This is a genomic window from Paenibacillus sp. RU5M (assembly GCF_900221055.1).
Lineage (GTDB): Bacteria > Bacillota > Bacilli > Paenibacillales > Paenibacillaceae > Paenibacillus > Paenibacillus marchantiae.
In genome coordinates this window covers 57,672-115,342 of sequence record NZ_OBQM01000013.1, presented here as the reverse complement: position 1 = coordinate 115,342, position 57,671 = coordinate 57,672, and the positions used below count along the sequence as shown (strand labels likewise).

Sequence of the window (57,671 nt, the reverse complement as noted above, 5' to 3'; positions counted from 1 at the left end):
CAGATTCGCACGCAATTCCTCTTCCGAACGTCCCTCTACGTCAATTAACTCATGCAGTGCATGTTCTTTGCCAAAGAGCAGAAACTTCCCTTTGCCTTCCTCTTCATATTCTTTCGCTTGAGGACCGTCCAACGCCTGCTGCATCAGAGCTGATTTCGTCAAAATTACTTCCCCATGTTGCGCAACAAGCTGCCGGATCATGTCTTCGCTGGTACCATTGGGAGCCTTGATTGTGACCATATAGGGTAAATCCATCGTAATGGAAGCTTTCTTCCTTTTCCCATATTCGATGTGACAGTTAATGATGTGATTGTTTATTTCAATAGATAGCATAACCTGCTCCACTTCTTTCGATATTTCAATTTCAAAATTCTAATTTATTCATTCAAATTGTAACCCATTCTGTGACTCTATGCATAATGTTCAGCGTTATTACATATTTTATATTGAATTTTTATTCATTAATATCTATTATTATAAAATTATAAGATAGGAGGATAGATATGATCCCTACATCGAATTCGGATTATAAAACCATTGAGGAACTATCACTCAACCATTGGCAGCCCTTATCCACCTTACTTTTTGACGGATGGGTACTGCGTTTTGCACAGGGATATACGAAGCGCGCCAACTCCATTCAACCCCTTCACTACTCTACCCAAGATGTGCATGAAAAGATCGAGCAATGCGAGCGAATCTACGCTTCCAATCAATTAAGTACCATATTCAAGATTACGCCGTTTATCCAGCCGGATCATCTCGACCAGCTTTTACATGAAAAGGGGTATGATGTTGTGGATCTGAGCCGGGTCCAGACTCGGAGCTTGGATACCATTAAGGAGCCTGAGCACTCTGCTGTAAAAATGGACGAACAGTTAACCGGAGAGTGGCTGGATCACTTTTGCAGACTAAATCAGGTAAATGATCTGCATCGGGGAACGATGGAACAAATGTTGACCAACATCCGTACGCGCACAGGTTTCATCTCGCTGTTCATCGACGGACAAGTCGTTGCTTGTGGATTCGGTGTGGTGGAACGAGGCTATATTGGACTGTATGACATCATTACGGACGCTAACTTTCGGAATCAGGGATTGGCTGAACAAATGATCCTTCATCTATTGCATTGGGGAAAAGAGAATGGCGCTACCTCCAGTTACCTGCAAGTAGTTGCTAATAATGCTCCCGCAATAAAACTGTATGCCAAACTTGGATTCTCGGAAATCTATACATACTGGTATAGGGTCAAGAAAGCTTAAGCTTTTCTACAATCACTTACCAGCATGAGTCGATGGCTTTTACAAACTTTTCAGTTTATTAAGGTCGGTACCCAGACACACACTCAATTTGCCGGACATCCCTTGTGCAGAAGACATGCTCACATAAAACCAACCCGTTGACCAAGCTTGGTCGCTCCAATAAGTATGCTCTTTACCATCTGCTGGGACAGTATAAGACATTTTTGCGGTTCCAGCAGTAGATCCTTGGTTGATCGTGAACGTAAACACTTTCGAACCTGTGTTTTTAAAGCTCACCTTCACATATTCAAATCCCACCGGGATATTAAACTGTTTCGTAGTCGCAGTACCTGCGAGCTCCTCATTATTAATTACTGATAATGTCGTGGATGTAGTGACAACTGTTTCATTATTCATTGATGCTGTTGTTATTACTGTAGTAATGATCGCGGTGGCGGCTAGAACAGCCATTGCCATTTTTGTGATGTGTTTTATGATGTCACCTCCACCTGCTATATCTCTGTATTATACAGTTTAAGAAATCTCTCCTGTGAAAGAGCTGGTTATCAGCTCTGATTGCGCTCCAATTGTTTTTCGATCCCCAGCCTGTCGATCTGAATCCAGTATTCTGCAATTCTCTCATTCTCCACTCGATATACCGCACTCGCCATTTCAATCACGGGCAGGTTGGTCGGCGCATATCCATCCACTTCTCCAACATGAGTACCCACTTGTCTCCAGCGTACATATACTTTATCTCCCTGTGCAAGCAACTCCTGAATCTGCAGCGAAAAATCACCGTACGCCTCGATCATTTCCCTCACATGATCCGCATAGACGGAGGGCGTTCTTGTGACTGTCACTTCCTCTTCCGAGATCACCTGGTGAGCCAGTACCTGCTCGGCCATCAGTGTATTGGCATAATCAAGATTGCGACCCGAGCGCACTTCTTCAAAAAAAGTTCTGACAATCTGTTCTGGCGTCATCTGATCCACTCCATTTTTCGTTTTATCATGCATTGTACCAGAAGGAATTATCATTTACTAATCGTTTTCCTGCAACTTCCAAATACTAATTAAATTTATAGTAGTTAGTTAACATTTATTAAACTTTTATGAATAAAAAAAGGTACTCCGCCCTTTCTAGACGTAGTACCTTCTCTATCCCTATATTACGGACTAACTGTACCGCCATTGGCGTTCAGTGTCTCACCACTCACATAGCTTGATTCCTGACTCGCCAGGAACACAAACGCTGGCGCCATTTCCGCAGGCTGCCCTGCACGACCAAGCGGAGTATTAGATCCAAAATCAGCAAGCTTCTCTACGGGCTGTCCACCGACCACCTGAAGCGGCGTCCATACCGGACCTGGTGCGACAACGTTCACACGGATGCCTTTGCTGCCGACTTGTTGGGCCAGCGCTTTGCTGAATGTATTGATTGCTGCCTTTGTTGTCGCATAATCCAGCAAGATTGGCGATGGCTTATATGCCTGAATAGAAGACGTGTTAATGATGGAGCTGCCTGGTTTCATGTGTTTCACAGCTGCTTTACAGAGCCAGAACATTGAATAGACATTGGTTTTGAATGTCGCATCAAATTGTTCTGTAGTCAGGTCGGCGATCTGCTCAACAAACTGCTGTTTACCTGCCACGTTGGCGAGGATATCGATCCCACCGAGCTCTTTTACAGCAGATTCAATGAGTTCTTCGCAGTATTTCTCATCCTTGAGATCGCCTGGAATCGCAACAGCCTTGCGGCCTGCTTCTTCGATCAGCTTGACCACTTCCTTTGCATCGGCTTCTTCCTCGGGAAGGTAAGCCAGAACGACATCCGCACCTTCACGAGCAAAAGCGATGGCTGCTGCCCGACCAATACCGCTGTCTGCTCCGGTTACAACAGCTTTACGTCCGGTCAGACGGCCGCTGCCTTTGTAGCTTTTCTCACCTGCATCAGGTACAGGAGTCATTTCACGTTGAAGCCCGGGCTCATCCTGCTGCTGCTTCCAATCTGATGTTGCCTTCGGATATTGTGTCGTCGGATCTTGCATGGTGTGCTGGTCTTGATTAGCCATGTACAATTCCTCCTCGGATTTATTTACACCCTATAAATAGAACGAAATGATTCTACACTGGTCACTACGCGGTCAGAGCAACCTTCCGATCGCTGTTATCCCCAGATTTTTTCTATCCCTAATTAAGGGGAAATCCGGTGATAAAGGCGAACGTTTCACTTCTCCAGGCTTTCTCTGCCCTCTACGTTATTGTGTAGAAAATAAGTTCAATTTAAATAGACTGTGTAAATTTAAATTTATTTATTATTGTTTTCATAAAAGTTGCACTCTTTCCTTTGTAACCGAGATGGGTGGAATTTAAACTGGCTCTGAACATTTCCATGGCAAACCTTCCGACTTTGAATCTCCTGTAACTGGAGGTTGTATAATAGATCCTGAGGTGATTTTATTGAATCAAAGCAAAGATACATATTCGATCGGTGAAGCTGCCAAAATGATCGGCTCGACTGTCAAAACGATTCGTTATTACGATGAAATCGAGTTGCTCCGGCCCTCTTTTCATACGGAAGGTGGTCACCGTCTTTATACACCGCAAGACGTGTGGCGGCTGGAACTCATCACAACGCTTCGGTATTTGAATTTTGGCATATCGGATATTCGCAAGCTGATGTCCGGTGAACTTGGCGTGTCACAGGCGCTGGATCTACAAATTGAAGCCCTAGAAACTCAGATCGGGACCATGAATTCCATGCTCTCCATTCTGCAACAAGCCAAAGAGCAGGAAGTAGAAGATACGCTTCATTCCGGACAGTCTCTTACCCATGTTTCAAGCCTGGTGGATTCGCTGACCGTCAATGCTCAAAAAAGAAAACAATTCATCTCCGCCAAAATGGAAGAATCTCACCTGCTGGACGGAATCCCCCACGAATGGAGAGTTTCGTTTCTTCATTTTTTCGACAAATACATGATGAAAGATACTAAGCTGTCTGCCCAGCAAACACTGGCATGGAAGGAAATCCAGGAAATCATTAACGATCCGGCTTACATCGCCGATCTGGCCCGCCTCGAACTTCCGTTCTTCACCATGGCGAATCATCCACAGATTGAAGCAGATGCCTGGGTAAAAAAAATGGAGACCCTCCGCATTCGTGCCACTGAAGCTCTAGACAAACGTTGGCCGTTAGATAGCCCTGCAGTGCAGAGCATGGTGTGGGATTTTGTGATGATGTACGCCAGTATTGAACATGCTGGAGATCCGGAAGCATTTTTTCGCAGACAAGCTCGATATATGCTCGACTCCGTAACAGAGCGCATCCTTCGTTTTAACAAGCTCTGCAAAATCGTGAATCCTGAATGGAGCCAGATCGTAGACGGCATTAATCTGTTGCAAGAAGGAATGCGACTGCGGTTAAAACAAATGGAAGAAGACTGAATTCCAGCGCTCTTCCATTTTTAGATTCAACCTTTTTTCAATGAATAGGATGTGTGTTCTCCCACTTCACTGTCCAACTGGAGCGGTTGCCCTTTCAGATAGTGGTTAAAGAAGTCGATTGTTGTATCATTTACAATTTGGTGTGCTTTCCTTGCATCTACACCCTGTGACCATTCCAGAATGGGAGATACCAGATAGAGGTCCGAGAAGCTTAAATGTTTGGTATTACTCAGCTCCATCCAGTAGTTCCCTCCCGCGGTCACCGGTTCATAACGTGCATACACTTCTTCGTAATATTTCTCGGCTTCCGGACGAGTCGTACCCATAGCTGCAATCTCGTCGTCACTCATGACACTTGTACCTGCAACGGTTGTATCCGCGCTCATCATGAGAAACGGTTTGCCTACACCTTCAGCAGGAATACGCTTCTCTCCAAACAATACGCCATCCATGTTCATACCTGCTTTGACACGAGGATCATCCATCAGCATCTGTACGGTTGTTGCCCCGCCAAATGAATGTCCAAACATGCCGATGTTGTCCAGATCCATATGACCGTTAAAACGTCCATTGGCATCATTGGCAGCCAGTTTCTCCACTTGATCCAGCACAAATTGCACATCCTTCACCCATGTCTCGTTGAGCTTGTCCATATAACTGAACTGCAGTTGATCGAAGCCTTCCTTGCCCTCCGATTCAAATTGCGACACACGCCCATCCGGGAACACCGAGACCAGACTGCTGTACGTATGATTAATGCCCACAACAATATAACCTTGGCTGACCAGTTGCTCCACCTGGAACGTATTTTGGCTTTCATATCCATGTAGGCCATGAGAGAAAAGAATGACCGGATACTTAGCTTCCGCATCAGACAATGATGCCTCCTGAATAGCATGGGTTTTGACTTGACTCAGGCTTGAAAATAGAAGCTTTGGCAGCGTCAGTACATCATTAAAGGCTGTTGCATACACTTTCGGATCATTCACGTAAGGAGCCGTTGTTCCCTTGGTGTCTTTAACCGTTGGATACCAGATCTGCACCATCAGTTCCCGTTTGTCTCCGGCAGTACTCGTCAGCAATTCCTCCCGGCTCTCATCCGTCCAATCGTAGGATACCGTACCGATTCCGTAAGGTCCTGTTGGTTTATCAAACGAAAATACCGGGAACAGGAGTGGCAGCCCGATTGTCACAGCAGCGTATACCAATACCAACAGCGATGTTCCGATGATTCGAACACGTCCGAATTTCCGCATAACGGTTGATTTTGACCTTTTAGCGATTAACACAATCAGTGGAACCAGTGTGAGCAAATACGCCGGAATCATGGACCAACGCAATCCCTCAAGCACCCCATGTACCAGCAATAATACAACCGATATGCCCCATCCTCCCCACACCATTTTCCGAGGTTTGTTTCGGCCCCCAATCAACCATACCAGCATTACTACATTGAAAATAAGATAAATCCATTCCAGTGTTCTCATTATTCCTTGCCCCCTTCTCTACCACAACTGAAATTAAAATATATCGTGCAGCAGCTCTTCTATTTCCAATCATAAAACCTCCAGTTACAGGAGATTCAAGCATGAATTTTGAAAACAAAAAAATGCACTCCCTGTATGACACTGGATCTCCCGAAGGTTCTCCCATGTATTCAAGGAATGCACATATGATATTACGATATTAAGTTGACTAGGGAAATTATACACCTTGCCACTACGAGTGCAGTACCATCTTCCGATCGCTCTTATCCCCAGATTTTTTGATTTTCCCTTTTTAAAAAGGGAAAATCCGGGTTAGCGTATGCTTCCGATGTAGCTTTCTTTCAGAAAGCTTTTAGGCGCACGCTTCGCTTCTTCAGATTGGTTCTGCCCTCTCCGTTCCGGTGTAAAATTCAGGCACAACTTCTAAACATATTAACACCAACGGTTTTATAATATATAAGTTAGTGATCTTCGCCTTCATCTACCCGCTGTCTTTTTCCTATGCTAAATACGAAATATCCGATCACAACGATCGCCATAAATGTAGCCCCAACAATGAGGGGTAACCGCGTATCCGGGTTAAATGCCATACCGATAATGACGAGCGTCAGATATACGATGATGATATAGTTGCTGATTGGGAACCATTTGGATTTAAAATTGTGTTCAGCCATCTCATTGCCCCAACGCTTTCTGAACCTGAACTGACTGAAGGCGAGTGCGAACCACGGAACCATCCCCGGAAGAACACTTGCGCTGTAGATATACAGGAACAGTTTGGAGTCCGGCATCAGGTAGTTGAGTACCACACCCACCAGCAGCAAGGAAATCGTAATGATAATACTGTTGCGGGGAACCCCGCCTTTGGACAGCTTTTTGAAAAAGGCCGGTGCCTGTCCATTCTCCGCAAGCGTGTAAAGCATACGTCCTGCACTATAGATCCCACTGTTACATCCCGACATCGCGGCGGTAAGCACAACAAAGTTGATAATTCCCGCAGCAGCGACAATCCCGACTTTGGCAAACGTCAGTACAAACGGACTTCCCGTCTCTCCCACTTCATTCCAAGGAAACAATGTCACGATGACAAAAATGGCCCCAACGTAAAAAATGAGAATACGCCACACGATGTTTTTGATCGCTTTACGCAGCGTGATCTTCGGATTTTCTGCTTCACCTGCCGTAATCCCTACCATTTCGACACCCTGGTATGCAGCCGTTACGATACACAGGGCAAATAGGAAACCTTTGATCCCTCCTGGGAAAAATCCGCCATGGCTCACCAGATTCGATAGCCCAATGGGCTGTCCTCCATTCCCCCAGCCGAAGAAGATCAGTCCGGTTCCGATCACGATCATGAAGACAATCGCCGTCACCTTGATCAGTGCAAACCAGAATTCGAATTCACCATAGTACTTTACCGCTGCCAGATTCGCTGCTGCAATAATAAGCACCCCAGCCAAAGCAGGCAGCCATTGTGGAATATCCGGGAACCAGTAGCCTACATAAATCCCGATCGCGGTTACTTCTGCCATACCAACCGTTACCCAGAGGAACCAGTAACTCCAGGCAGTCAGGAACCCGGCGAGTGGACTGATATACTTATGAGCAAATGTCGCAAATGAACCGGTGACAGGCTCCTGAATCAACATTTCCCCCATAATACGCATGACAAAAAAGATAATGATCCCGGCCAGCAAATAGGCCAGCAGCACCGAAGGACCTGCCCATTTGATCGTACTTGCCGATCCCATGAACAATCCGACCCCGATTGTACCTCCGAGTGCAATCAGCTCTACATGGCGGGGCTTTAGCCCTCTAGATAGTTGCTTTGATTCCAAACGATTCTCCCCTTTTCACATCCACATTAACGCAATGCAGAATTACTTCACCAAATTGTACGAGATGTGCCACAGAAATACAACAAGGAATGTAAGGAAGCGGATTCAGTGCACAGTAACATAAATAGAGCTACCAACAAATTAATGTTAGGCAGCCCTCAGCTACTTTTTTTAATTATCCTATAGGCAGATGAACCAGCACCGTCGTACCCTCACCCTCCTGGCTTTTCATTTCGACGGTTCCGTGATGGAGCATCACGATTTTCTTGACGATCGCAAGGCCCAGACCGTTACCGCTGATGCTGCGGTTTCGCGACAGATCTGTTTTATAAAACCGATCAAACACATAATCGAGCTGCTCTGGCGCTATTCCAATGCCCGTATCCGTTATCGTGATGAGAATTTTGTTCTCTAACTGGTGCGTCCGTATATGAATATGCCCACCTGCTGGCGTAAACTTGATGCTGTTCCCCAGCAGATTCATCCAGACCTGATTAAGTTGATCCCGATCTGCTGTAACTTGAATCGGTTCTGCCAACTCCAGATGAACCTGAATATTTTTGGTGGACCACTGCGGCTCGCAGGTAACGATAATTTGCCGAATTTGCTCATCAAGATTATAGGTAGCCGCCTCGAACGGATGATGATCGGAGTCCAGAGATGCAAGCTCCAGCAGATTATCGCTAAGTCTGGATAGCCGTCCACTCTCCGTAATAATGATATCGAGGTAATAGTTACGATCAGCCTCGGCAACCAGGTTACTATTTTTCATCGCCATGGCAAATCCGGAAATAGAGGTCAGCGGGGTTTGAATCTCATGAGATACATTGGAAACAAAATCCTGTCTCATCTGTTCCAACTGTTTGAGCTCACTCGCCATCTCATTAAAGCTGTGTGTCAAAGCTCCCATTTCGTCCACACGTTTCGTTTGGATTTCCACGTCAAAATCACCCTTCGCCAGCTGTTTGGTTGCACGAGTCAATACCTGAATCGGTTTCACCAAGTACCTTGCAGCAATAAAAATACATAGGCTTCCGATAAACAGTGCGAGTAATAATATCAGGAGGACCATCCGATTAATGATATTTTCGTTCTGCGGGGAATATTGCATAAACACGGCTTGCGGCTCCCCTTGGAATGGGAAAGGAAGACCGATAAAGGTCTGATCCACCTCAGCCGGAGAACGATAGACCTGACCCTGCAATACCATTTGAACCACCTCTGGTGCAATTTGAACGGTCTGCGTATTGTCCAGATCATAGTATGTTACGTTGCCGGAAACATCATATAGATGAATGGGATAGGTGGATATCTTCACCATACTTTTAATGAATGCCTCCCGGTCCTCCGGGTGTGTTTGTTCATAGAGACGTATCATTTCCTCACCTGTTGCAATCATGTCATTCTGACCGAGATGGTTTACTTCTTTTTTGAATAGAAAGAGCCCTATGAGGAAAGACGACAGCAGGCTGAAAATAATGACAACCAGAAATGTGAAAATGATGCGAACGTATAAGGTCTTGATCATGTGATCACTAACCGGTAGCCCAGACTGCGGGCCGTTTCAATCTGAAAATGGTGGGCATCACCAGCGAATTTTTCCCTTAATCGCTTAATGTGAACGTCAACCGTTCGGTCATCCCCTTCATAGTCGCTCCCCCAGATTTTCGTAATTAGCTGTTCCCGGGTAAATATCTGCCCAGGCTGATTCGCCAGCATGAACAGCAATTCGAACTCCTTTAAAGGCAGATTAAGCGTCTCCTCCCCTCGAATCACTTGAAAGCTGCGGCGATTCAGTGTAATGCCCCCCAATTGAATCGTTTGGGAAGAGACAATCAGATACCGTTTCAGCAATGCTTTCACTCTCATCACAAGCTCCAGTGGATCGAAGGGCTTCGTCAAATAATCATCTGTTCCAAGCTGGAATCCCTTCACTTTCTGAGCCGATTCCCCTTTTACCGTAACCATCAAGAGCGGCATATTCAGATCCATGCGCCGGATCTCCCGGCATAGTTCCCAACCATCCAATTTTGGCATCATAATATCGAGGATAACCAGATCAATTGGGGATTTCTCAACAATATCCAATGCTTCTGCACCGTCTTTAGCCACCACGATCTCAAATCCCTCATTCCGCAAAAACAAGGTAATCAGCTCACGAATGTGCACATCGTCGTCCACGACAAGGATTTGGGTCATATCAAATGCATGCCTCCAATATATTTCTTCTCCTCTTCCACCTGGGTGGAGGGTTCAACCAAAATGCCAGCCCAACAGATTCCAATGATTGAAAAATAAACATAAGGTTACTGCTGCTAGAGTTACGAACGTATAATACACACGCTTAGGTAACGTCCAATATTTGTTTTTCCATGCCAGAACGTTCATTGTTACGATTGCCACACTCCATCCCACAAGAATCAGAGGCATGAACAGATAAAGACGTAGAGATAGTGGAATATGACTGAGTCGATCGATCAGATCTATGTTCATCACCAGAAGTGTAGCTCCCAAGGTCACCAATGACCACACGGACGTAACTACCGACAGCAGGACTGCCCATTTCTGCGCCCTTGGCATCGCTTTGATTTTGCGTCTACGATAAACAGCTCCCAGTAGTACGGTAATGAACAGAACGGCCGAGATACCGAGCAACGGAAGCCAGAACTTCGATTGATTAATTAACGGGGTTGGTTCCAGTGGCATGGGGTTGAGTATATCCAGAAACAGATACGTGACCTTGCCCTCTGTATCCGTACGGAATCCCATCTGATGCTTGCCGCCGACTTCCTGGAATAGATTCACTCCAATCGGAGTGTATACTTGCTGATCTGCACCACTTCCAATCGACAACCGGTTATCCGAAACTTCAATATTGATCTGAGTCAGAAAACTGAAAAACTTATCGATCTTCGTGTGATTACGACGTGTAAATTGATAGGAACCTGCATATTTCTCCAGAGGCTCCCCCAGTTCAATAGAGGTTGCAGCAGGCTGATTCGTAATATGGGCAGGATAGTAACGATCAAAGAAGGCTTGCGCCAATCCTCCTGCTGCCGTTCCACCGTCCCCTCCACTATAGGAAACAAATATGCCGACTTGTTGGTCTGGTACAAGATAAAGCGCTGTATTAAATAGCTCGTCGGCACCTCCATGAGAGATCACACGCAGTCCATTCATGTTCAACTCATAAAAGCCCAAGTCCATGGCGGGTAAACGTTCGTCAAACTGGAATGCCGGGGAATGCATAAGCCTGGCGGTTTCCGGCTTGAGAATTTGCTTATCCTCATATTGTCCGTCCTGTAAATGGGCAATCATGAAATGAGCCATATCATTCGCCGAGACACTGCCTGATCCTGCAGGTCGGAAGCCACCTTCAAACGTAGGACGCTTGGTTACATACGCGCCATTGGCTCGGGCATATCCAAGTACGGCATAGGGCTTCAACGATGCCGGAACAGGCTCCTCCACCGTAGCATACTTCATGCTCAGCGGATCAAATATATTTTTCTGTATATAGTCATTATAAGCAATGCCACTAACTTCTTCGACGATAAGTCCGGCGAGTGAGGCACCATAGTTGGAATATGCCAGCATCGCGCCTGGAGGCATGACCCGAGCTGGCATATGGTTTGCCATTGTTTCTGCAATGGAGACGGGGAGCTTCTCTGGATCAGTGGTAATCTGATATCCAACACCGCCTTCCTCAAAGCCTGCCGTATGGGTCATGAGATGACGTAACGTAATTGGTTCCGCATAGGTTGGTGGTATTTTCAACGTTTTCAGATAGGTGTTAATGTCAGTGTCCAGATCAAGCTTTCCCTCCTCAACCAGCTGCATCACTGCGGTCCATGTGAACAGCTTTGTTGTCGACGCAATCCGAAACAGGCTGGTCTCGGGATCAACGGGTTTATTTTCTTCGATGTTCGAATGTCCGTACCCTTTGGAGAGTAGAATCTTCCCATCCTTCACAATTGAAATGACTGCACCCGGAATCTGTAAAGAATCCATTTGAACATCCATAATCCCATCAATGAATGCTCCTAACTGTTCTTTGTTATCCAGGTTAACAGTGATTCCCTTCTCTTGTGTACCAGAACTCAATCCGGAAGAGTAAGCCTCTGCTGATACGGGAGCTTTAATCCCTAACCAAGTTGCCCCTAGCGTAGCACCCAACAATACCAGTAACATCATTTTGCAAACCATTTTCCTTATCGACGATGACATAACAAACCTCCACCACTCCGTATATTTTGTGTTGATCACTGTTCTTCGGCTTTCTTTCGAGAGCATATCAAGAACGTATGAACGGAGCGTGAACCTTTTAGTAATATTTTGCCAAATATAATTAGCTTTAGTAAGATAGGGGAAGGTTTAATATGAAAGGGAGAATGGGGATGCCTGACTTTTTACTAGTCTTATTTTTGTTTAATTTATCTTTATTTCTACTGCACGAAATGGACGCCATTAGACGATCTGAGTGGAAATTGTTTATGGTACTGAAAGATATGGAAGATGAAAAAGCCTATAAATGCTTCACATTCGTTCACCTACCACTCTACACCGTCATACTCGCACTGCTTTTCAGCTCATATCAAACGATTACGTTCTGGGTGCTGGATATATTTTTCATCATTCATGCGGTACTGCACCTATTTTTCGAAAAACACCCTCGTAATGAATTTAAGAATTCATTTTCCAGATCATTCATTTACCCCATGGGGATTATTGGGGCCATCCATTTGTTAGCGTTATTATTGTAATTTCATTAGATCGTACATTGAGAAATAAGAAACCGTATGACCGCCTAAAGCGGTCATTTTTTGCATACTCTTTTCCGCTATTTACAACTGTATTTTATTGGTATATATTATAGCCGTCAGGAATGTTAACGCTAACATAAACTGAAAAAAGGAGGATGTCTCCATCCATTTTCGAAAAGGTTTTCGTTTTAGTAAGGTTACCCTTTAAAACATTTCATTTTGAAAGGATGAGGTATCGATGAAAAAACTTAGCAGCACCTTGTTTGTGTTTTTTATGGGCATATCCCTTATGTTTGGCCTGACCGCATCAGCTAATCCCGCCATCGTAAGTTATGGAGGCAGCTATTCCAATACGCTCACTGCTGGTCAAGGATACGCCTACATTCTCCCTAATGCCAAAACCACCGGTACAAGCGTAAAAATTACGGCTTCCGCAGCCAATGCACTTCAACTGCACTACTACTGGAGCTACAATAATACGACAATCGATCTGGGGACAGCCATCGTAAATAGCACCAATTACACCGGCGGTTCAGCCTACTACAATCCTGGCACTCTGGTCACTGTGGTAGAACGCGTGCCCGCGTCCACGACGTTGTACCCTTCCGTATCCTACACGATTTCTTTCAATTAACAATACAACGAACACGTAGTAACTATTCTTATATGAAGATTTAAATACATGAACTCTTTCAGTTAAATCAAAAATGCACCTCTTAGAAGTACAAATTGGAGCCTGCCAAGGAATCCATAAACTTCTGTTGGGGTGCTTTTTTTCTGTGAACGGTGAGGCCCCATTTATAGTAAACTGGAGAAAAGGTCCAATCTCTCGGGAGGTCTGCTTATGCAAGAGCAACATGCTGCACGAGTCGAATTATTCGTTTCCAACACTCAGATCATCAAGAAATCATTCAAATGGCAAAATGTGATGATGCACCGTCTGGCGGCCCTACTATATGCAGCGGAAAATAAACAAGCCGATGGCGAGGCCATTCGTCAAAGTCATGAATTGATTAAGCAAAACACCAATCTCTTCTCGGCTTTCAGAGGAAATTCGGCGATCAGCGTCGCCACCTTGCTCTCGCTTACAACAGATCAGGAAAAGAAACTGGAAGACACCCTGCTTATCTATGATCTGATGAAAAAAGTCAAATTTCGTACGTCCGATTACCTGGTTATTGCCGCCTATCAGATTGCAGCTCACGCGGCGCCTGACCAATTCGAGCATAAGGTCGAACGAGCCAAAGCATTTTATGATCACATGAAAGCCCAACACCGCTTTCTTACCGGACAGGACGACTATATTTTCGCTGCCATGCTGGCCCTTTCCGATCTCGACGTAGAATCCGGTGTGACCCGTATGGAGCAGCTCTATGCAGAATTAAAACCTGAGTTCTCACCGGGCAATAGTGTGCAGGCATTAACGCAGGTGCTGGTCCTAGGCGATGATAATCCGGAGGCGGGCGCTCATGTGATAGCGTTAAATGAGGCATTCCGCAGACGGGGAATACGATTAGACAAAATGTACACCCTGCCGGCTCTGGGAATCCTCTCCCTACTGCCCGCTGACAGAGAAACGCTGGTAGAGCAAGTTGAGGAAACGTATGAGTGGTTGCGTACACAGAAGGGCTTTGGTGCCTGGTCAATCAACAAACAGGAATTGCTGCTGCTCTCGTCCTCGCTGGTGGCAGTGCAATATGTGGAGGATCTTCGAAACGGCGTCCTGACCACGACGGTCTCCACTAGCATCACCAACATTATCATTGCCCAACAGGCCGCCATGGCCGCTGCTGCAACATCGGCTGCCGTCGTAGCTTCGACTTCATCGAACTAAGTAAAGGTCATGACATGCATCTTACAAAATAAAAGAGGCCCTCTGGAACCATCCAGAAGGCCTTCTTCATTTGAATCCATCATTGCTGTTAGTTATCACCGCTAAACAATCCCCGTATCCCGGAACTCTTCCACGAAACTATCCAACCAATCCGAACCATAATCCAGCGCACCCATATCACTTTCGATAAAAGCAACATCAAGACCCATAACCCAGAATCGGCGAGCAATAATAAAAAGATCAACAGCCTGTTCATCTTCGGCAGAGAAGCTTCTTACCGAACGATATCCTGCCATCAGTGCACTCCATAACACTTCTTTTTGCTCACCAGACTGTCTCTTTCGAGCCTTCACCTGCGCCAGATCGTAGGCACGCCAGCCTTTAGCCACCCACTCAAAGTCATAATGGATGAACTGATTCCCCTGTTGAAAAGCGTTATTGTTCCCATGCATATCGCCATGACAGAGCCCCGTGTCCAAACCTTGTTTGGATGCGACGCCGATGCGTTCTTTTAACTCTCTAGCAAACGTATTTAGAAATGATACTGCTTCATTTTTTTCACCGATGTAGTTGATGATTCGTTCAAGAGGCTCGTCAATGAGAAACTTCGTATCCAACTCATATCGCGGCTGCTCCAATACCACTTGGTCCATCGCTTTATGCAGCTCAGCCGCAGACTGACCAAAAGCGTAACATGACTGTTCATCTTCAAGGTTGTTCTCGATACCCTCAATATACCGAAACATCACAGCAACCCGCTTGCCTTCCGCGGCCTCCAACACAGTATATCCAGTATGATCTTTCTTCTCGATGTACTCTCCAATATTGGTATGTACAGATGAACTTAAAATGCCCTTTAATTGAGATAACAGGGACAGTTCGTAACGTACATCGTTTTCCGTAATTTCAGTACGGTAGACACGAAGAATAAACATACCAGTGGATGTAGTTACCCGGTAGGTATCATTTAACCCTCTCAGCCAAAATAAACATTCTTCCCACGATCCGATGTCATATTGATCACTCAATACAAACTCCAGATATTTAGGGTTGAGCACAGAACGTAAAGCAGTCGCTTGATTGAACATATGTATGCTCCTTCAGTTTGATATGATCATCACTATAGTTACAGATAAATGATCCCTTCATCTATCAACCTATAACATAGTATATTTTTAATTTATTTTCCAGAATATATATTTAATTGGGTGAATCCTTAGCTGAATTCATTTCGCCTTTTTTATGCGCACCAATCACTTTCCCAGCCTTGACCTTGAAGTATACTTCAGGCTTTATACTGTGGATAACATACTTTATGGATGAGAGGCGGCGCACAGATGAGTGTAAATATATATAACAAAAAACGCTCTTTCAAGAGCTATTTACTAGAAAAATACATTGGAACTTTAGATAGCAAGAAGAATTTATCCACGCGAGAAAACACCCTGAAGCACTTGGAACACATGGGTGTAGAGAACACTAAGCCTTATGAGCTGGGTAAGGTTAAATTAATCTCTTCAGTAAACGAACGTTTCTTTGAAGACATGCAGGTATTTACTTTGAATGACCAGATGTCTGCTGACCAAAAAGTGATTCTATATATACATGGCGGCGCTCATACGCACCAGCCTCTAACCTTTCATTGGAAGTTCATGGACCGCATCGCACAATCGTTGAATGCCAAAGTTATAGCACCCATCTATCCCAAAGTGCCTCATTTCAACTACCAGCATACATATCCAAGACTCTTGAACTTATACCGGGAAATCATTGAATCGATAAAGAGTCCTGCACAACTTACCATTATGGGAGATTCCGCAGGAGGAAATATTTCGCTTAGCTTTGCACATTACATCAAGACGAATCTTCTTCCTCAACCCAAAGATATCATTTTGTTATCTCCATGTGTGGATATGGTTCTGGACAATCCGGTCATATTCGATTATGAGACCCGAGATCCGATGCTGGCTGTGGAAGGCTATGATGTAATTCGAAGAATATGGGCGGCAGATAAAAATCTGGATGATCCATTGATCAGTCCAATCTACGGAGACTTCAAAGGACTTGGAAAGATTACCATTTTCATCGGAACTCATGAAGGTTTATTTCCCGACAACATGAAGCTCGACAAACTGCTTACCGACCAGGGCATTGACCATAATACCTTTGTATATCCCAAAATGAATCATGTCTTTGTGCTTTACCCTATTCCTGAAGCCAAGGATGCAGAGCACAAAATCATTAATATTATTAAGCATGCATCACATGAATTGCATATATGAGACTACTACTGAAAAAAAACCAGAAAAATCATATTCAGCACTTGTAAATTGTATTATTCCGGGTATAATACTCGGTATACAGAAAAGAGTAGCTGACTGGAGTGATAACGCCATGGATTCTTTGACACAAACTTGGGTTAACGATTATTTGGACCTATATAATTATGCCCGTACCATAGAAGACTCGGAATGGGCTGAGGATATTCTCAGGAAGCTTCAAGATCAGAAGGACGCGTTACTGGAGGAAGAACGAAAAGCGATACTGCTCCGTGAGCTGCTTACAAGCTACGACCGGATCAACAAACAACTGGTAGACATTTTCAGCAAGCTGAGAGTCGCTTCAGAGGGTTACCAGACTGAGTCTTTACAGGAGCAATGGTTCAAATTAAAGCTAATGCGGATTGATGTCTCTCGTAAGATTCTTCAATATAAATAAAATAAACAAGAAAAAAAGCCGGTCTGCAGTTCGTCTGCTTAACCCGCCTTGATTAAAGGCTTACTATTCTTTTGATGCGTACAGTCAACTGTTCCACACATATGTAAAGCCCGCCAGCTTTACATGAAATGAATGATCGATAATTACATGGATGCTTTCTTCATGTTGCTCATCATGCCCATCATTGTTGTCATCATTTCGTCGCATTCTTGCATACAGGACATCATTTTATTCATGTCCATGCCTTCCATCATGCTTTTGTCTTCCATGCATTCCATCATCATCTTCATGGATTTCATCTTGCACATCATTTCTTCCATACACATGTTCATCATCATGTTCATACACATATTTTCCATTTCAACTTCCTCCTTTCAAATATAGTAAACTTCCTTTTTTTAGCATAAACGATTCCCCACTTAAAAGCAATCTTTTTCCTCTTGCCTTTTCTGTAAAATCGATGTATAATACGCATTTTACTTATCAATCCAGTCGGAAATAAAGGCTTTTGTGGAGAGATGATCTCTCCGCAAAGGCCTTTTTGTATGCCTACCTAAGTCTTGAATAACTGGATTATCTATCAAATTTATCCTTGTTCAGCAAATGTAGGTCCTTTACAATAACTTTAGAAATTCCCGTATATCGATTTCTTTATCAAACGATATCCATATATGGTATATGGCATAGCACTTCCTTAATTACGATATAAGCTCTTACTTGAGTTTATATAAAAAAATGATACAGGAGGCTATCGAATGTTCAGATTCATTTTACCGTCTTCAAAGCTAGTATTGATTTGCTGTCTGCTGGTGCTTACAACGGTAAGCATGCTGTTCAACAGTCCAAAGGCGTTGTCACATGGTTACGTAGAAGGGCCGGCGAGCCGAGCTGCACTGTGTGCTTCGGGAGTCAATCAAGATTGCGGCAGTATCGTGTATGAACCCCAAAGCCTGGAAGCACCTAAAGGCTTCCCTACTGCAGGACCTACGGACGGCCATATTGCAAGCGCTAACGGCGTCTTCCCTAAGCTCGATGAGCAATCCGCCACACGTTGGTCGAAAGTGAATATGTCTAGTGGCAGTAATACGTTTACTTGGAAGCTGACAGCTAACCATTCAACGGCAAGCTGGAAATATTATATTACGAAAACGAACTGGAATCCGAATGCACCTCTATCCCGTGATTCGTTTGACCTAACACCGTTCTGTTCAGTTCCTTATAATGGCAGCCAACCACCATTTAGCTACACCAACTCATGCAACGTACCCGAACGCAGCGGTTATCATGTCATTCTAGCAGTCTGGGAGGTTGCGGATACTCCCAACGCCTTCTATAATGTCATCGACGTAAACTTCTCCGGGACAAACCCGGTTGATAATGTGGCACCAACACCTCCAGCTTCACTTGCGGCAACTGCAACTGCTGCGACCAGTACATCCTTATCGTGGAAGGCTTCCACAGATAATGTAGGCGTAACGGGGTATAAAATTTACAACGGGACTACATTAATCGGCAATGTATCCGGCACAACTACAAGCTATACCGTCACAGGGCTAACAGCAAGCACGGCCTATACCTTTACTGTCAAAGCAGTCGATGCAGCAGGCAATGAATCTGCAGCCAGTAATAGTGTAAGCGTTACCACAACTGCACCTCCTGCAAACGACACTACCGCACCTACATCTCCAGGCGGGCTGCATGTGATGGGAGCACCAACCTCCTCCAGCATTCAGCTGATGTGGACGGCATCCACGGATAATGTAGGCGTGACAGGGTACAAAATTTATAACGGCTCTACTTTAGTTACAACGACATCCGGGACGGCAACGTCTTATACGGTAACCAATCTTGAAGCGAACACAACCTACAACTTCTCGGTTTATGCTGTTGATGCAGCAGGTAACCAATCTGCTGCCAGCACAGTCAGCGGTAAAACAGCCGCAGCTGCTACTGCACCTGCATGGGCAGCTAATACTCAATACACAGCGGGTACAATCGTGAGCTACAATAACTTGACGTACAAATGTCTCCTTACACACAAGTCTCAAGTGGATTGGATCCCTTCAGCAACACCAACCCTCTGGCAGCTGCAATAACGGGATTGACTGGAGGATTAGTTAAAAAAAATTCCATTTAGATTCTGATTACAACCATAGCCGGTCCATATTCAGGGGATCGGCTGTGTATTACACCATGCAAAATAAGACGCTTCAGGAATTAGTCCCGAACGTCTTATTGCTTGCTTTTTATGTTTCTATACTGATTTTATTAAGCCAATATGTGTGATCTTGGTGTCATAAGGATCTAATTCCACGGTTTGTTTTCCATACTCGGTATCGATCGTCGTCGTTTGAACCTGACCACTATTGTTAATGACGACCAACATTTTACTCTCCGGATAATAAGTACACTCTGTAAATAAGTTATCCGTAATGTACTTCGTTTCATGAGATTCACGGCCCGTAAAACGAATCAGATTCAGCAGCAACCTTGTGTTCTCCCAACTGAATTCGAATGAAGGCAGGTAGATTCCTTTCCCTTTACCAAAATCATGTGTAGACAATGTAATCATACCATCCGTTTCATCCACCACAGCAGCTGTTCCATCGGTAAGGTATATGTTATTCTTCGGCGCTATTTTTGCCCCTTCCGGCAACAAACCATGCTCATCGCGAGTCTCATATGTCCATTTTCCATGAACCACCCTGGCGCCAGTATCCTCATCCACCCCAAGAACATGTGCCATTCTGAAAAAGCTGTCGTACCCTTCTACCGCCGATGGCTGGTTGATGCCAATAAAAGTACCGCCCTCATACACCCATTGGGTCAGCAGGCCCACACATTGGTGGTCATTCCAATGTTCTCCGCCGCTCCAGGCTGAACCGGCAGAGCCGGCATTGATCACGACATCTATATGTTGCAGCACTCCCTGACGGATATCTTCAAAATCAATGAACTGCACTTCAACCGGTAAGCCTGACAAGGCTTCATTTACATGAATCAAGTCATGCATATACGTTTCATGGAAGTGGCCGGACAACGTCCACGATCTTAGTTTGCCCCAGCTATGCAGAACCGCTACCTTTGTCTTTATTTGATAGGGCTTCCCTTCATGATGCAGCTCTTTTATTTCCCTGAACTCGTCCGCAATCTTCTCGATATAATCGCAAAAGTCCGGGTAAGGCTCAACTAGATGCAGATATCCACCCAACCCAATCCGGTCAATCGGCTCTCTGAGCAAAGCTCGCCTGATATTGATCCAATACTTTTTGGCATCCAGCGTAGGGTCTCCACCCTCCTTAAAGGTCGGAAGCCCCCCTAATCCCACCGGAAACAAGTAGGGATGCAGACGAATCTCATGGGTATCCACGTTGACACCTGAACACATCCTCGCCTCATAACCGGAAAACACACATTTAATCATCCCATCGAATCCAAACTCCTGAAAGCGGTCATTATAAGGCTCCATGCCAACCCAGCTATCATCATAGAAGACATACGCCAGCTTGCCGTGGTTATGCACGATATCAATTAACTTCTTCCCAAATTCGATGACAAAATCATTGATAAACGCCATCCAGTCCAGCTTGCGCTGCTGCGCCGGAATATGACTCACGCGATATTTGCCGCCATTCACAAAATCCTCAGCCGAGAGTGAATACCCATATTTTTGAGCAAACAGATCCAACGCTCTCGAACTTACCGTGAAATCGTATGAACCCCAGTCCGAGAAGAGATGGCGATTACGCTCGTCGCTGCCCCAGATCCAGGCGAAATTATAAAACAATGAGGTGAAACGAACCACCGTTGTTTCCTGATGCTGCTGACACCAATCCTCCATCCATTCCAGCAGATATGTCTGCGTTTCCGAATAGATCGGATCAATTTGCATCAAGTGCTCCTTGTCCCAATGGTTTGTGGTGTGATTGTACATCGAGATCTCTTCCCAGATCCGATAGGCCATGAAGCTTACCGTGTATTTATGCCAAGGAACGATGCCGGTAATGACTACATGGCCGGATTCCCTCTCATAATTCCACTGTCCTCTTGGCACTTCCTCCTCGGTTGTCCGGTCAAAGACCTGCCAATATTTAAACGCCTCTTTTGAATCATTCACCTTGAATTGTTCAGCAAAAAAATCCTCCATCAGATAGAACGATACATAATCTTGTACAGCTACCTTCGGATTCGTAATTAAAAAACATTGTTGGAGCTTATCTTGATTTCGAGATGCCCACTCGTTATGATCCCGGATGATGCAGATGGTCGAATAAATGCCATACCCCGCGTTAATAATCTCATCGGATAATTGTGTACCGTCACTGTCACGAATGACATCGGCCCCCCACCGTTCGGCAAGTTCCAAAGTCAGTGCCTCATAACCGGATTCGCCGGGTACTGTAAAGGAGCCTTTAATTGGTTTGGACAACTTGGTTCCCTCCCTATTTCAACATGTCGGACAGGAAAGCGAGCGCCAGGCCCTGACCCCAGCCCTGAATCCAGTCTTTTGGAATATTGCGATAGCCATCCCGATCCTTCATCACCGCCGTACCACCAGATACACCAAGCACACGTCCATCTTCACTAATGTTGTTCAGGATACCTTCCAATGCCTTTTGAACGTATTTGGTATGGAGCGGATTACCGTTATTGATCATGGCTGCTGCAATACCAGCGGAAGCCGATACCTCTTCATATGACTGCTCGTCATCCAGAACTGTGCGCCACAAGCCATTCTCTGTCTGCACGAGCTTCAGAGCTGCCAGTTGATCCCGCAGCGAGCACTCCACGTCCATGCACTGTGGATATAGATACCAGTCCTTCAACTGTGGTTTTACTTGCGACATGGTGTAAGCACCCCAAGCGTTTGCTCTTCCCCAATACAATCCAGACATATGGTCCTTGTTAACGTTATTGTAGCCGTGGTACCAGAAACCACTACTCGGATCTTGCAAGTATTTGATATGCCAGTAATATTGATTAAGGGCATCCTGGATCATATCCTGATCCTTTAATTTGCTTCCTACACGGAGCAGGAAAAATGCCGCCATAAATAAGGTATCCGCCCATGCCTGCTCGGGAAAATCATTGGAAATGGATACGGTATGCTGCAGTACGTTATCTCCGAATCTGAGCGCATGATTTTGTAGATAATCCACCTTGCTCATTACAATATCCCAATATTTTTGGTTCCCTGTTTCCTCATATAAAGTAATCAGCATATGGCCCATCGCACATGTATTTACGGTCCAGTCCGGCAACCCCAGCTCGATGTATTCATCCGCCCATTGGACAAGCCTGTCCAAATACTCTTGGTTGCCTGTCGTTTGATAAGCTCTGGAAACACCATAATACGCCACACCGCAAGGCCAATCCCACGTCAAATCCATTGCCAGTGTTTTTTTCGTAACGTTATCAATAACGTTTAAAATTTCTTCCCTGTCATATTTCACTTGAAGCATCGGTGATTCCCCTCTCGTGGCGCACATGCCCCCAAATGCGCTTGAGAGCTGTCCGTCCTTGGTTTGAAAACGCTTTACTTATTCCATTGTACGCAGTAAAATAGTGTCAATCTAAGCATATTCGCAACAAAACTGCGCAATTTCAATCATTTATGAATGGGAGTTATCGAATATGCCCAGAAAAAAGCAGCCTATTATTGAGTACCGCCACTATAGCTTGCCAATCCACTTTCCTATTCTGCTGTTAAGCGGTGAACGTTGGAAAATCTCTGATATCAAAAGTGAACATCTTCATTTCCACAACCATCTGGAGATTGGTATTTGTCATTCAGATAGCGGCATTATGGAGATCAAAGGTGAATCGGTACCTTTTAAAGCCGGTGACGTGACCTTTATCCCCAGATATCTTCCTCATACAACGTATAGTTCACCCAATGAAGCCAGCTTATGGTCTTATCTCTTTTTCTCGCCCGAAGACCTCTTTCAACAATCGTTTAAGAGAAGTGCCTACAGTAACTTTGAACCCAATTTGAGGGCAATTAAGGGAATAAACTGCATTTTAAACAGGGAGGAACATCCGAGGATTTATACCCTTGCGACATCTGTGGTAGAGGAATTAAAGCAGAAAAATCCTTTTTATCAGGAAAGTGCCTACGGCTTATTATTATCCCTTTATATCGAACTCCTGCGAATCCATTCCCGGAATGAACCCTTGGCAGACCAAGAAACGCAGCATAATCTAAAAGGTGACCTTGTTATTTCTCCGGTTCTGGAGTATATCACCAAAAACTATATGTCGCCCATTACCATCGATTTTCTCGCTGATCTGTGCCACCTAAGCACCACTCATTTTCGAAGAAAATTTCATGACATTATGGGAACGGCACCTCTGGATTTCCTGAACAGCACCCGAATTGAAGAAGCCTGCAAGCAATTAAAAAGCACAGACGCTTCCATTCTTTCGATCTCCGAACAAGTCGGTTTTCAGTCCATTTCCAGCTTTAATCGCTGCTTCTCCAAACTTATGGGGAAATCGCCGAAAGAATGGCGCAAAGGCGCACAGTCCGAAGTGCAATCTGCCAAAGCCTCCATTTTGGAGTTTTCGGGGTGGGTGTAGGATTAAAAGGGAGGAAAGTTGGTAGCACTTCTAAATTTTGATGTCATTCCAGTTTTTCATTCCAAAAAACGCAACCCCAAAAGGTGGCGTTAACGTTCATCCCTTACACATTCTTTCCTGTGTTCTCGCCGGTTAATGCCTTTTCGCATGTTTTACCGCAGATAAATATACATGGCGACAATCGTCGCCGCCATCGTCAAAACCGCTACCCGACTCAACATTCACGAAGTATTAGACACATTTATGGCTACATGGTAAAATAAATCAGAATATCCATTTTAAATCGAGGTATAAAAACATGATCATCTCACATAATCTAGCGGCTTCAAACACGTTAAGAAGATTGCAGGAAAGCTCGAAGGCCGGTTCGAGTCACATGGAGAAATTATCCTCGGGATTTCGGATCAACAAAGCATCGGATGATGCGGCAGGTTTAGCGATTTCCGAAAAGATGCGAGCACAAATCCGAGGGTTGGACCAAGCATCTAGAAACATTCAGGACGGCACCTCCGTCATACAGACCGCGGAGGGGGGCCTCGATGAAATAACCAGCATTTTGCAACGACAAAGAGAACTGATCATTCAAGGTTTAAACGATACAAACACTGATCAGGATCGGCAAATGATTGACCAAGAAATACGGGAGCTTACGAATGAAATCGACAGCATTTCCACAAAAACAGAGTTTAATACAATTAACTTATTAGCTAGAGACGATTACGAAATACTTGCCGATCGGTCCAACAGTAATACCGTCCATACCGTCAGCGATCCGCCTCCAACAACAACAATACATAAGTCCGTGGTGTACAAACCACCGGGGGAACCCGAAGAACCAAGGCATCTGGTAAGCAGTATAGATACATCCGTAACAAGCAATACACTCTCCAATACAAGTACCATTACTCCGATTGTTTTACCAGATTCAAGAGAGGGGTACAACGAATATACGGTCGACACCAACACAACGACTGTAACAGATACAACAACTACGGTCCATGAAAGCCTGATGCTATCTAATGACCCTAAATATTCGGAACCTAGCTATTGGTATTCCGTTGGCATGAACAAAACCAGCTTCGGTCCGGAAAGCTTTGCCGATGTATATGGTTCAATGCTCGAAAACGTAGAAGTCAACGGAAGCACGAGGGCCTTAGAATATACCTCTCGCAGTAACCGAGGAACTGTTCCGGCTTGGGACCATATGTGGTTTCCTGGAACCAATCTGTCCATAACGAGATTCCGAACCATACTACCCGATAACTCCATGGAAATTAAATATGTCATCAATAATGGTGACCCTTCGGACTCCAGTTTTAAACTGAGCAATGTAATGGATCCCCCGGTTGATTCTGTTATCTATGATGCGAGTGGTAATCCATTGCCTGCTGGAAGTAACGCATTTACTCCCCCGTCAGGAAACACGTTTAATATGAATGGGACCAACGCTAACGCTGCCATCATATTTGATGATTCAATTGGTTTTACATCCCCGACGGAGCTGGTAGTAAATAACCCAGTTGGGGGCCAATCCCAAATTAATTTCGATTGGGATTTTACAATCCCTGGCGGTTCAAGCATAACTTTAGGTTTCTCTTACGGGCCGTTTTCCTTAAACATGGAAGTGTTCGAATTTACCCGTGAAACGGAAATAATCAAGCATATTGATACCACCATTGTTACGGACATTACGGACATCGACTATAGACCGCCCAACCTCGACATCCAAATGGGTGCCAACACAGGTCAATCCTTATATATTCCTCTCTTTAATGTAAAGGCTGAGGGATTGGGACTCACCAATATGGGTCTATTGCCGCCAGCAGATCCTAACCAAGCCTTGGTCCAAACAGACCGAGCTCTAGGTAAGGTAACTAATTACCGGAGCATATATGGTGCACTCCAGAACCGCATGGAACATGCGCTGAATAACACAAACAATTCCAGCACCAATTTAACCTCGGCTGAGTCGCGTATCCGCGATGCCGATATGAACAAAGAATTGTTGGGTGTGACCAAATCTAATATTTTAATTCAAGCAGCTCACGCTATGCTGGCCCAAGCCAATCAGAATCCTCAAACCGTGCTGCAGTTATTAAAATAAAAGAACACAACCTACGCACAAATCCCCTTCCACATATTTGGAAGGGGATTTCGTCTATTCTATATGTTCCAGTATCTTTCAGCTGTTTTCCAAAACTTCATTGAAAAGTTGTCCAGCACCATCGACATCAATAATTTTAAGACGACTCGTGTTTTTGATAAAAGTAGTCTTGTATTTCTCTTTACCGTCCTGGTTTGCAAGAAGAAGAAAACGTTCATTTTCGTTATCGCTTACCGTTCGTAAGGTATACTCCTTCAGTCCGAACAATCATGTCATATTCGGGAAGTGAAGGCCACTCACCGCGGTTAGGGCTTTCCTCCGCTGGTTCGTTGTCTTTCTGCACTGTCTCGGTCGGTGAGGATTGCTCATTACTGCCTGTATCGTTGACGGGATTGGCTTCGTTCGAATTGCAGGCCGTCAGCATCATTACGGCCTTTTGTTCATCGAAGTCATCTCCTGTTGCGATAGTCCTTTTTATGGTAAGATCCCTGATCGTTGTCCTGCATTGAACGTGGTTTAATCTAAAAGTGTCTCTGAGGCTAGCGTGAACCCTTCAATTACGACATCTTCGTCCACTTCAATCATGATACACCGTCTGCCTTGAAAATTCACTTGTTTCACATATCTCAAGTCTTGTGGGCTAACTGAAATCGTAGCAACTTTGGTTTCAATCTTAATGGACTTGGACGTAAACTTCGGCATAACACTGGTCGCTTTCATTTCATAATTCTTGTTGTCGACGATGGTTTCAAATGCCCGTTCCACTTTCTCCGACGTCAGGTCCTCTACACCGCTTGCAGTCAGCACACGTTCCAGATCTTTATAATCGAGCTTCGGAGGTTCTTCTTCATGTGACTCTTCGTTAATTTCGATGACCCGGTTGATCTCCTCGTACACATGTGCAATTGTGGCTGAGTCGAGCTGTTCACCGGCCACTTCCTTCACGATATCTTCGAAGATCGCCCGTTCTTCCAGTGCTGTCACAGACCTTTCTCCATTCAATACATTTTCAACAAAATGAGGGTCCGGGAAATTCGATTTCCCTGTGCAGTACAGAATGCGATTCACATCGGAGTAGTTGTCCGTTACGCTCGGGTACAGGAAACCCTGCTCCGGTGTGCTTAATTTGACAACCGGATCTACAATGACATTGTACTTAAATTCTCTCTCCACGTAATCAAACAAGAGCGTTTTCCGCTGCTTCTCCGTGGAATTCACACTGCACAGAATGAATGGATGTGCGAACACTTCGTTTTTCTCGCTTTCTTCCGCTTCATCGTTCCGAGCCTTGGTTGGCAAGTAATACTGTCCACGAACAAACGTGATCACCATATCCCGTTCATACTTGGCATCCACCAACATTCTTTCTACTAACAGGAGCATCAGGTCCTGCCATTCCTCCGGATCTCCTGTTACCAGTGCTTGGTGAAGCATCACCTGAGCCGGCTCCTCCGCTTGCTCCTGGAACTTCAGCTCAAACAATTTCTGATCCAGCTCACCCGTCAGCAATTTTTTGAAATTGCCCATGTACAGTTCCTGTTTCTCTCTATCCACCAGCTCAAACGGATGGCGCTCCCAATGATAAATCTCGTTCGTTTCTTTCGTAATATACACGTTGAGTATATCGTAAATATTCAGTAAATCATGATCCATCTTAAACTGTTTGCGTATATGCGCGACTTCTTTTTTATTCATGATTCGTTAGACAACTCCTCAAGTAAATTGGCCTTACAAGTATAAACGATATAAAAAACCTTCGCTAGAAGGACCTTTATCGTTATATGTCATCTACAGTAATAAAAAAGAAAGACGCATCAGGAATGATTCCCGTGCGTCTGTTTTTCGATTCACTGCTTATCTTTTCAATTAACTGCTGCTCGGCAACATATCTGCATTCAAAAGTGGTTCACGGCTCGGAGACACTTTGCTCCCTTCACGCAAAAACAGTAACCCCATGAACAAGGACACAACGCCAATAATAATTAGCAATGCCCCCAACTCCTGACTGTAGGCTGTAAGCGCTCCGTCCCGAAAAGCCATTCCACGAATCAGGCGGTTAAGCCAGTTCATTGGTAGTGCCCATGCGAAAATTTGAAACGGTTCTGGAAACGCCAGCGGCGTTAGTTGAATTCCCGTTGCCAGAAAGGAAGGATACAATACAAAGCTGGTTCGTAGGTTGACTTTGGATATGTCTTTGGCTGTGTATCCAATCAACATACCCAGAAGTGACAAGGCGAAGGCATAAATAACCAATGGGATGATGAAAAGATAAGGTTCCGCTTCAAAACGCATTCCCCCCACCTGCTTTAATAATCCATAGGATAGGAGCAGCGATAGGGAGCTCAACACAGCGTACGGCACACTCCTAACCCATAGCTGGAAAGGTGACCTTCCGTTTGTAAATAACTTCCCTTCCTGACGAAGCCGAGGTGCAATCGAGCCCGCTGCACTTGTTGTAATCATCAATACTACGATATTCACAAATCCTAGTACCATAAAACCGACATAACTGGAGGTTGGATTAAACAGCATCCGTTGCTGAAGCGAGATCGGCGACACGATTCCTTTAGCCGTTTCGGCATCCATCCCTTTCTGGATCAGACGTGTCATGGAAAGGGTCATATTTTCCGTCTGGATGATCTCCTGAATCGCGGTCCGGATTCCGGTTAGCCCCGAGGGCATTGTGTTATCCATCAAGATGCCGATATTCGTCGATTTCCCTTGTTGTTGACGTAAGCCCAATTGATTGGGAAGCATAATGACCGCTACAGCCTGCTCATTGGCAAGCAATGTTTCCGGACTCATTCGGCTCACATAAACGCTTTTGACGCTCATATATTGCGAGGCATTTATTTTGGAGATCAACTGCCGTGAATATTCGCTATGATCCTCATCAATGACCACAACTGGCGATTTGCTAATTTGATTCTGCGAGAACATTAAACCAAAGAATAAGGCTGCAATAAGCGGGCCGATAAAAATTAATCGAACATACTTACTTCCCGATACGTACTTCCATTCGTCAATCAGTGATTTCATCAAGTTTCACCTCTGCTGTCATCCCCGGAAGCAAATCAGCATTCGAATCCATCGATATTCGGACCAGAAACATACTTAGATCGGCTTGCCCCTTTTCCCGTGACATGCGCAAGCTCGCGAATTGTGGGGCAGATGAGATGGAAGTAACAACTCCACTCACCTGTGTTGGCTGATCCAAATAGGGAAAATGAACATCTATGGCTTGATTCACTTCAAGCTTTTGAACTTCACTTTCCTGGATGTAGAGGTCCGTATAGTAATTATTCTTTTGCAGAACCGCCAGCGGCACTCCTGCTTGTACTTGATCTCCCTGCTTTACAGCAACTCGGTCAACCAAACCATCATACGGTGCGAGTACATCCACATCTCCTTCCCCAGCTGATTTCACTTTAAATAGCACCTCTCCCTCTTTCACGGAGTCACCTGCAGAAGCACCTGCCTCTGCAATCATCCCAGGACTATTCTGATAAAACAATGTCGTTTGCTCTGCCTCAAGCATGCCTTGTTTCCTGCTCTCGGCCTGACTTACAGCATCCTTCCCTTTAACAGCCAGAAGAGAACCTCCAACAATAAATACCATCGCAATTCCGATATACAAACCCGCTTTTATCTTCATTTTTATATCTCTCCCATTCCCAATCCTCGTGTATGTTAAATTTGCTGGCTATTTTTGCTTTTTCATTTTGGTGACCGCGTTCTCGGCAGCCTCCATAATCACTTCTCCCAACGTGGGATGAGGGTGAATCGTCATGGCCAGATCTTCTACGGTTGCACCCATCTCAATTGCAAGCGCAAGCTCCGATATCAATGTGGATGCCTCCACGCCAACGATTTGCGCGCCAATGACAATTCCTGAGGTCGGATCAGCCACTATTTTCACAAATCCTTCGGTTTCCCTTAATGCCAATGCTCTTCCGTTGATCCCAAAAGAAGATTTTCCAATAACCACTGGAATGGACTGTGCTTTGGCTTCCGTCTCACTTACTCCAACACTGGATAGCTCTGGTTCCGAAAAGACAACAAGCGGGATCACCTTGTAATCCACTTTGGAGGTAAGACGAGCAATGGCCTCTGCTGCTACTTTGGCTTCATAGGAAGCCTTGTGAGCGAGTGCCGGACCGGCTGTAATATCTCCAATGGCATAAATGTGTGGGATAACCGTTCTGCACTGTTCATCCGTCTCAACCAGTCCCTTGTTTGTTACGGGCAAGCCAATGCGTTCCAGTCCTAACTGGCCGTCTGTATTGGGTTTCCTGCCGATTGTGACCAATACATATTCCGCTGTAATCTGGTGCTGCTCTTGATTTTTCGAATAATGCAGTGTAATGGAATCAGCCTTCTTCTCCACCTTTTCAGCAATCGCTCCAGTTACGATGTGGATGCCATCCGCCTTCAATTGTTTGACTACAGGTGCTGCAAGTTCCGCCTCGAATCCGGGCAATACTTGTGCTCCACCCTCCAGAATCGTTACCTTTGTTCCGAATTTGGCATACATCTGTCCAAGTTCCACACCAATATACCCTCCGCCGATCACAACCAGACTACTCGGAACCTCCTGCAGAGACAGTGCTTCTGTGGAAGATAAGATACGACCTCCAACTGGAAATGCTGGCAGCTCAATTGGACGAGATCCTGTTGCCAGTATGAGGTTTTTAAAAGAAATGCTTTGCTCCTGTCCAGCTTGCCGGATCAGCGCTGTGTGCTCATCCACCAGACTGGCCTCGCCTTCGAGAATGGTCACATTCGCAGTCTTTAACAAATAGTGGACGCCACCTGCCTGTTTATTCACAATCCCTTGCTTGAAATGCTGAGCATTCTTAAAAGTCGCTGCAGCGTCAGCTTGATTGAACTGTCTGAACAAATCATGGCGATGTGATTCCGCAATTAATGCTTTGGATGGTATGCACCCCACATGCGTGCAGACCCCGCCGAGCTGTTGACGTTCGACGATTGCCGTCTTCATCCCCAGCTGTGAAGAACGAAGCGCCGCCACATATCCTCCCGGACCTGATCCAATAACTAACGTATCTACAGATTCAAGCTTACTCATATCCTGATACCTCCTGATTTGAAGCTGATTTAAAATATGATGATCGTAATATATTATAACCATCATATTTTGAGGCGGTCAACAACCGTATTTGGCCCTTTTGTAAATCAAAAGACATCCAGTCGCCAAATTGACAGGCTTTATTATGATGACTATAATATTTTGATAAAGCAGAATGATGAAGCTATGGAGTGAATGATAATGCCCTATCCCAAAGGCCATAAAATAAAAGTACGAGGTAAAATTGTCGAGAGTGCTGCTCGGGCTTTTCGCACCAACGGTATCCAGGACGTCAGTGTACCGTTCATTATGAAGGGGGCCGGATTGACTCATGGAGGGTTTTATTCACACTTTGACAACAAGGAACAGTTGGTCGCCGAAGCCTGTGAATATGCCATTAGCGATACCATCGCACTTCTTCAGAAAGTCGCGGATCAGGAAGAGCAGAACCCAAAAATCAATACAGTCATCGATTATTATCTCAGTCCCTATCACCGCGACAAAACGGAAATGAGCTGCATTTTCCCTGCCCTTTCCGGTGAAATATCCCGTTCCTCCGAAGAGGTTCGGCAGGTATTCACTCATGAATTGGAGCGGATGATCTCTTTTATCTCCAACCTGGCTGAAATCGATGTATACAAAGGTCGTGCATTGTTCAGTACCATGGTTGGCTCGCTTGTTCTTGCACGCTCTGTTAATGATCCTGAACTAAGCGACAGCTTTCTCGCGGCGGGCAGGCAGCAAGCCAAAGAAATGGTTAGAAGTAATTAAAAAGTAAACGCTCCGGGCCCTTATAAAATGTGTAACTTTGATGCTGTTTAATTTTTGTTATTCAGCAGTAAACACAAAAAACACGCCTATAAATGGCGTGTTTTCTCTTATTTGTTTTCAACTAAATAATGCTTCATACTAGCCACCGTAATGCTCTTTTCGCATTCACTGTACTGGGGAATTATCATGCCAAGACTTTTATGAAAACGAATATTGTTCATCTATTAGCTCCAAGAAAAATATGGTATACTCACAGAGCAATGGAAAGGCTTATATGGGCGGTCGGCTAATCTCCCGGAAGGGAGGTTATGCCTTGTGACAGTATTTGAAGCAATTATGCTAATGCTTACCTTCGGTTTGCTGATTGTAGCGCTGCTGTCCAATAAAGACAAATAGACCGACCTCTGGCTAAGGGATGCGGTCTATTTGGTCGGTACCCTGCTTGTTAAGCCCACCGCCCTTAAAAGCGGCTATTGCATCAGAGAGTCGTGTTAGCGCACGGCTCTCTTTGCATTATAAGCTGTTTCTGTCCTTATTATAACATGGTGATTGTGGATTTCAATTCACAGATTCGGACGTTCCCTATGCCAAAACTGACGATAAGGCGAAAGCGTCAGCACCTTACATATTTACGCTTGAACCCAGTTCGCCCTTTTTCCACTGCCTTTTGAATATTTTCGGAAGCTTGCAGGAACTTGCTCTTAGCTTTGTCCTTGTCGACTTCAACAGGTCCCACGGCCTTGGCTGTCTCCACGGCCTGGTCGTGCAGCGGTTGATAGGATGTCGCGACGGTGTAAAGGAAGTTGTTCATCGAATATTTCGTTCGTTCCGGAGATTCGTGAATCGTCTTTTTTACCTGTTCGAGCATCTCCATCATTTTATTTTCGGAGAATTCGCTATCCGGTCGGCTACCGAGTAACCAGCAATAACAGCTCCAGCCTGCAGACATTTTCAATTCATCCCCGCTCGCAATCCACTTGTCCGAAACCGCTTGGGCAATATCTGTCTCTGCCAGCGTGACGGATACGATGAAGTCAGAGATCATGTAAAAATAAGCAGCATCAATCCAACGGTCAAAATCAGCTTCCGTCATCGCTTGGGGATCGGCTATCACACCAGCAAAATACATGGCATCATAGTTTCCCGTAGCGTAAAGCAGCTCAGCCAAAGGCTGATCCTTTTTTATTTTCTTGGCGATTGGTTTCATCGCTCCAGTAGCTACTCCAAAAAGCGGTTCGTGTGCACCATTGGACATATATATTTTCTTTGTTCGTTCTTTCCCTAGCGCTTCTAGCTCATGCATAACCTCTTCCAAATTCATTGTGTAAAACTCTCCTTTTTCATAGGATATATACATTTCTAATTTGTCGTTTAGAGGGAATACAACTGCCAAGATGATCCGTACAACAATTTCATTTTCATTGTATCACAGCCTGTTGTCACGCTATACATCCAGATTCCACTAAATTCACTCCCATTCCAACCTCACCAATGATGCTAACAACTCCTTTCTCTCCTACAGTGTCTTAATCACCGATCTGAGAAAGAGCCACTTATCGCGCAATACAATGGCGGAACAGATACATCCTGTGAGGCTCACTTAGTTATGCTATTCGAGTGTGGTCCTGCAACCTTAAGCAAGAAACTACGTTAATTTGGGGAGAAAAGAGGTATAAAAAATAGAGATGCCTCGCATGTCCATTTCTGGCCCTACGAGGCATCCCTTTTAGCTCAAGATGCTGCTATTCGAAATTAGTTTTCCCAGTATTGCTTGGCAATCTTTTGACCTTGAACGATTTTGGCCCATTGCTCAGCTTCGCTTAGTTCGTTACCGCCATCGCAGGATGCAAAGCCACATTGATGCGAAAGCAACAGACGATCCTTATCAATAATTTTAGATGCTTCGTCAAGCAAACGGATTACGCGCTCTTCATCATCAAGTGTATTGGTCTTAGATGACAACAAGCCTAATACGATTTCCGTTTCAGGTCTGTCCTTGAAAACCTCCAGGGCTTCGATAGAACCCGCACGATCATCATCCCACTCCAGGAAGAAACGATCATATTTCAACTGCTTCAGGAACAGGTTAGCGATTTTCGCGTAAGATCCACCGCCCATGTTGCGAGAATCATAATTGCCGCGGCAATTATGTGTCCACATTTTCAAGCCCAGGCTATGACCGAAGTCAATCACTGTATTGTTAATATCAATAAATTCGGTAGCGAGACCCTGTACTTCCTCTTGATTAATGTGCTCCCCTGTAAACGGAGAGTTCGGGTTGTCGTCTGCAAACAGCTCCCACAAGCAGTCATCCATTTGCAGGATTTTACCACCTACCGCAGCGAAATCTTCCACAAATTCCTTATAAGCTTTCACAAGACCCGCTTTGAGCTCCTGAATATTCTGATAAACAGCGTCCGTACCGCCGATATTATCCGACCAGGAGAGTTCACCAAAAATATGGGATGGGGACGGAACGCAAAGTTTCGTTTGCTGGTCACCCGCCGTGTCTTGCAGTTGTTTGAACAGTTGAATGAAATGATGATTTTTACCGCTCAATTCGCCCGTTATGCGCAGGCCAATATCTTTACGTGTTTCATATTTTGAAGATCCATCGACATCACGGAAAAAATAGCCATGGTCTGCAATATAACGCTCAACTCCACCAAAGCCCCACACAAAATCCAGATGCCACATCGATTTGGAGAACTCTCCATCTGTAATAATCGACAGGTCATGCTCGATTTCTTTTTTCACCACTTGTTTGATGGCCTCAGTCTCGCATTTTTCATAACCTTCAAAACTTTCATAGAATGGATATTTGATATCATCACGATGTTCAATTTGCGTTTTATATGTCAGCAGCTCTTCAGGACGCAACAAACTACCTACGATCTGGAACTTATCAGTCATGTCAAAAACCCCCTCGTTGTATACCATTATCATATCATGCAGAACGAGGTTGGCTGAGATACTTAAATGCCATAACTAGTTATAGTTAAAAGCTATAGCAGAAAAAAATTGAACAATAAAAAAGTAGACTTTTCAACATGCACAGGTTGAAGTCTACTTGATCATCTCTTCTCTTGTTAAGCTAATGTTCAGTAGGACCATCCTTGACAGAGGGTACCCTTCATTGAATTTTTTTAATTTTCACACCGTACTACGCCGTAGTTCATAAAAATACTGCACAGCTGGATGCTTTAACTTTATCTGCTCGGACATATTTAAGATTCGCTTTTTGCCCACTCGTCTGTCTATTAAAGCCAGAATATTCAACAAGATATCGTTGCTCTCCAGATTATCCTCTATCGAAGTAGATAAAAACGTAGTCGCTACAATAGTAAAATTCGACTTACTTAATACGGCCTGCGCAGAAAGGAGATCTTTGGCATGTCCTGAGCTTTTTCTGCTTCTTGCTATGACTTGAAGGCGATCCTCTGGAACGGTCCCTTTGGTTTCTTTTCTGACGACTTCAATCTCTTCATGACTTACAGGAATCAGGACATCCGGGTCGTTCTTGATCTCCTGCTCCGTCTGATACCATCTGATCGAGCTAGTGATGTCACTCATATTGAGTACGTTCTTTTTGTCTACGGTAATGTAACAATTTCCTGGTTTATCGGGTGAATAGCGGTAGCTGGTTGCCCGGTATTCGACGGTTCCAACTAACGTGGGACTAAGGAAACTCTCCAGTTGCTGCTTCAATTTACTCCAGGACATGTGACCTCCTGTATTCTATTCATTTTCCTCTGCCCCATCATGCTCCTTGCTACCAAATTCATCGAGCAATTCCCGTACTCTAGTTGTTGTTTTGGCGTTCATCAAGCTATTTCTCAGCTCACTTGCCCCGCGGAATCCACGGACGTAGATTTTGAAAAAACGAGCCAGCGGGCTGAACGAACGCGGTTCAAGATCTGAATACTGATCATGCAGATCTAGGTGCAGTCGCAGAAGATGAAGGTACTCCTCCGTGGTATGCTCCCTTGGGTCCTTTTCAAAAGCAAACGGATTCTGGAAAATGCCGCGTCCAATCATAATGCCATCCACACCGTACTGCTCGGCGAGTTTGAGTCCGGTCGCACGGTCAGGAATGTCTCCATTAATGGTTAGCAGCGTATTCGGTGCAATCTCGTCCCGAAGTTTCTTGATCTCCGGGATCAGCTCCCAGTGCGCATCGACTTTGCTCATCTCTTCTCTTGTCCGCAGGTGAATGGATAAATTTACAATGTCCTGCTGCAAAATATGAGTTAACCAGTCGCGCCATTCGTCCACCTCGGTGAACCCGAGGCGAGTTTTGACACTGACGGGCAAGCCACCAGCTTTGGCCGCCTGAATGATCTCCGCTGCAAGCGCAGGACGGCAGATCAGACCGCTTCCTTTTCCATTCTCCGCCACATTGGCGACAGGACAGCCCATATTAATATCGATGCCTTTGAAACCTTCCTTCGCCATCCCGATGCTCATCTCGCGGAAGAACTCCGGCTTGTCTCCCCAAATATGTGCCACAATCGGCTGTTCATCTTCTGTAAAAGTCAGACGCCCGCGTACACTTTTGTTCCCCTCCGGGTGACAGTAACTCTCTGTATTCGCAAACTCCGTAAAAAACACATCCGGTCTGCCCGCTTCGCTTACGACATGGCGAAACACCACATCCGTCACATCTTCCATCGGCGCCAGTATAAAAAATGGCCGTGGTAAATCACGCCAAAAATTTTCTTTCATATTAGAAACTCCTCTATATATACCAGGACAATCTTTGTCCTCATTAATAGTAAAAAAATCGTTAGCCATACATTTGCAATCGTATCATTTACATTAGCAGATTCGTTGCAATTTACATTTTAATGTCCTTGCTTCTTCTTCACTTATACCATGCAAGTGTAACTTCGTTCAAACATCAGTATCTGTTAATGACATCAAGATGAATATATCCTACCCCGAAGAGAAGCGTACTCTTCAATAGACTCGCATAAAAAAGAGGGGCGATGCCCCCCCTTTGCTAATGGCCGTATGGGTCCGTGTTTTCCTTTTCTCCATTTATCACTCCACCAATTTTACCACGTCTTTAGTTGATTTTCAGCACGGGTTTATTAGTGATTATTTGAAGCATAACTTTATCTTATCGTTTTGGCCCCCCAGTATAGAAATCAGACCGCCTCCATCATTCTAATGATTCGCTTTGTTCGCTCTTGCCGAACCGGACAAGCTCCTCTACAATAAAAGTTCGGCAGGCTTTTATACCTGCAAATCGTGACATGGAGGAGGCCTGAAACAAACATGGAAATTTCACTCGATATTATCAAAGACAAAGTTGAATGCTTGCAGGCTTATGACTTCAAGGAACTAGAACGAGCGATCGAAGACCGAATCGGAATGAACAAGGCATTGCTGCTTCGAGTGAAGCAGGTTCAGCATCAAGTCACGTTCGACCCGCTTCGAAATAAGATGTTATATAGTGCAGTTGTTCATTTTTCTGCAGAGTGATGTACGAGTTTTTTTACTTCGATATAAAATAGTAGAACTACCCCCGTCTGGATTATACGGGGGTAGTCTTTTTTTAGCTGGTTTAATTAAACTTTACATTTCCCAGATCCGGTAGAGAACCATCGCTGCTTCAGCGCGAGTCAATGTGTCGGCTGGTGAGATTTTTCCATCTTTTCCGTTAACAATTCCGCTTCCTACGAGGGAAGTTACACTATCCATCGCGTAAGTGGAAATACTTGCAGCATCCGAATAAGGAGCCAGATTCCCGTTGCCGGCAGATTGCTTACCTGCTGCTTTCAGGGCTTTCGCCGTAAGAACCATCATGTCTTGACGGGAAATGCTGCTGCTTGGTTTGAACGTGTTGTCTTCAAATCCAGAGGCAATCCCCAGTTCTTTCGCAATAGTCACGGCCTGTGCATAGTGAGCAGTTGGCTTTACATCGCTGAAGGCTACCGTGTTCGTTCCCGCACCCTTCAATTCAAGTGCTCTTACAAGCAAGGTGATAAAGTCGGCTCTCGTGATAGAAGCTGCAGGAGCGAAGCTGTCATCAGAGATTCCTTTAATAATATCGCGTGCAGCCAGCGCTTCGACTGCTCGTTTTGCCCACAGGACATTTTGCACATCGGCAAAAGTCTTGGTTACGTAGGCTACAGCATAAGTGCTGAAATGAGTTGTTTTGAACACCATTGAACCGGATTTAGCATCATAGCGTCCGCTTGGCACGGCTGTTGCATGCCCTTGATTGTCAATGTAAATAATCACGATCTGATGTGCATTAACAAGCTCCTGTGCAGCAGGAGTGTACGGAACAGATACCGTTACAGGTGCCGCTGGATTGTTCCAGGCAAGGAGACGGTCACCAGCTTTTACACTTAGATCGATCACCGGACGGCTGCCCACAATAGCGCGAACATCTGCGCTCAGACGATCTGCCGAGACTTTGTTAATCAGAATAGAGACTTGATCCGCTTGCTCCGTAATATTAGAAAGCATATTGGACGGAATTTGAATTGTTGCATTCTCCGTCTTAAGCACAAACTCAACATTATTGTTGCTTTGCAGGATTGAAGTCGGCAATTGCACAACATAGGATTGTACATTTGCTTGCTTCGGCACTTCGATGGTAACCTGCTTCTTGCCATTTGCACCTGGAGAAGCTTTTTCAATCGCTTTATTCAGGCTGTCGCTTGAAATGGTTGCTGTGGCTGTTCCATTTTCAACTTTTATTACCGGCACTATCTTCGAGTCATTGTCTGGAAGCTGTGGTTGAGGTTGGGGCTGCGGAGTAGTCCCGGAATTTGATCCGCCACTGCTACCACCATTGTTCCCCCCGCCGTTGTTGCCTCCACCGTCGTTTCCTCCGCCAGAAGAGGGTTTGCCAGCGAGCGTCAATTCACCGAATACGGAAGTATCCTGGTAACCTTGACCGGATGGATCGTTCCATGCATTCACACTGATTCTGTTGCCGTCTTTGGCATCATTGATCTGCGCATCAAAGCCAATTTTGGCATTGTTCGCAGGCTTAACCTTTTTGAACGGAATCTTCATTTCAACCGTGTAGTTGGTACCGGAAACAGAGACTTTGGATTCGAAGCCTGCAGCGATTTCCGCAGGATTAAAGGAAGCTAGGTTCTCAAAGTTCACTCTGTATTGTCCATCATCGTCTTGGAAGTTAGCTGTTTTCCCGTTGTTTTCATCGACGAATACTTCAACGGAATCCTGCTCCCATACATTCGGGTTGGACTTGTTCAGTTGATCATCTCTGACTTGAACCAATACATACAGATTGTCGTCATCCCACAGTGCTTTTGCCGTTCCTGTCGCACCTGACCATGCCATTTGCTTTGTATCCAGTTTCAATTCAGGAGCTTTGCTCCATACACTGTCTACAGAGCCATCAATAGCTGGTGTCCCATAGTGAGCGCTTGAACGCTTGTATTCAAGCTCTTCAGGCGGATTTTCCGCCATATACTTTTGCGGATCAACTACCGCGTAGAACGCCTGTTTTGCTTGAAAATTCTTATCGAACAAGGTTGGATTCTGCTCGGCTCTCCAGCTGGTGCTGTCATTCAATCCCCAGAAGGTGACACGTGAAATATGCTCGCTGTTCTTCTTATAGAGATCCATCAATCGGGCATACAGATAGGCCTGCTGCTTTGCTTCTTTTTCAGTGATTGTAGAATTGGTGCCTGCCATAATGTCCAACTCGGTGACACTGACTTCTACTCCCAAGGAAATAAAACGCTCGAGCGACATCTTAACATTGTCCAGTCTCGTACCCAAATTGTAGTGGGCTTGCATGCCGATGCCGTCAATCAGTTTCTCGCCAGGGTGATTTGCGGCGTACTTCTCATTGAGCTCTTTCACCATGCTGTAGATGGCTGTAGCTTTATTTTGGTTGTCATCGTTGTAATCATTGTAATATAGCTTGATATCCCAGCCATTTTCATCAATGACTTCTTTGGCTGCAAGGAATGCCTCCTCTATAAATTCAGGGCCAATGGCTTGTAACCAGCCTGAATTGCGCAATGCATTTTTCCAGTCTTCCGGATTAGCCGGGTTATCGTTCATCGCTTCATTGACAACATCCCAGGAAATAACTTGGTCACCGAAGTGCTCAACCACCGTTTTAACATGTGTTCTTAGGTTCGTCAGAGCTTCTTCACGGCTCAAAGGCTTGCCGTTTGCTGCCGTATGAAGCCAAGTAGGTGATTGCGCATGCCATACGAGCACGTGACCGTGCAGATCAAGGCCTGCATCCTGTACTTTTTGGACAAGAGCATCTTCTGCGTTGAAATCAAATTGTCTATCCGCGTTATAGGCATAGTCCGGCTTCATGTCATTCTCAAACGTAACAACATTGTGATGCTTCGTCAGAAGCTTGAGCCGAGTCTCGTCAAAGGTAGCCGGATTCACAATGTTCCCGATCAGAAAATCATTCTTGTAAATATCCTTGAGGTTAGGAAGGTTTTCTTGAATCGGAGGTGCGGCAGTTACAGGTCCCAGATATTTTATAGCAAAGTCATCCAAGAAGAAGGTACGGTTGCCGCCGTCATTGTTTGCTGTTTCAATATAAGCATTAAGTACGCTTGGAGTAGTGGTGAGCGTATACTTACCCGTTAAGTGTACCCATTCTTGATCTGTAACGGTTGCATTTGGAGACACGTTCGCAAAGCCGCTGTCCGCATATTGAACACTTATACGAAGTGTTGTGGGTTCTTGTCCAGGTGCCATTTTCACCCAAGCAGACAGCTCATATTCGTGATTCTTTGCCATTTTGCCAGTAGCATCAACCAAGGCTGCGTCATATTGTGTCGTAGTTGTCACAAGCAAGCTTTGTTTGCCGCCAGATGTATGATTATCGTCTTGGGAAAGGACTACCGTTTCACGGCCGTTCCGCGCTTTAAATCCATTCAGGCCATTCTCAAAATCGGCAGCGATGCCCGTTTTATCTACAATCTCTGGTGCGGTTTGATCAGGAGTTACATCGGTGATCATGACTTCATCAATGTAAATATCCGAGGTTAACGTATTGTCCGATGGTTCAACATAGATGATGACCTCATTCGTTTTAGAAGGGATTTCGTAGCCTTTGGTTTCTAATAGCGTCCATTCGGAAGCTGTTACAACCTTATTGCCTATAAGCCAAGGATACTTCTGGTCATCGGCTAATATTTCAGAATTTATTTTGGAAGCCAGATGGAACTGGCCTTTACCCGAACCGAGTCTAACCTTGAGGGAAATATCATACTTACGGTCAGATTTCATTTTTCCAGTAAGTACAAGAGCAGGAACAGCCTTCTCATCGGCCCGGTTGAAGAACTTCAGAGATTTCGTGCCTTCGGAGGCTAAGTCGTTAACGACCGTAGTGTCCCCATTCGATCCCCAACCCAGTTTGCTCCATCCACCGGTATTCCCGTCTTCAAAGCTTTGGTTAAGGACTACCGTGGGTTCGACAGGTGTTACTGTCTGGGTGATCGTGATATCCCCGATATAGAAAGAGGCACCCTTACCTGCTTCATCAGATTTGATTCGTAGAGCTGTATTCTCCACGCTGTTAACGGAGAGATCGGCGGATAGCGTAATGCCTTGTCCTGCTTTAAAGTCAGCAGAGCTAATTCCAGTGTATGCCTCAGATCCAGCAACGCCCTTATTGCTTACCATTTCCAGAACGGCTTTCCCGTCTGCAGGTGGGTTAGCATCAGTATCGACATATACGGAAGCGGTTACAGAATACTCTTTGCCAACTGACAAACCAAGGTCATCAAAAGCGAGGTCCACGCCATCCCAGTTATTAGATCGGTTACTAACATGTAGAGCCGCTCCATCATCATTGCCTTCAAACGGCTTGTCTGTTACAGCGTCCAGCTGGGCACCGCCTGATTGAGTTGCCTTGCCTTGACCATTCTGGAATGTTTCCTGATACACAATTTGTGAATTAGTTGCCACTAGATCTGCAGCGTTAACTGTCGGAGCTATCAAGCCGCCCGGAAGAAGCAAAGCCGCTACGAGTAACCCGGAAACGACCTGCTTTAGTGATTTCCTCATTCGAAGCATTCCCCCCACATCAAATTTTTCACCAAACATATAAAGCGCTTACATAAATTGTTGTGACCAGCCTCCTTTCACCCCAGATAATACCACTTCATGAAAGAGAAATCTTACTCCAAATTAAAGGGGAATCTTAGTTTTTTACAGAACTCTACCAAGTCTGATACGGGTATGGTCATGCTCTTCGTTCCGATGATCAGGCCGCGGCAGATAAATTCGTCGCAGCACCACAACAGATCCCCTCTTAATAATGCTTACCACCAGCCATACTTAAAAAGATCAAAAAGGAGCAGGATTTCCCTGCTCCTTCGCTATGTGAAACTTCTTTCTCTCATCAAACGTAAATTCACAAGGTATAATGAAGTCAGATGACCGTTCAGCATGATCTTATGACCATCATAATGAAGGAGGGGACATTCGTGGCGTTTATCCCGTTAAACTGTCCCAATTGCAACGGAAGAATTGAATACAAAGAGGGTGAAATTTTAAAGTGTCCCTATTGTGAAACAGAGCTTTTATTGAAGCAAAATCATGTCTATTACGTAGACCAGACCATTAATCATTACCACGGAACGCCCCCTAAAGCACCGCTGAAGCAGACCGTCTCCGTAAAGCTAATGCTGATACTGATGTTAGTCCTAACTGGCGCCATCGGTACGTATTTTTATTATAGCAACAGCTCCACCTATCCAAAAACAGAAGCTAATCTGCCTGTGCGAAAGATGCCTGAAAGCGAGGTTTTGCTCTCATTTTTGCGAGATATCTTCGATAAAGGGTCCGCCTTGCCGACAGAGGAGGAACTGGCTCGTCTTCGCTATTTAACCGTAGAGCATTCGGAGAATGATCAGTGGAAGTTTACATATAGCCTCTCTGATCCCTTCAGCGATGAACAGGCCGAGAAGATCACTTATATTACTCAGGACAAGAAACTGAATAGCCAGGAGATCGATCAGCGAGATTTTGAAGCTTTTAAGGGACTGACGGCATTGGACCTGACGAATACCTATGAAATCTCCCAGACGGACCAAACCACTTTGGCCCATATGCCCGGATTAAAAAGTTATGGAGGCGCTTTTAACGAATCCTTTAGTACATTTTCGGGCTACTTTGGCGACAAGTCTAAAATTACGGAAATTTCCACTCAGCTTCGCAGCAATCAGGAATTGGCTATGCTGCTGGAATTTCCTAATCTGAGCTCGTTATCCATTACCTATGTGGATGAATCCGTAACGGATTTCTTTCTATTGAACAAGCTGCCGCTCAAGTCCCTGTCGCTCACCTTTGTCGATGAACTGGGATGGCTGTCGTCCATGACCGGGCTATCGTCCTTGTCCATACATTACAGTGAAGCCACAGACCTGCAGCCGCTATACGCCTTGACCCAGCTTCAGGAGCTTCGGCTGTCCTTCTTAACGAATGTAAAGTCCATCGACTTTGTACAAAATATGCCTGCTCTACAAACGCTTGATCTCGAAAACGTAAACTTTTCTAGCCTGGAGCGCTTGGCCGGCAAGGCCTCCATTACTAAACTACGCCTGGCTTCTCTAAGTCAGCTTGGCTCGGTAAAGACCATAAACAGTCTGTCTTCACTGCGGGAATTAACGTTGTCCGGTTACTACGAGAAAGCAGAAGCGCTGACATTGCCAAATGTTATGCGGGTGGAAATCCCAGGCTCCTTTCTCCCGGGGCTAAAGGCGCCCGCCGCAACCAGCCTGACGCTCCGGGGCGGAAGCGGGGAATTAAACTTGGCTACGCTGGGGAAATTCCCGAAACTGGAGCAACTCTCCCTTTGGGAGATCAGTGAAATAACCCATCTTGGCGCCCTGGACGGCTTGTCCCGCCTAGAGACCCTAAACATTTACGACTCGTCACTGTTCAAGGAAAGCGATGCCTTATTTCGTTTGAAGCAGGTGAAATCTTTGGTGTGCTCCGAGTGTAGGCTGAATTTCGGACAAAAATCGGCCGCAGAGAACGGCGTACTAGAGCATTTGACCTTAGAACAGCCATATTTCAGCATAAACAACACCTCTGTTACTGAGGTTGACCAAATGATGTCTTACTTTGCCAAAATGTCCGCTCTACGTTCCTTCACTCTGCAAGACAGCAATTTGGCTTCTCTCGAATTTATGAGTCACTGGCAGGCCATAGAAGAGCTTCATCTCGAGAACAATGCCATTTCCAATATCGAGACCCTAAGCCAGCTGCCTAATCTTCAAAAGGTATATCTATCCGGTAATTCCGTACAAAATAAATCCGTACTTGGTACGGGTGTGCATGTGTATTAGACTACTATAATTAATGGATGATATTGAAACAAAGACAAGAAGGGGTTCGAGAATTATGTATAAATTCTCGAACCCCTTCTGTTTATGTTTAGCTTTCTAACCATCATCGCTACACTCCAGAACGCTGCGGATTGACCGTGCCAAAGATATGATACGGTGTTATCCCCTTTGAAAATAGACTATCGATCAGCTTGATCAATTCTTCCGACGATAGATCTTTGTCTCTGTGTATCCAAAGGCGAAACATAGATATTAATGTTGATATGTAAAACTCGATGATATACGGTGCCAAGACATCATCTGTTGGAAAATCCACAATCAATCGCTCAAAGGGAATTTCTCTTTTCAAGCGTTCCACAAAATGAACAGAACCATAGTCGCCCAATATAGCTTTAAGAACTGAAATTTCCTCTGCATTTTCCAAGCATTGAAGTGCATCTTGGATAGTATGTGTAGAAAACTCTCTGCCTGCCATTTCCTCCTTAATGGATTTCAAAACACGCTCTTCAACGCAGTCCAACAACTCATAGATATCTGTAAAGTATTGATAAAATGTACTCCGATTATATCCTGATTGTTTAGCAATCTCTTGAATGGATATCTTTTCGATTGGTTTTCGGCAATATAAATCACAGAATACATTTATGAATGTCTGCCTTGTTTTGTCCGTAATTTCAGGTTGCTTATTCATGATTGACCTCCATTTTCTGTTCAATTGATTATACGACAGATATTAAAAATCTGATGGTTGATGACCGTATAGTGAATCTATACAATAACATTATACAACACGTTGTTGGATCATTAACAAGGATGAATATGGATATTAGGAGGCTAAGATGAGAATTTTATTTTTCGGTAGAGGTGTAATATCGACCCAATACGCTTGGGCTTTAGAGAAGGCAGGGCATACCGTTGAGTTTTACGTTAGAAAAGGGAGAAAAGAAAAGTTCGGAAGTCATATAGCGCTTGAAATGTGGGACGCACGAAAAGGGAAACAATTCATCCAAGAAAGCTGGAAAATCAAGCTGCATGAGGAGATAAGCCCAAATTACGATCTCATTATTGCGAGTGTCAACACAGAGCAACTTCCCGAAGCAGCAAAATTACTTTCGACTACTGCGGGTAACACCCCTATCCTAATATTCAATAATATTTGGAAGGATTTAAAATCATCAATCTTGCCCCTGTCTATGAACAATGTTGTCTTTGGGTTCCCAGGAGCAGGAGGCGGCATTGAGGACAATAAGCTTAGGGGCGGCTTTTTAAAAATGATATTTCTGGAAAAACCACGGGTAGGCACGGAACAGATAAACAACAAGGTCAGAGAACTATTTGAAGGCGCCCATTTTAAAATCAATTGGATCAAGGATATGCAAAGCTGGTTATGGAATCACTATGCCATGAATGCGGCGATGGAGACCGAGGTGTTAAAACGGGGAAGTTTCCCAGCAATCTTGAATCATAGTGACTCATTCACAAATGTCGGCAAGAGTATGCGGGAAATGAAGCCTGTTCTTAAAGCAAGAGGCGCAAAGATGGACGCGATTACTCTACTGTTGACCAAGATCCCACCGGCACTTATCGGCACGCTGTTTAACAAGGTCATTTTTGCAAAGGGCAGCTTACCACGACTTTTCATTGAATACAATAATAGTACATCCAATTTTGCAGTACTTGAAGTTGTGAGAGAAGCCAAAAAGTTAGGTATACCTTTGCCACGTCTTACCTCGGCATTAGAAAACACTGAACAACACACAAGTATCGAAAACGGATAAACTGGAAAACTTCATATTGTTCAGACCAAGATCAACTCTACTAATGATTATATAAAACTATCATCCGTCGAACGGAAGCCTCATCAAATACCCTTCGCTGAATGAATGACTTCGGTTAAAACAATTATAGCCCGAGCTTTAGAAGCCTCGGGCAAATTAGCTATATTAAAACAGGTAAATGTAGCTTCAAAACACTACACCCTAACCAACATCGCCACCGACTCCACATGCACCGTGTGCGGGAACATATCCACCGGCGTTACCTCAACCGTCCGATAGCCGCCATCCTCCAGTACACGCAGGTCGCGTGCCAAGGTGCTCGGATTACAGCTCACATACACCACTCGCTCCGGCTTCATTTCCAGAATCGTATCCAGCAAACGTGGATCGCAACCTTTACGCGGTGGATCTACGACGATGACGTCGGCTTCGATGCCTTGCTCTTTCCAAAGAGGGATGACATCTTCCGATGCACCCACTTCGAACTTCACGTTCTTCATGTCGTTCAACACCGCATTGCTGCGAGCATCTTCAATTGCTTCGGGTACAATCTCTACCCCGTACACCTGATCGGCATGTTGCGCGAGGAAAAGAGAAATCGTACCGATGCCGCAATAGGCATCAATGACAGTCTCTTTACCACTCAGTCCTGCGTACTCTACCGTCTTCCCATAAAGTACTTCCGTCTGCACCGGGTTGACCTGATAGAACGAACGCGCTGAGATCGCAAACTGAACATCACCGATATAATCATAGATCACGTCACGACCCCACAGGACGCGGGTTTCATCGCCGAAGATAACGTTGGTCTGCTTCTTGTTCACGTTCTGGCAAATGCTCGCCACATGCGGAATCGCTTCACGAATACTGCCAATCCATGCATCCTTGTGTGGAATGTCGCGGCCATTCGTGACGAGAACGAGCATCATCTCACCAGTACGGAAAGCCTTCTTCACAACCACATGACGCAGCAGACCGCGTCCTGTCTCTTCGTTATATGCGCTAATACCGAAATGGCTTCCTAGTTCCTTGACCTTCGCGACCACTTCGTCATTATGCTCATGCTGAATGAGGCAGGTGTCCATATCGATGATCCGATGGCTTCCTTTGGCGTAAAAACCACCCACCAAGCCGCCCTCGGCTGCACCGATAGGCACCTGTGCCTTGTTGCGATAGCGCCATGGTTCGTCCATACCCATCGTTGGCAGCACACGGATACCTTGCGTTGTGTCATCTTCGATCATGACACCTTCCATGCGAAGGCGAATACGATTGCTGCCGTTCATTTGTTCTTCAGTAGAAGTTTGTTCAGTTTGGATTGCCTGCTCATCATCCTCAACCATCACGTTCAATTTGCCGATCCGCTGCAAATTATCCACCACCAGCTGGCGTTTCCACGCAAGCTGTCCGGCGTAACTCATGTGCTGGATCTGGCATCCGCCGCACTGATCGTAGATCGGGCAAGGCGCGGATACACGATCCGGGCTTGCCTTCACAATCTCCAGCAGTTTGGCGTAACCGTACTGCTTCTTGGTTTTCATCACTCTCACGCGTACGGTTTCGCCCGGAAGCGCACCTTGCACGAACAGCGTGTATCCATTGGCACGGCCGACACCTTCACCGTCATGGTTCATACCGATGATGTCGATGACGGTCTCTTCATTTTTACTTACAGGAAGTCCTTCGATTGGTGCAGATTCACGTTCCCGTCCCTTCGGACGAACGGCAGAAAGAGATGCGCCTTGTGGCCGCACCTCTTTCCCTTGCTGACGTGTAGATGGACGAGATGATTTGCTCGGCTGACGGGATGCTGAAGCATTCCCTTGCCCCTGAGAGGTAGCCGAATTCCGGCGGTTTTTTCCACGACCGCTGCGGTTCGTATTAGACAACGTACATTCACTTCTTTCTTCATATATGTTCATCCCTTGTTCAAGGGAGATTCCATTCATTTTCAGGCACCATGAGATTATACGTGATCCCACTGCCCACGGCAACAGGAAATCACATTTTCTCTCCGATCCATACTACGCTTAACGATACAACATCAGGTGATGACGCAGGTTCTTGAATGTCGCAGGCAATGTGCCGCCCAACTCGCCATCCAGGTTCAACTGCACATAGCCCGGCGACGTTACTTCCATATAATCCGTTTGGAAATGAACGACCTTCTTGTCGTTCAGATGTTCACCACGCAGCGCAAGGGTTACGAGGCGAATCATGTCAGCCAGATTACATTTGCGGACACCGATCACATCGAACAGACCATCATCAATGGTCGCACCCGGAGCCAGCTTCTCGAAGCCTCCAACGGAGTTCGTATTGGCAATGAGGAACAGCATGAATTCATCATGAATTTCTTCCTGACCCGCGGCACGGATAACCAACTCCTGCGGAGACAGGCTCGCCATTTTCTCAATACCCTTCATATAATAGGCCAGTTGCCCAATCATCGTTTTCAGACGGCTTGGCACCTCATAGGTCAGTTCGGTCAACGAACCCCCGCCCGCAATATTGATAAAATATTTATCATTCGCCTTGCCCAGATCGAGCGGACGAAGCTGCTGGTTAATGACTAGATCCACGTAATCTTCCCACTGCCTCGGAATACCGAGCGCACGCGCAAAATCATTCGTCGTTCCCAAAGGAAATACACCCAGCGGAGGACGATTCTCCCGCTCGGCCATGCCGTTAATGACTTCATACAACGTACCGTCGCCGCCAGCAGCAATAATCATGTCATATCCTCGTTCAATCGCCAGCTCCGCTTCCCGGGTTGCATCTCCCTCACCCGTTGTTGCGTGACACGAGGCTTCAATACCACCTTGATCCAAACGCTGCAAAATATCAGCCAGACGTTTCTTCATTTCTTCCCGGCCTGAAGTCGGATTATATATCAAGCGAGCTTTTTTCATCTCATACGCCACCTATTCCACATTATCCATGAGTCTGAACGACCTCATATTCTTACTATCTGAGAGTGACCGTAGTCGGGCATCATTTTACACAATGACTCACGTCCGTTAATCCTGCCCCAACACTTTTCTCTACTTATATATATGCATAAGGAATTCCGTCTCATTCCAAAGCCTTTATGTACTATCATATCATCAAATGTGAAGATGTCCTAGCCTGTGATACATAAGTAATTATTTTCATATCTATTATAACGAAATTTTACATCTGGATAACAATAACGATAAAACCTTAAGAATTATCCCACTCCAGCAATGACGAGCATGCTCTCTGTTCACTTCCGAACTTGTCTATCCTTTACAAAATAAACCTCTAGCACTCCTCTTGAATCTAATCCTATGGATTTCCTGTCATTTATAACCATCCATCACCATTCTGCCCGCTTGGGCCGGAAATAGTCTTATACCCTCTCAAATCATGAGAACAACCATATCCTGCAAAAATTTACAAAAACCTGAATGAGATGACAAATAAAATGAAACCTTCTCCAATATAGTCTTAGTGCATCCTCAACACATTCCAATATCATACCCATGAAGGAGATCACCGAATGAAAAAAATCGTATTATTGCTTATGGTTTCGCTCTTGGCCTGTATTCCCTTTGTCACAGACGTTGAAGCGGCAGTCATTAACCATGATCAGGTTGTCGGATTCCAGGAAGTAACTCCCGTCACAGTCACGCAAATAACAGCCAAGCGTTTCCAACCCTACTTAAAAGTCTACCATGGATGTGTTCCATTCCCCGCCGTGGATCAACAGGGTAATACCAATGCAGGCTTGCAAACCTCCGGTTCACCTAATGGCAACTGCAGCTCAAGCAGAGGGCAAGTGTACTCCCGTTCGGCATGGCATAATGGCGTATGGGCTATTATGTACGCATGGTATTTCCCGAAAGACTCCCCTTCCTCCGGTCTCGGCCATCGTCATGACTGGGAAGGTATCGTTGTATGGGTAGATAATCCCGCAGCACAAAATCCTCAAATCCTCTCCATCGCCTATTCAGGACATGGGCAGTTCACGAATGTTGCACCAAGTAACACGAACCTAAACGGTACTAATCCTTTGATTAGTTACAATAGTACCTGGCCTCTAAATCATGAGCTTGGTGTGACTGGAACCGTGGGTGGAACGCAGCCTTTGATCGGCTGGGATGATCTGACGTCTGCGGCACGCAATGCTCTGAATACGACCGATTTTGGCAGTGCCAATGTTCCGTTGAACGATAGTAATTTTACGAACAATTTAAACAAGGCCTGGTTTAGATAAAAAAAGTAAAATCCCCTTCAAGTAGATACAGAACTTGGAGGGGATTGTTTTTGCAATCACATATAGTTTAAAAACCAATCTTTCTGCCAGCACGGAACTGTTTATACCAAAAATATACGGTGCAGCCCACACAGTAACCGAGCAATGCGGCACTTGCAGCAAGGAGAAGCATCGACGAGAAAATATAACCCGCTACCTGCCAACCAAGGCCGAATGAGACAAGTGCCAGCGTAAGAAACAATACGGCCAGAACATTGTTGAAGCGTTGCAGTTCCACTGCCTGTGTCTCTGTCCCTTTTCCCGTTAACACGGCCTTCCCAATCTGCACAAACAGATTAAGCTTGCCTCCGGATGCCAAACCAATGACTTGGATGATCCATAATGCTCCCAGAATTAACGGCTGGTTGAACAGAAATGACAGGACAACAAATAGCACAATCCCGATCTGGTTCGCTTTGACATAGCGCATAGGCACTTCCCGCATCTACATATCTCCTTATCCCCATTTTATTAGTTGGTTTAATTGTAGTCTGTAAATGAAGTAAGAGCAATAGGAAGTTGCTTTGATCATGCTTATAAGATGGAATAGTCCCTTTTCAAGATCTCCCAATGCGGTGTTGGTACACCTGTAGCCTTTTTCCATTCTGTAAATGCATTATTTAACGCCTCGATCTCCCCAAAAGAACCCGCAACCAGTTTATAGATCGGAAGCATACTATACATCTTTAATAGAAGGTAAAACATCCGCTGATGTTTGCGAATCAGTTTCGCCTGAATCTCCGGTATAATCGTTATGCCCATAGCCTCAAGCACGCTAAAGCCCTCATCCATCGCCCCAATCATATGTTGGATTTGCTTTCTGCTTCCGTCCAGCTTGATCATCTCACGCTTTTCATTAAAGCTCACCGCATTAAGCATCAGAATGGGCACAATATGGCTTTTCAGCCAGGCATCGATATCGTCCAGGTAATTCAACTTGTATTTCGTCTTCTCAAAAGCTTGACCCAGTATCGATTTAAAGGCAATCTCACCGTCCAGTCCACCAATCACCATTTGCCCGCTTGCTCCACCAATGGATAACATCCGGTCTTCTTGCCGCCGCCCACCGCTGACCTGGAAACCAAACGCTATCCTTTTTTCCACCTTGCTGTTTTCCGCCAAAAAGATTTGCATGCTCCGTGCATCTGCATTGTTGCCGACGATCACCAAGTTCCTGCTCTGATTGGCTGCCAAAATAGGTAGCACCGATGGAAAATCGTTATACTTCATAACCACGAAAATAAGATCATATTCATCATTCTCTTCCAACGTTCTTGTTACCCGAACTGGATCAACGGTCGTTTTAAACTGGAACACATGACGAATGACAATACCAGCTCTCTCCATTTCCTCTGCCCGCTTCCCTCTAGCCAGAATGGTGACGTCATTTCCCCCACGTACCAGAACCTGCGCCAACTGACTGCCCAGAACGCCTGCGCCATACACTAATATATTCATTAGTTATCCCTCTATTTCAAATTTTTATGGATATTCGTTGCTTTATCAACATTTGTTGATAAAATAAGAGTAACAAAGCATCTGCAACGCTTCAATCGCTAAAATATCCGTTATTGTTGAATAATCAACGAATGGATCCATATTGTTGAATACATCAAAGGAGGAGCCATGGACAGACGAGTGGTCAAAACAAGAAAAGCCATAACCGATGCCTTTATCGGGTTGTTAGAAGAGCAGGATTTCGAGCAAATTACGATTAATGAGATTGCTGATCGGGCCAATGTGAACCGTGGTACCGTCTATTTGCACTACACGGACAAGTTTGATCTGCTAGATCAAAGCATTGAGACGTATTTGCAGCAGCTGGTGGAGAGCTGTATGGTGGAAAGTCCTACAACGCCTATGACTATTAGGGAGGCGTTACTCTCAACCTTCCGTTACCTGGAGCAGCATGCTCCCGTTTATACCACGCTATTAACCCAAAAAGGCATTCCTGCCTTTCGAAACCGGCTGATGAAAATCCTGATTCAGGGAGTGGAAGAGCAGGTTGATGCGTGCGGCATTCACAAAGGTATCAATCGGGAGATCACTGTACAATTTCTTGCTTCTGCCGCCGCTGGGCTGCTGGAATGGTGGATCATGAATTCCATGCCTTATCCGGCACAGGAGATTGTCGAAGAACTGATGTCTTTGCTGGAGCTTCATCTGATTCTTCCTTCTCAGGTATAGGGTTAATAAGGAGCTACGGATTGAATAAACAGGAGATCATATGTTGCAGAGACTCCTCCCTGTATGCTGAACTTGTCCTCATACTTCTTATACATGTTGGTGAACAAACGTCGTAAGCTATACCCAGGAATCGTTGCTGCTTCTGAGGTGCTGGCTCCCATTCCTTTAACCGAATATAGAAAATCTCTTGCGGAAGCATACTTTTCCATATGAATCGAACGCTCACAATGGAAACTAGAATATCCGGATTCCTGAAGCATGATCTCCCATTGAACAGGTGAATGAAACGAAAGTCCATGTCGCTGTGGTTCCATCCCGATAGCTCGATAAACTTCATTAAATGCCTCATGCATCTCACGAAATGTACCAGGCCCGAAGGTCGTAAATATGAGCAAACCTCCGGGGCGTAGCATTCGCCTCAGATGACTCACTGTTTCTTGCGGCGAACTTAGCCATTGAAAACAGGCGTTGGAGACGATGATATCCACTGAGCACTCCGATGCATTTACGGCCCATGTCTCAATATCCGCCTGTAGAAAACGTAAACGATCCGTTGTACCATTCGCAGTGTCTGGATGCTCTGCTGATCGGAACCGTTTTGAAGCCACTTCGATCATCTCGGGTGCAATATCAAGTGCAGTAATATTCGCATTAGGCCATTCATTTACTAGGATTTGAGTCAAAGCCCCTGTGCCACAACCGATTTCGAGAATGCTCGGATCACTTAAGAACCCTTTGTTCTTCCATTCAGCGAGGGATCTTGCTAGCTGATCAGCCATAGAACGCTGAATATGAGCATGTGCATCATAAGAAGTGGCACTACGATTAAATTGGCGTTGAACAACACTACTTCTTCCAATGGTCATGCCACCATCTCCTCCATTCATCAGCGATGTGTACTTCTTTTCCCAAAAAGGGTGCATGCCCGCAGCCTGTTAATGTAATTAACTTGGCTTGAGGTAAATGAGCTGTAAGCTCCAATCCAGCACCGTAAGGACATATCCTATCCTCAGTCCCATGAATAAGAAGAACCGGACAATCGATATTGGGCAATTGAGACAAACATTCTTCGCTTCTCAAAAGCTGAAGGCCTGCCAGTAGCGCTTGCGTTGTCCAGCTACCCGTATGAGGTAGACATTCAGCAAGACCTACTTTCCGTTCTTGCTCCGTAAACATAATCTTTCGAAAATTGGCTTCAACTGCGTGTCGATCCTTTAAAATCCCTTTGATCATCTGCCTAACGTATGCATCTGCTAAGCCGCGGTCAAACTCTTCTTTTGAGCGGGTAAAACGAGCCGTTGCACCGAACAGCACAAGGCCATCCACGTAACCTTTAGCCGCTAGTCTGAGCGCCAGTAAACCTCCGAGCGACCAACCTGATATCAGAAGCGGACCGTGTGCTACTCTCTCCCTGCAAACTGACCCTTCAATACCTAACATGTCTCTAACTGCTGTTTCAGTTAAACACAGGATTTCCTCTGGAGAATCCGCAACACTATAATCTACAGACATATGACGAAATTCAGGCAATAACAGGCGAAGACGGTCAAACACCGCATCAGGCATGCTCCATCCCGTTAGCCATAGTATGGTTCCACTTGTCTCCTGCTCAATTTGCAGTGGACTAATATCCAAGGCATTCATAAGCTCAGCACCCCTAACTGCAGCCCGATTTTACAGATTCGTGCACTGGCATCATTCAGTTCCTTAGGGGTATGGTCGGCAGATAAGGAGAAGCGGATTCGCGCTGTGCCATCAGGAACGGTAGGCGGTCGGATGGCAATCCCAGCAATACCGCCTGCTTCAAGTGCCTCACTGAAACGAAGAGCCCTTTCGTTATCACCGACAATTATCGGCACAATAGGGGAGTCCCCGGTCCCAACGTTAAATCCGGCATCACTAAGCGAAGAACGAAATAATTGACTTGCCGAGTAGAGGCGTTCCCGGCGCCAATGATCCGCTTGTACCAAAGTTAACGCTGTTGATATACCAGCTACCAGAGAAGGCGGCAATGCCGTTGAATAGATGAGCGGCCTTGCTTTGTTAACGAGAAAGCGGATTAATGTTCTGCTGCCGCAGACATAAGCTCCATATAAACCGAATGATTTGCTAAACGTCCCCATATGCACATCCACATCATGATGCAGACCAAGCTTAAAGCAAAGTCCTTCACCCCGTTTCCCGTAGATGCCCCCGCTGTGCGCCTCATCCACCATCAGCATTGCCCCGTATTCTTGTTTGAGCGCAACGAGCTCTTCCAAGTGTGCTTGATCACCATCCATTGAAAAGACGGCATCCGTGACAATCAGCTTACGTCGTTTATCCCGATATTTGTTCAATAATAGCTTCAGATGTTCCATATCATTATGCCGATATCGGGCATGTTCCGTGCGGCTCAGCACAATACCGTCCACGATGCTGGCATGGTTTAATTGATCACTAAAAACGACATCACCCCGGCCCACGAGTGCACGAATGACACCAGAATTAGCCATATAACCATTGGCAAAAACAAGCGCGGCTTCACTATGCTGCCAAGTGGCAAGCGCTTCTTCCAGACGACCATAAGGTGGTCGATTCCCAGTAACAAGACGAGATGCGCCCGAGCCTCCTCCTTCGGTAAGAAGCGCCTCGCGAATTGTATCAATGATAGCGGGATGTCGAGCAAGTCCCAGGTAGTCATTGGAGGCCAGGTTGAGTAGCACTCGGTCTCCTCTCCACGTATACCCAGGAGAATCTGGAACAGCGGCACTATCACGCAAGTAACGTTCATTGGAGGCATCAGCCAATAACGCAAGTTCTTTTTCCATCCAGTTCATATTCCGTACCGCCTTATAGTGCATTTAACTCAATCTCAAAACCCAAATCTTCAATCATTTGATGATCATTTGATATTTCCTGACCTGCTGTCGTTAAATAATCACCTACAAAGAGTGAATTAGCAGCATACAGTGACAAAGGTTGCAATGTACGGAGGTTGATCTCGCGTCCACCCGCAACACGAATCTCTTTAGATGGACAGATGAGCCGAAATAGTGCCAGTACCTTAAGCGCCTTCATAGCCGGAGTGCGTCCTGCTCCTTCCAGAGGGGTCCCCGGTATTGCATTCAGGAAATTAATCGGAATTGAATCCGCATCAAGCTTACGGAGCGCGAAAGCCATCTCAACAATTTCCTGATTACTCTCACCCATACCGATAATGACACCAGAACAGGGAGACATGCCGTATGCTTTAACCTTTTCCACAGTTTCAATTCGCTGGTCATAGGTATGCGTTGTGGTTATGGATGGATAATTGGCCTTGCTTGTGTTCAAGTTGTGATTGTATCGGTGCACACCTGCCTCAGCTAAACGTTCTGCTTGACCGTCCTTCAAGATTCCTAGACAAGCACAGATTTTAAGGGGCATCGTTTCACGGATTTCTTTTACCGCCTCTACCACTTGATCCAGCTCCTTATTCGTGGGACCTTTCCCTGAAGCTACAATGCAATAGGTTCCTGCTTTACGCGCCATAGCTTCATGTGCTCCTGCAAGCAACGTTTCTTTGTCGAGCAAGCTGTATTTTTGGATGGGAGCGGTGGATACAATGGATTGTGAGCAATAACCGCAGTCTTCGGGACAAAAGCCGCTTTTGGCGTTGATGATCATATTCAGCTTCACTTTTTTGCCGTAAAAATATTGCCTCACTTGAAAAGCCGCTTGCATTAGCGGCAGTACCTCATCATCGCTTGCTTCAAGCACGGCAAGTCCTTCTTCCATTGTTAAACATTCGCCATTCAACGATCGATTCGCAAGCGACGACCATTCTAGATTAGTTACCGTTGTTTTCATCTTCATTCCTCCTCCATGGATTGAACTGTTAATGCCTGTCTGATCGGTGTTAACTGGATCTTCTCTCGAATCACCTTGATCAACATTTCCGTATTCATCTCGTCCATTAAGCGGGGAAAATGTCCAAGAAAGGGTATGCCGCAATAACGTTCAATCAGCTCCGCGTTTGTTGTGATGCTGGAATCGTTATAAATCTCGTCAGATTCACCATCGTTAAGAATAAAACCTACGATCGGTACCCCATGCTGCTGCAGGTATGACACTGTAAGAAGTGTATGATTAATCGTACCTAAACCTGTCCGCGCAACGATCAGGGCCGGTGTTCGAAGCTCCGAGATCAAATCCACCACAAAAGAGTCTTCGGTCAGAGGGACAGCGACACCGCCTGCTCCTTCAATGAGTACCGATTCGTATCGATCTGCCAGCGGCTGACCCGCGTTGATAATCTCCTGTAACGTAATATCCACCCCATCCTGCTTAGCAGCGAGCATCGGGGTCAGTGGAGCTTGGAATGTAAATGGCGCCACATCCTCGGCACGCTCATCAATTCCAGTGTATTGCAACAGGCGTTCTGCATCGGTTTCTCCGCTACCAAGAAGTGCACCGGATTGCACGGGCTTCCAGACGCCTATATTCCGTTTTTCAGCACGAAGCGCAGCAACAAGAGCCCCTGTAACGATTGTTTTCCCAACCCCTGTGTCCGTACCTGTTACGAATAATCCGCGAAAACCATTCATGATTCCAAACCACCTTCGGTGACGTCAAAAATGGATTGCATCAAGATATCAATCATTGCTTCAAGCTCAGCCTCTGTGCTAGCAAGAGGAGGAATGAACACAATAACATTGCCAAGGGGTCTCGTAAGCATGCCAAGCTCTCTGGCCCGCTCCGTTACCCGAACGCCAATACGTTCGGCCCAATCGTACGGTTCCCGAGTTGCTTTATCCCGTACAAGCTCAATTCCTAACATCAATCCCTTCTGCCTGATATCCCCGACGTGCGGAGAATCTTTAAGTACTGAGAGCTTCTGCTCTACAAAAGCCGCCTTTGCTCTTACACCTTCCACTAGGTTGCGCTCTTCAAATAGTTTCAAGTTAGCCAAAGCAACTGCGCAACCGAGCGGGTTACCTGTGAAGGAATGACCGTGGAAAAATGTTTTTTGCTCCTCATAATCCGCATAAAATGCGCTGTACACCTCATCTGTTGCCAGTGTCGCTGCCACAGGTAAGTAGCCCCCTGTAAGGCCTTTGCCTATCACCATCAAATCAGGTGAAACTTCTTCCAGATCACAAGCAAACATAGCACCTGTCCTGCCGAAGCCTGTCGCCACCTCATCGGCTATGAACAGTACACCATATGCACGGCAAAGTGCTGCCATCTCGCGTAGACAGCCCTCCGGC

At 45.4% G+C, this 57,671-nt stretch carries 51 protein-coding genes (2 of these 51 cut by a window edge); 17 read left to right on the top strand and 34 right to left on the bottom strand.

Annotated elements, in window-relative coordinates:
- Window positions 1–333, bottom strand: the 5' portion of a protein-coding gene (locus CRO25_RS28050) for a M48 family metallopeptidase (RefSeq protein WP_079697227.1). The gene continues 330 nt to the left of window position 1, outside the view; the window shows 333 of its 663 coding nt (coding positions 1–333); its start codon is at window positions 331–333; the stop codon falls past the left edge of the window.
- A 170-nt stretch (window positions 334–503) separates the two neighbouring features.
- Here CRO25_RS28050 and CRO25_RS28045 point away from each other — a divergent pair, with 170 nt between their 5' ends.
- On the top strand, window positions 504–1,262 hold the full coding sequence (locus tag CRO25_RS28045; RefSeq protein WP_079697226.1) for a GNAT family N-acetyltransferase: 759 nt from the start codon (window positions 504–506) through the stop codon (window positions 1,260–1,262).
- A 39-nt stretch (window positions 1,263–1,301) separates the two neighbouring features.
- Here the strand turns inward: CRO25_RS28045 and CRO25_RS28040 are convergent, their stop codons facing one another.
- The 3 genes from CRO25_RS28040 to CRO25_RS28030 all read right to left on the bottom strand — a co-directional run bounded on the left by CRO25_RS28040 (window position 1,302) and on the right by CRO25_RS28030 (window position 3,315).
- The gene (locus CRO25_RS28040; protein ID WP_079697225.1) at window positions 1,302–1,718 is read right to left on the bottom strand and encodes a phospholipase domain-containing protein; all 417 of its coding nucleotides are present in this window, start codon (window positions 1,716–1,718) and stop codon (window positions 1,302–1,304) included.
- An 89-nt stretch (window positions 1,719–1,807) separates the two neighbouring features.
- Entirely contained in the window at window positions 1,808–2,227 is a 420-nt protein-coding gene (locus tag CRO25_RS28035; RefSeq protein WP_063567144.1) for an ester cyclase, read from the bottom strand.
- A gap of 185 nt (window positions 2,228–2,412) precedes the next feature.
- Complete coding sequence (locus CRO25_RS28030) at window positions 2,413–3,315, bottom strand: SDR family oxidoreductase (RefSeq protein ID WP_063567142.1); 903 nt, start codon at window positions 3,313–3,315, stop codon at window positions 2,413–2,415.
- A gap of 388 nt (window positions 3,316–3,703) precedes the next feature.
- Between CRO25_RS28030 and CRO25_RS28025 the strand changes: the two genes are divergently transcribed.
- On the top strand, window positions 3,704–4,687 hold the full coding sequence (locus CRO25_RS28025) for a MerR family transcriptional regulator (RefSeq protein ID WP_143806607.1): 984 nt from the start codon (window positions 3,704–3,706) through the stop codon (window positions 4,685–4,687).
- 26 nt (window positions 4,688–4,713) lie between these two features.
- Here CRO25_RS28025 and CRO25_RS28020 read toward each other — a convergent pair whose 3' ends face one another.
- From CRO25_RS28020 to CRO25_RS28000, 5 genes are all read right to left on the bottom strand, one after another.
- The gene (locus tag CRO25_RS28020; RefSeq protein ID WP_079697224.1) at window positions 4,714–6,174 is read right to left on the bottom strand and encodes a dienelactone hydrolase family protein; all 1,461 of its coding nucleotides are present in this window, start codon (window positions 6,172–6,174) and stop codon (window positions 4,714–4,716) included.
- 461 nt (window positions 6,175–6,635) lie between these two features.
- Window positions 6,636–8,015 (bottom strand): amino acid permease, encoded by a 1,380-nt coding sequence (locus tag CRO25_RS28015; protein WP_079697223.1) that lies wholly within the window; start codon window positions 8,013–8,015, stop codon window positions 6,636–6,638.
- A 175-nt stretch (window positions 8,016–8,190) separates the two neighbouring features.
- The gene (locus CRO25_RS28010) at window positions 8,191–9,543 is read right to left on the bottom strand and encodes a cell wall metabolism sensor histidine kinase WalK (protein WP_079697222.1); all 1,353 of its coding nucleotides are present in this window, start codon (window positions 9,541–9,543) and stop codon (window positions 8,191–8,193) included.
- On the bottom strand, window positions 9,540–10,214 hold the full coding sequence (locus tag CRO25_RS28005; RefSeq protein ID WP_063567131.1) for a response regulator transcription factor: 675 nt from the start codon (window positions 10,212–10,214) through the stop codon (window positions 9,540–9,542). Before CRO25_RS28005 ends, CRO25_RS28010 begins: the two co-directional genes overlap by 4 nt.
- A 54-nt stretch (window positions 10,215–10,268) precedes the next feature.
- On the bottom strand, window positions 10,269–12,242 hold the full coding sequence (locus CRO25_RS28000; protein ID WP_079697221.1) for a serine hydrolase: 1,974 nt from the start codon (window positions 12,240–12,242) through the stop codon (window positions 10,269–10,271).
- A 152-nt stretch (window positions 12,243–12,394) separates the two neighbouring features.
- Between CRO25_RS28000 and CRO25_RS27995 the strand changes: the two genes are divergently transcribed.
- The 3 genes from CRO25_RS27995 to CRO25_RS27985 all read left to right on the top strand — a co-directional run bounded on the left by CRO25_RS27995 (window position 12,395) and on the right by CRO25_RS27985 (window position 14,612).
- A complete protein-coding gene (locus CRO25_RS27995) occupies window positions 12,395–12,778 on the top strand; it encodes a DUF6713 family protein (RefSeq protein WP_256863767.1) in 384 nt (127 codons plus the stop codon).
- A 238-nt stretch (window positions 12,779–13,016) separates the two neighbouring features.
- Window positions 13,017–13,412, top strand: coding sequence for a hypothetical protein (locus CRO25_RS27990; protein ID WP_079697220.1), 396 nt, complete (start codon window positions 13,017–13,019; stop codon window positions 13,410–13,412).
- Window positions 13,413–13,622: 210 nt separating this feature from the next.
- A complete protein-coding gene (locus CRO25_RS27985) occupies window positions 13,623–14,612 on the top strand; it encodes a DUF4003 family protein (RefSeq protein ID WP_079697219.1) in 990 nt (329 codons plus the stop codon).
- Window positions 14,613–14,713: 101 nt separating this feature from the next.
- Here CRO25_RS27985 and CRO25_RS27980 read toward each other — a convergent pair whose 3' ends face one another.
- Window positions 14,714–15,700, bottom strand: coding sequence for a phosphotransferase (locus tag CRO25_RS27980; protein WP_079697218.1), 987 nt, complete (start codon window positions 15,698–15,700; stop codon window positions 14,714–14,716).
- Window positions 15,701–15,949: 249 nt separating this feature from the next.
- On the opposite strand from CRO25_RS27980, the gene CRO25_RS27975 reads away from it, so the two are divergent.
- Window positions 15,950–16,894, top strand: coding sequence for an alpha/beta hydrolase fold domain-containing protein (locus CRO25_RS27975; protein ID WP_079697217.1), 945 nt, complete (start codon window positions 15,950–15,952; stop codon window positions 16,892–16,894).
- A 112-nt stretch (window positions 16,895–17,006) separates the two neighbouring features.
- On the top strand, window positions 17,007–17,330 hold the full coding sequence (locus CRO25_RS27970; protein ID WP_064642206.1) for a hypothetical protein: 324 nt from the start codon (window positions 17,007–17,009) through the stop codon (window positions 17,328–17,330).
- A 143-nt stretch (window positions 17,331–17,473) separates the two neighbouring features.
- Here CRO25_RS27970 and CRO25_RS27965 read toward each other — a convergent pair whose 3' ends face one another.
- Window positions 17,474–17,689, bottom strand: a complete 216-nt coding sequence (locus CRO25_RS27965; RefSeq protein WP_063567124.1) for a hypothetical protein — start codon at window positions 17,687–17,689, stop codon at window positions 17,474–17,476.
- A 396-nt stretch (window positions 17,690–18,085) separates the two neighbouring features.
- On the opposite strand from CRO25_RS27965, the gene CRO25_RS27960 reads away from it, so the two are divergent.
- Window positions 18,086–19,426: a lytic polysaccharide monooxygenase gene (locus tag CRO25_RS27960; RefSeq protein ID WP_079697215.1), complete on the top strand. Its 1,341-nt coding sequence runs from the start codon at window positions 18,086–18,088 to the stop codon at window positions 19,424–19,426.
- Window positions 19,427–19,584: 158 nt separating this feature from the next.
- On the opposite strand, the gene gnpA is transcribed toward CRO25_RS27960, so the two are convergent.
- Together gnpA and CRO25_RS27950 are read right to left on the bottom strand one after the other, a co-directional pair.
- Complete coding sequence (gene gnpA / locus CRO25_RS27955; protein ID WP_079697214.1) at window positions 19,585–21,759, bottom strand: 1,3-beta-galactosyl-N-acetylhexosamine phosphorylase; 2,175 nt, start codon at window positions 21,757–21,759, stop codon at window positions 19,585–19,587.
- Window positions 21,760–21,772: 13 nt separating this feature from the next.
- Entirely contained in the window at window positions 21,773–22,792 is a 1,020-nt protein-coding gene (locus CRO25_RS27950) for a glycoside hydrolase family 105 protein (RefSeq protein ID WP_063567121.1), read from the bottom strand.
- A 172-nt stretch (window positions 22,793–22,964) separates the two neighbouring features.
- Here CRO25_RS27950 and CRO25_RS27945 point away from each other — a divergent pair, with 172 nt between their 5' ends.
- Window positions 22,965–23,909 (top strand): AraC family transcriptional regulator, encoded by a 945-nt coding sequence (locus tag CRO25_RS27945; protein WP_079697213.1) that lies wholly within the window; start codon window positions 22,965–22,967, stop codon window positions 23,907–23,909.
- Window positions 23,910–24,207: 298 nt separating this feature from the next.
- Window positions 24,208–26,013, top strand: a complete 1,806-nt coding sequence (locus tag CRO25_RS34200; RefSeq protein WP_063567119.1) for a flagellin — start codon at window positions 24,208–24,210, stop codon at window positions 26,011–26,013.
- Window positions 26,014–26,236: 223 nt separating this feature from the next.
- Here CRO25_RS34200 and CRO25_RS27935 read toward each other — a convergent pair whose 3' ends face one another.
- From CRO25_RS27935 to lpdA, 5 genes are all read right to left on the bottom strand, one after another.
- Window positions 26,237–26,437: a hypothetical protein gene (locus tag CRO25_RS27935; protein WP_218843452.1), complete on the bottom strand. Its 201-nt coding sequence runs from the start codon at window positions 26,435–26,437 to the stop codon at window positions 26,237–26,239.
- Window positions 26,438–26,529: 92 nt separating this feature from the next.
- Window positions 26,530–27,708, bottom strand: a complete 1,179-nt coding sequence (locus CRO25_RS27930) for a DUF4317 domain-containing protein (protein WP_079697211.1) — start codon at window positions 27,706–27,708, stop codon at window positions 26,530–26,532.
- Between the two features lie 171 nt (window positions 27,709–27,879).
- Window positions 27,880–29,052, bottom strand: coding sequence for an ABC transporter permease (locus tag CRO25_RS27925; protein WP_079697210.1), 1,173 nt, complete (start codon window positions 29,050–29,052; stop codon window positions 27,880–27,882).
- Complete coding sequence (locus tag CRO25_RS27920) at window positions 29,036–29,668, bottom strand: HlyD family efflux transporter periplasmic adaptor subunit (RefSeq protein WP_079697209.1); 633 nt, start codon at window positions 29,666–29,668, stop codon at window positions 29,036–29,038. The genes CRO25_RS27925 and CRO25_RS27920 overlap by 17 nt, the downstream gene beginning before the upstream one ends.
- Window positions 29,669–29,716: 48 nt before the next feature.
- On the bottom strand, window positions 29,717–31,102 hold the full coding sequence (lpdA, locus tag CRO25_RS27915) for a dihydrolipoyl dehydrogenase (RefSeq protein ID WP_079697208.1): 1,386 nt from the start codon (window positions 31,100–31,102) through the stop codon (window positions 29,717–29,719).
- A 201-nt stretch (window positions 31,103–31,303) separates the two neighbouring features.
- Between lpdA and CRO25_RS27910 the strand changes: the two genes are divergently transcribed.
- Both CRO25_RS27910 and CRO25_RS34335 read left to right on the top strand, forming a co-directional pair.
- A complete protein-coding gene (locus CRO25_RS27910; RefSeq protein WP_079697207.1) occupies window positions 31,304–31,873 on the top strand; it encodes a TetR/AcrR family transcriptional regulator in 570 nt (189 codons plus the stop codon).
- A gap of 315 nt (window positions 31,874–32,188) precedes the next feature.
- Window positions 32,189–32,269 carry a putative holin-like toxin gene (locus CRO25_RS34335; RefSeq protein WP_370739116.1) on the top strand — a complete coding sequence of 27 codons (81 nt, stop codon included), beginning with the start codon at window positions 32,189–32,191 and terminating at the stop codon, window positions 32,267–32,269.
- Window positions 32,270–32,486: 217 nt separating this feature from the next.
- On the opposite strand, the gene CRO25_RS27905 is transcribed toward CRO25_RS34335, so the two are convergent.
- The 4 genes from CRO25_RS27905 to CRO25_RS27890 form a co-directional block, all read right to left on the bottom strand.
- Window positions 32,487–33,194 carry a DNA alkylation repair protein gene (locus CRO25_RS27905; RefSeq protein WP_072735693.1) on the bottom strand — a complete coding sequence of 236 codons (708 nt, stop codon included), beginning with the start codon at window positions 33,192–33,194 and terminating at the stop codon, window positions 32,487–32,489.
- Window positions 33,195–33,625: 431 nt separating this feature from the next.
- Window positions 33,626–34,786 carry a cobalamin-independent methionine synthase II family protein gene (locus CRO25_RS27900; protein WP_079697206.1) on the bottom strand — a complete coding sequence of 387 codons (1,161 nt, stop codon included), beginning with the start codon at window positions 34,784–34,786 and terminating at the stop codon, window positions 33,626–33,628.
- A 240-nt stretch (window positions 34,787–35,026) separates the two neighbouring features.
- Window positions 35,027–35,596, bottom strand: a complete 570-nt coding sequence (locus CRO25_RS27895) for a hypothetical protein (protein WP_079697205.1) — start codon at window positions 35,594–35,596, stop codon at window positions 35,027–35,029.
- Window positions 35,597–35,611: 15 nt separating this feature from the next.
- The gene (locus tag CRO25_RS27890; protein WP_079697204.1) at window positions 35,612–36,598 is read right to left on the bottom strand and encodes a tRNA-dihydrouridine synthase; all 987 of its coding nucleotides are present in this window, start codon (window positions 36,596–36,598) and stop codon (window positions 35,612–35,614) included.
- 555 nt (window positions 36,599–37,153) lie between these two features.
- Here CRO25_RS27890 and CRO25_RS27885 point away from each other — a divergent pair.
- Window positions 37,154–37,360, top strand: a complete 207-nt coding sequence (locus tag CRO25_RS27885) for a DUF2536 family protein (RefSeq protein WP_079697203.1) — start codon at window positions 37,154–37,156, stop codon at window positions 37,358–37,360.
- 93 nt (window positions 37,361–37,453) lie between these two features.
- Here CRO25_RS27885 and CRO25_RS27880 read toward each other — a convergent pair whose 3' ends face one another.
- Window positions 37,454–41,908: an endo-1,4-beta-xylanase gene (locus tag CRO25_RS27880; RefSeq protein ID WP_079697255.1), complete on the bottom strand. Its 4,455-nt coding sequence runs from the start codon at window positions 41,906–41,908 to the stop codon at window positions 37,454–37,456.
- A gap of 521 nt (window positions 41,909–42,429) precedes the next feature.
- Between CRO25_RS27880 and CRO25_RS27875 the strand changes: the two genes are divergently transcribed.
- On the top strand, window positions 42,430–44,196 hold the full coding sequence (locus CRO25_RS27875; protein ID WP_256863766.1) for a leucine-rich repeat domain-containing protein: 1,767 nt from the start codon (window positions 42,430–42,432) through the stop codon (window positions 44,194–44,196).
- A 109-nt stretch (window positions 44,197–44,305) separates the two neighbouring features.
- Here the strand turns inward: CRO25_RS27875 and CRO25_RS27870 are convergent, their stop codons facing one another.
- The gene (locus CRO25_RS27870; RefSeq protein ID WP_072735700.1) at window positions 44,306–44,887 is read right to left on the bottom strand and encodes a TetR/AcrR family transcriptional regulator; all 582 of its coding nucleotides are present in this window, start codon (window positions 44,885–44,887) and stop codon (window positions 44,306–44,308) included.
- A gap of 148 nt (window positions 44,888–45,035) precedes the next feature.
- Here CRO25_RS27870 and CRO25_RS27865 point away from each other — a divergent pair, with 148 nt between their 5' ends.
- Entirely contained in the window at window positions 45,036–45,974 is a 939-nt protein-coding gene (locus CRO25_RS27865; protein ID WP_063568188.1) for a ketopantoate reductase family protein, read from the top strand.
- A 194-nt stretch (window positions 45,975–46,168) separates the two neighbouring features.
- Here the strand turns inward: CRO25_RS27865 and rlmD are convergent, their stop codons facing one another.
- Window positions 46,169–47,896: a 23S rRNA (uracil(1939)-C(5))-methyltransferase RlmD gene (gene rlmD, locus CRO25_RS27860; RefSeq protein WP_079697254.1), complete on the bottom strand. Its 1,728-nt coding sequence runs from the start codon at window positions 47,894–47,896 to the stop codon at window positions 46,169–46,171.
- Between the two features lie 108 nt (window positions 47,897–48,004).
- Window positions 48,005–48,886 (bottom strand): diacylglycerol kinase, encoded by an 882-nt coding sequence (locus CRO25_RS27855; protein WP_063568189.1) that lies wholly within the window; start codon window positions 48,884–48,886, stop codon window positions 48,005–48,007.
- A 611-nt stretch (window positions 48,887–49,497) separates the two neighbouring features.
- Between CRO25_RS27855 and CRO25_RS27850 the strand changes: the two genes are divergently transcribed.
- The gene (locus CRO25_RS27850; protein ID WP_079697201.1) at window positions 49,498–50,214 is read left to right on the top strand and encodes an NPP1 family protein; all 717 of its coding nucleotides are present in this window, start codon (window positions 49,498–49,500) and stop codon (window positions 50,212–50,214) included.
- 67 nt (window positions 50,215–50,281) lie between these two features.
- Here CRO25_RS27850 and CRO25_RS27845 read toward each other — a convergent pair whose 3' ends face one another.
- Together CRO25_RS27845 and CRO25_RS27840 are read right to left on the bottom strand one after the other, a co-directional pair.
- Window positions 50,282–50,698, bottom strand: coding sequence for a DUF4395 domain-containing protein (locus CRO25_RS27845; protein WP_079697200.1), 417 nt, complete (start codon window positions 50,696–50,698; stop codon window positions 50,282–50,284).
- An 89-nt stretch (window positions 50,699–50,787) separates the two neighbouring features.
- Window positions 50,788–51,711 (bottom strand): ketopantoate reductase family protein, encoded by a 924-nt coding sequence (locus tag CRO25_RS27840; protein ID WP_079697199.1) that lies wholly within the window; start codon window positions 51,709–51,711, stop codon window positions 50,788–50,790.
- Window positions 51,712–51,879: 168 nt separating this feature from the next.
- Here CRO25_RS27840 and CRO25_RS27835 point away from each other — a divergent pair, with 168 nt between their 5' ends.
- A complete protein-coding gene (locus tag CRO25_RS27835; RefSeq protein ID WP_079697198.1) occupies window positions 51,880–52,440 on the top strand; it encodes a TetR/AcrR family transcriptional regulator in 561 nt (186 codons plus the stop codon).
- A 2-nt stretch (window positions 52,441–52,442) separates the two neighbouring features.
- Here CRO25_RS27835 and bioC read toward each other — a convergent pair whose 3' ends face one another.
- The 6 genes in view from bioC to bioA are tightly spaced (at most 13 nt apart) and all read right to left on the bottom strand, a layout consistent with a single transcriptional unit that may run on beyond the window.
- Window positions 52,443–53,306, bottom strand: coding sequence for a malonyl-ACP O-methyltransferase BioC (gene bioC, locus CRO25_RS27830; protein WP_079697197.1), 864 nt, complete (start codon window positions 53,304–53,306; stop codon window positions 52,443–52,445).
- Window positions 53,287–54,084 carry an alpha/beta hydrolase gene (locus CRO25_RS27825; RefSeq protein WP_079697196.1) on the bottom strand — a complete coding sequence of 266 codons (798 nt, stop codon included), beginning with the start codon at window positions 54,082–54,084 and terminating at the stop codon, window positions 53,287–53,289. The genes bioC and CRO25_RS27825 overlap by 20 nt, the downstream gene beginning before the upstream one ends.
- On the bottom strand, window positions 54,081–55,259 hold the full coding sequence (gene bioF, locus CRO25_RS27820) for an 8-amino-7-oxononanoate synthase (protein ID WP_079697195.1): 1,179 nt from the start codon (window positions 55,257–55,259) through the stop codon (window positions 54,081–54,083). The genes CRO25_RS27825 and bioF overlap by 4 nt, the downstream gene beginning before the upstream one ends.
- 13 nt (window positions 55,260–55,272) lie before the next feature.
- Complete coding sequence (gene bioB / locus CRO25_RS27815; protein ID WP_079697194.1) at window positions 55,273–56,271, bottom strand: biotin synthase BioB; 999 nt, start codon at window positions 56,269–56,271, stop codon at window positions 55,273–55,275.
- Between the two features lie 2 nt (window positions 56,272–56,273).
- On the bottom strand, window positions 56,274–57,008 hold the full coding sequence (gene bioD, locus CRO25_RS27810; protein WP_079697193.1) for a dethiobiotin synthase: 735 nt from the start codon (window positions 57,006–57,008) through the stop codon (window positions 56,274–56,276).
- Window positions 57,005–57,671: the final stretch of an adenosylmethionine--8-amino-7-oxononanoate transaminase gene (gene bioA / locus CRO25_RS27805; protein WP_079697192.1), read on the bottom strand. The gene runs 692 nt beyond the window's last position; 667 of the gene's 1,359 nt are visible here — the last part of the coding sequence; its start codon lies off the right edge, out of view; its stop codon occupies window positions 57,005–57,007. The genes bioD and bioA overlap by 4 nt, the downstream gene beginning before the upstream one ends.

Bases quoted from the DNA above. Each gene is read 5' to 3' on its own strand.
- CRO25_RS27995 (WP_256863767.1), top strand. From the start codon at position 12,395: ATGAAAGGGAGAATGGGGATGCCTGACTTTTTACTAGTCTTATTTTTG.
- CRO25_RS27930 (WP_079697211.1), bottom strand. From the start codon at position 27,708: ATGAATAAAAAAGAAGTCGCGCATATACGCAAACAGTTTAAGATGGAT.
- CRO25_RS27990 (WP_079697220.1), top strand. From the start codon at position 13,017: ATGAAAAAACTTAGCAGCACCTTGTTTGTGTTTTTTATGGGCATATCC.
- CRO25_RS27975 (WP_079697217.1), top strand. From the start codon at position 15,950: ATGAGTGTAAATATATATAACAAAAAACGCTCTTTCAAGAGCTATTTA.
- CRO25_RS27850 (WP_079697201.1), top strand. From the start codon at position 49,498: ATGAAAAAAATCGTATTATTGCTTATGGTTTCGCTCTTGGCCTGTATT.
- CRO25_RS27890 (WP_079697204.1), bottom strand. From the start codon at position 36,598: ATGAAAGAAAATTTTTGGCGTGATTTACCACGGCCATTTTTTATACTG.
- CRO25_RS28020 (WP_079697224.1), bottom strand. From the start codon at position 6,174: ATGAGAACACTGGAATGGATTTATCTTATTTTCAATGTAGTAATGCTG.
- CRO25_RS27895 (WP_079697205.1), bottom strand. From the start codon at position 35,596: ATGTCCTGGAGTAAATTGAAGCAGCAACTGGAGAGTTTCCTTAGTCCC.
- CRO25_RS34200 (WP_063567119.1), top strand. From the start codon at position 24,208: ATGATCATCTCACATAATCTAGCGGCTTCAAACACGTTAAGAAGATTG.
- CRO25_RS27920 (WP_079697209.1), bottom strand. From the start codon at position 29,668: ATGAAGATAAAAGCGGGTTTGTATATCGGAATTGCGATGGTATTTATT.
- CRO25_RS28030 (WP_063567142.1), bottom strand. From the start codon at position 3,315: ATGGCTAATCAAGACCAGCACACCATGCAAGATCCGACGACACAATAT.
- CRO25_RS27945 (WP_079697213.1), top strand. From the start codon at position 22,965: ATGCCCAGAAAAAAGCAGCCTATTATTGAGTACCGCCACTATAGCTTG.
- CRO25_RS27910 (WP_079697207.1), top strand. From the start codon at position 31,304: ATGCCCTATCCCAAAGGCCATAAAATAAAAGTACGAGGTAAAATTGTC.
- CRO25_RS27855 (WP_063568189.1), bottom strand. From the start codon at position 48,886: ATGAAAAAAGCTCGCTTGATATATAATCCGACTTCAGGCCGGGAAGAA.
- CRO25_RS28035 (WP_063567144.1), bottom strand. From the start codon at position 2,227: ATGACGCCAGAACAGATTGTCAGAACTTTTTTTGAAGAAGTGCGCTCG.
- bioC (WP_079697197.1), bottom strand. From the start codon at position 53,306: ATGACCATTGGAAGAAGTAGTGTTGTTCAACGCCAATTTAATCGTAGT.
- CRO25_RS27960 (WP_079697215.1), top strand. From the start codon at position 18,086: ATGTTCAGATTCATTTTACCGTCTTCAAAGCTAGTATTGATTTGCTGT.
- bioD (WP_079697193.1), bottom strand. From the start codon at position 57,008: ATGAATGGTTTTCGCGGATTATTCGTAACAGGTACGGACACAGGGGTT.
- CRO25_RS27900 (WP_079697206.1), bottom strand. From the start codon at position 34,786: ATGACTGATAAGTTCCAGATCGTAGGTAGTTTGTTGCGTCCTGAAGAG.
- CRO25_RS28000 (WP_079697221.1), bottom strand. From the start codon at position 12,242: ATGTCATCGTCGATAAGGAAAATGGTTTGCAAAATGATGTTACTGGTA.
- CRO25_RS27980 (WP_079697218.1), bottom strand. From the start codon at position 15,700: ATGTTCAATCAAGCGACTGCTTTACGTTCTGTGCTCAACCCTAAATAT.
- CRO25_RS27885 (WP_079697203.1), top strand. From the start codon at position 37,154: ATGGAAATTTCACTCGATATTATCAAAGACAAAGTTGAATGCTTGCAG.
- bioF (WP_079697195.1), bottom strand. From the start codon at position 55,259: ATGAACTGGATGGAAAAAGAACTTGCGTTATTGGCTGATGCCTCCAAT.
- CRO25_RS28045 (WP_079697226.1), top strand. From the start codon at position 504: ATGATCCCTACATCGAATTCGGATTATAAAACCATTGAGGAACTATCA.
- CRO25_RS27840 (WP_079697199.1), bottom strand. From the start codon at position 51,711: ATGAATATATTAGTGTATGGCGCAGGCGTTCTGGGCAGTCAGTTGGCG.
- CRO25_RS28040 (WP_079697225.1), bottom strand. From the start codon at position 1,718: ATGGCAATGGCTGTTCTAGCCGCCACCGCGATCATTACTACAGTAATA.
- CRO25_RS27870 (WP_072735700.1), bottom strand. From the start codon at position 44,887: ATGAATAAGCAACCTGAAATTACGGACAAAACAAGGCAGACATTCATA.
- rlmD (WP_079697254.1), bottom strand. From the start codon at position 47,896: ATGAACATATATGAAGAAAGAAGTGAATGTACGTTGTCTAATACGAAC.
- CRO25_RS27965 (WP_063567124.1), bottom strand. From the start codon at position 17,689: ATGGAAAATATGTGTATGAACATGATGATGAACATGTGTATGGAAGAA.
- CRO25_RS27825 (WP_079697196.1), bottom strand. From the start codon at position 54,084: ATGAATGCCTTGGATATTAGTCCACTGCAAATTGAGCAGGAGACAAGT.
- CRO25_RS27905 (WP_072735693.1), bottom strand. From the start codon at position 33,194: ATGAATTTGGAAGAGGTTATGCATGAGCTAGAAGCGCTAGGGAAAGAA.
- bioB (WP_079697194.1), bottom strand. From the start codon at position 56,271: ATGAAAACAACGGTAACTAATCTAGAATGGTCGTCGCTTGCGAATCGA.
- CRO25_RS28010 (WP_079697222.1), bottom strand. From the start codon at position 9,543: ATGATCAAGACCTTATACGTTCGCATCATTTTCACATTTCTGGTTGTC.
- CRO25_RS27950 (WP_063567121.1), bottom strand. From the start codon at position 22,792: ATGCTTCAAGTGAAATATGACAGGGAAGAAATTTTAAACGTTATTGAT.
- CRO25_RS27925 (WP_079697210.1), bottom strand. From the start codon at position 29,052: ATGAAATCACTGATTGACGAATGGAAGTACGTATCGGGAAGTAAGTAT.
- lpdA (WP_079697208.1), bottom strand. From the start codon at position 31,102: ATGAGTAAGCTTGAATCTGTAGATACGTTAGTTATTGGATCAGGTCCG.
- CRO25_RS27865 (WP_063568188.1), top strand. From the start codon at position 45,036: ATGAGAATTTTATTTTTCGGTAGAGGTGTAATATCGACCCAATACGCT.
- CRO25_RS27880 (WP_079697255.1), bottom strand. From the start codon at position 41,908: ATGAGGAAATCACTAAAGCAGGTCGTTTCCGGGTTACTCGTAGCGGCT.
- CRO25_RS27935 (WP_218843452.1), bottom strand. From the start codon at position 26,437: ATGCTGACGGCCTGCAATTCGAACGAAGCCAATCCCGTCAACGATACA.
- CRO25_RS27835 (WP_079697198.1), top strand. From the start codon at position 51,880: ATGGACAGACGAGTGGTCAAAACAAGAAAAGCCATAACCGATGCCTTT.
- CRO25_RS28005 (WP_063567131.1), bottom strand. From the start codon at position 10,214: ATGACCCAAATCCTTGTCGTGGACGACGATGTGCACATTCGTGAGCTG.
- CRO25_RS27845 (WP_079697200.1), bottom strand. From the start codon at position 50,698: ATGCGGGAAGTGCCTATGCGCTATGTCAAAGCGAACCAGATCGGGATT.
- CRO25_RS27970 (WP_064642206.1), top strand. From the start codon at position 17,007: ATGGATTCTTTGACACAAACTTGGGTTAACGATTATTTGGACCTATAT.
- CRO25_RS27985 (WP_079697219.1), top strand. From the start codon at position 13,623: ATGCAAGAGCAACATGCTGCACGAGTCGAATTATTCGTTTCCAACACT.